This is a genomic window from Myxococcus sp. AS-1-15, assembly GCF_020037055.1.
Taxonomy (GTDB): domain Bacteria; phylum Myxococcota; class Myxococcia; order Myxococcales; family Myxococcaceae; genus Myxococcus; species Myxococcus fulvus.
Genome location: NZ_JAIQDF010000020.1, coordinates 167,528 through 210,726 on the forward strand (window position 1 = coordinate 167,528; position 43,199 = coordinate 210,726).

General features: G+C 71.5%; 21 protein-coding genes (1 of these 21 cut by a window edge). 9 read left to right on the forward strand and 12 right to left on the reverse strand.

Annotation, left to right across the window (positions count from 1 at the left end; translation table 11 throughout):
- Positions 1-1,686, forward strand: the 3' portion of a protein-coding gene (locus K8625_RS38460; protein WP_223785509.1) for a S41 family peptidase. 600 nt of this gene lie to the left of the window's left edge; only the last 1,686 of its 2,286 coding nucleotides appear in the window; its start codon lies off the left edge, out of view; it ends in the stop codon at positions 1,684-1,686.
- Between the two features lie 30 nt (positions 1,687-1,716).
- Here K8625_RS38460 and K8625_RS38465 read toward each other — a convergent pair whose 3' ends face one another.
- The 3 genes from K8625_RS38465 to K8625_RS38475 all read right to left on the reverse strand — a co-directional run bounded on the left by K8625_RS38465 (position 1,717) and on the right by K8625_RS38475 (position 5,157).
- The gene (locus K8625_RS38465; RefSeq protein WP_370642026.1) at positions 1,717-2,862 is read right to left on the reverse strand and encodes an acyltransferase family protein; all 1,146 of its coding nucleotides are present in this window, start codon (positions 2,860-2,862) and stop codon (positions 1,717-1,719) included.
- A 151-nt stretch (positions 2,863-3,013) separates the two neighbouring features.
- Positions 3,014-3,256 carry a hypothetical protein gene (locus K8625_RS38470; protein ID WP_046712023.1) on the reverse strand — a complete coding sequence of 81 codons (243 nt, stop codon included), beginning with the start codon at positions 3,254-3,256 and terminating at the stop codon, positions 3,014-3,016.
- Positions 3,257-3,333: 77 nt separating this feature from the next.
- A complete protein-coding gene (locus tag K8625_RS38475) occupies positions 3,334-5,157 on the reverse strand; it encodes a long-chain fatty acid--CoA ligase (RefSeq protein WP_223785510.1) in 1,824 nt (607 codons plus the stop codon).
- 82 nt (positions 5,158-5,239) lie between these two features.
- Here K8625_RS38475 and K8625_RS38480 point away from each other — a divergent pair, with 82 nt between their 5' ends.
- Positions 5,240-5,983: an AraC family transcriptional regulator gene (locus tag K8625_RS38480; RefSeq protein WP_223750306.1), complete on the forward strand. Its 744-nt coding sequence runs from the start codon at positions 5,240-5,242 to the stop codon at positions 5,981-5,983.
- On the opposite strand, the gene K8625_RS38485 is transcribed toward K8625_RS38480, so the two are convergent.
- The 3 genes from K8625_RS38485 to K8625_RS38495 form a co-directional block, all read right to left on the reverse strand.
- Positions 5,967-7,409, reverse strand: coding sequence for a DUF2079 domain-containing protein (locus K8625_RS38485; protein WP_223785511.1), 1,443 nt, complete (start codon positions 7,407-7,409; stop codon positions 5,967-5,969). The two genes, K8625_RS38480 and K8625_RS38485, sit on opposite strands and share 17 nt — an antisense overlap.
- Positions 7,410-7,523: 114 nt before the next feature.
- Complete coding sequence (locus K8625_RS38490; RefSeq protein ID WP_223750308.1) at positions 7,524-8,969, reverse strand: chondroitinase-B domain-containing protein; 1,446 nt, start codon at positions 8,967-8,969, stop codon at positions 7,524-7,526.
- A gap of 32 nt (positions 8,970-9,001) precedes the next feature.
- Positions 9,002-9,976 carry an alpha/beta hydrolase fold domain-containing protein gene (locus K8625_RS38495; protein ID WP_223785512.1) on the reverse strand — a complete coding sequence of 325 codons (975 nt, stop codon included), beginning with the start codon at positions 9,974-9,976 and terminating at the stop codon, positions 9,002-9,004.
- Between the two features lie 298 nt (positions 9,977-10,274).
- On the opposite strand from K8625_RS38495, the gene K8625_RS38500 reads away from it, so the two are divergent.
- Positions 10,275-11,720 carry a condensation domain-containing protein gene (locus K8625_RS38500; RefSeq protein WP_223750310.1) on the forward strand — a complete coding sequence of 482 codons (1,446 nt, stop codon included), beginning with the start codon at positions 10,275-10,277 and terminating at the stop codon, positions 11,718-11,720.
- A 16-nt stretch (positions 11,721-11,736) separates the two neighbouring features.
- Here the strand turns inward: K8625_RS38500 and K8625_RS38505 are convergent, their stop codons facing one another.
- The 5 genes from K8625_RS38505 to K8625_RS38525 all read right to left on the reverse strand — a co-directional run bounded on the left by K8625_RS38505 (position 11,737) and on the right by K8625_RS38525 (position 16,668).
- Positions 11,737-12,927 carry an MFS transporter gene (locus K8625_RS38505; RefSeq protein ID WP_223750311.1) on the reverse strand — a complete coding sequence of 397 codons (1,191 nt, stop codon included), beginning with the start codon at positions 12,925-12,927 and terminating at the stop codon, positions 11,737-11,739.
- Positions 12,924-14,336 carry a hypothetical protein gene (locus K8625_RS38510; RefSeq protein ID WP_223750312.1) on the reverse strand — a complete coding sequence of 471 codons (1,413 nt, stop codon included), beginning with the start codon at positions 14,334-14,336 and terminating at the stop codon, positions 12,924-12,926. Before K8625_RS38510 ends, K8625_RS38505 begins: the two co-directional genes overlap by 4 nt.
- A gap of 24 nt (positions 14,337-14,360) precedes the next feature.
- Positions 14,361-14,999: a VOC family protein gene (locus K8625_RS38515; protein WP_223750313.1), complete on the reverse strand. Its 639-nt coding sequence runs from the start codon at positions 14,997-14,999 to the stop codon at positions 14,361-14,363.
- Between the two features lie 12 nt (positions 15,000-15,011).
- The gene (locus K8625_RS38520; RefSeq protein WP_223750314.1) at positions 15,012-16,025 is read right to left on the reverse strand and encodes a hypothetical protein; all 1,014 of its coding nucleotides are present in this window, start codon (positions 16,023-16,025) and stop codon (positions 15,012-15,014) included.
- Between the two features lie 274 nt (positions 16,026-16,299).
- On the reverse strand, positions 16,300-16,668 hold the full coding sequence (locus tag K8625_RS38525; protein WP_223750315.1) for a YciI family protein: 369 nt from the start codon (positions 16,666-16,668) through the stop codon (positions 16,300-16,302).
- 126 nt (positions 16,669-16,794) lie between these two features.
- On the opposite strand from K8625_RS38525, the gene K8625_RS44325 reads away from it, so the two are divergent.
- Together K8625_RS44325 and K8625_RS38535 are read left to right on the forward strand one after the other, a co-directional pair.
- Positions 16,795-17,355: a sugar O-acetyltransferase gene (locus K8625_RS44325; RefSeq protein ID WP_305070693.1), complete on the forward strand. Its 561-nt coding sequence runs from the start codon at positions 16,795-16,797 to the stop codon at positions 17,353-17,355.
- A 479-nt stretch (positions 17,356-17,834) separates the two neighbouring features.
- On the forward strand, positions 17,835-18,206 hold the full coding sequence (locus K8625_RS38535) for a hypothetical protein (RefSeq protein ID WP_223750316.1): 372 nt from the start codon (positions 17,835-17,837) through the stop codon (positions 18,204-18,206).
- A gap of 38 nt (positions 18,207-18,244) precedes the next feature.
- Here K8625_RS38535 and K8625_RS38540 read toward each other — a convergent pair whose 3' ends face one another.
- Positions 18,245-19,111 (reverse strand): aldo/keto reductase family oxidoreductase, encoded by an 867-nt coding sequence (locus K8625_RS38540; RefSeq protein WP_223750317.1) that lies wholly within the window; start codon positions 19,109-19,111, stop codon positions 18,245-18,247.
- A gap of 104 nt (positions 19,112-19,215) precedes the next feature.
- Between K8625_RS38540 and K8625_RS38545 the strand changes: the two genes are divergently transcribed.
- The 4 genes from K8625_RS38545 to K8625_RS38560 form a co-directional block, all read left to right on the forward strand.
- Positions 19,216-20,115 (forward strand): LysR family transcriptional regulator, encoded by a 900-nt coding sequence (locus K8625_RS38545; protein ID WP_223750318.1) that lies wholly within the window; start codon positions 19,216-19,218, stop codon positions 20,113-20,115.
- A gap of 486 nt (positions 20,116-20,601) precedes the next feature.
- The gene (locus K8625_RS38550; protein WP_223785513.1) at positions 20,602-32,739 is read left to right on the forward strand and encodes a type I polyketide synthase; all 12,138 of its coding nucleotides are present in this window, start codon (positions 20,602-20,604) and stop codon (positions 32,737-32,739) included.
- Positions 32,736-36,791 carry a non-ribosomal peptide synthetase gene (locus tag K8625_RS38555; protein WP_223785514.1) on the forward strand — a complete coding sequence of 1,352 codons (4,056 nt, stop codon included), beginning with the start codon at positions 32,736-32,738 and terminating at the stop codon, positions 36,789-36,791. Before K8625_RS38550 ends, K8625_RS38555 begins: the two co-directional genes overlap by 4 nt.
- On the forward strand, positions 36,788-43,199 hold a 6,412-nt coding region (locus K8625_RS38560; protein ID WP_370642024.1), incomplete at its 3' end, for an amino acid adenylation domain-containing protein. The genes K8625_RS38555 and K8625_RS38560, both read left to right, overlap by 4 nt.

The window sequence follows — 43,199 nt, forward strand, 5'->3', positions numbered from 1 at the left end:
TCGCGCTCCTCGCTCCACGGTGGCTACAAGGCCCAGACGGGAATGGACTCGCCCTACACCACGGCCTTCAACCAGGACGTCAGCTCGGTGGTGGAGGGCAACGCCGGCAAGAAGTTCGCGCGCGTCGTCTTCCTCCTGGATGCGCGGAGCGTCGTCTCGCCGAAGGTGCTGGCGCTGCGCGCCTCGGGACGCGCGCTCTTCGTGGGCGAGGGCCCGGTGACGGACGCGCTGGCCGTGGACACGCAGGAAGTGCCGCTGGGGAGCACGCTCGTCGCCACGGTCCGCACCAGCGAGACGGTGTTGCCGCTGGGGCTCGACGCGGAGGTGCCGGCGCGCGCGGACCTGTCCGCCCCCGACGCGCCCTACACGCGCGCGTTGGCGCTGGCCCAGCAGAAGTCCAAGCCCAAGGGCCCGAGCGCCCCGGCGCGGCCCGAGGCCCAGTGGCGCCCGGACAACGCCTACGCGGAGTCCCCGTACCCCTCGCGCGAGCTGCGCCTGCTGGCGGCCGTGCGGCTGTGGAACGTGGTGGAGCTGTTCTTCCCCTATCGCCACCTGATGGACGTGGACTGGAGCCAGGCGCTCCCCGGGATGTTGGAGCGCTTCGAGGCCGCCCAGGACGCGAAGGCGTACGCGCTCGAGGTGGCGAAGTCCGCGCGGGAGCTGCGCGACGGGCACGTCTCGCTCAGCGGCCACCCCACGTTCAGGGAGATCTGGGGCGGCATCGCCGCGCCCGTCGAGGTGCTCGACCTCGATGGGAAGGTGGTCATCACGTCCGTGACCAATGCCTCGCTCGCGCAGGGGCTCCAGGTGGGGGACGTCATCGAGAAGGTGGACGCGGAGCTCCTCGACGAGCGCGTCCGCCGCATCGACGCCGTCCATCAGGCCTCCACCGAGGCGGCGACCCGGCTGTACCACGTCTACCTGGCGCTCGCGGGCCCCCCGGACTCGGAGGCGACCTTCACCGTGCTCAACGAGAAGGGGCGTCGGGAGGTGAAGGTGAAGCGGCCCGCCGCGTTCTCCCGGCCGGAGCGCCCCCATGAGCCCTTCAAGCTGCTGGAGGGCAACATCGCCCTCGTGAACCTCTCGCAACTGGGGGCCGACGAGGTGCCGGAGGTCATGCGGAAGGTCCAGACCACCCGGGCCGTGGTGTTCGACCTGCGAGGCTACCCGCGTGGCACCGCGGGGGCGCTGGCGCCGTACCTCAACGTGAAGCGCGCGAAGACCTGGTCCCGCTTCGAGGTGCCCGTCGTCGCGGGCTCCACGTTGGTGAACGGCCGGATGGCCCTGGTGCAGGCGCTGCCCACCGCGGACGTGCCGGTGTACCGGGGCCGCACCGTGACGCTCATCGACGAGCGCGCCGTGAGCCAGGCGGAGCACCTGGGGCTGATGCTGGAGGTCACCAGCGGGACGACCTTCGTCGGGAGCCCCACCGCCGGCGCCAACGGGAACATGACGTACGCGGTGCTGCCCGGCGGCATCTGGATGAGCTTCACGGGCATGGATGCCCGGCACGCGGACGGCGGTCAGCTCCAGCGCAAGGGGCTCACGCCGCACGTGGCGGTGCGCCCCACGCTCGCGGGTGTGCGCGCGGGCCGGGACGAGGTGCTGGAGCGGGCGCTGCGCCTGCTCCAGGAGACGCCGCGCCCCGCCGCCGCGCCCATGTCCCGCCCCGTGCAGCGTCCGTAGTCCCGGGGGCCTCCGTGGAGGGGCCCCGGGCTAACGGAGGGCGGGCCGCGGCGTGGGCTCGTGGGAGAGCCGGGCCTCCAGCCGTGAGCGCCACTTCAGCGCGGGGCGCTCCACGCCGTGGTGCAGCGCGAGGGACGCGAGCAGCACCGCCGCCGCGCCGGCCAGCAACGTGAGCGGGTGGAACGCGTCCAGGCCGTAGGGCTCCAGCGCGACGCGCGCTCCGGCCTGCAGGGCCTTGTGCGTGAGGTAGATGGTGAAGCTCAAGAGCGCGAAGGTCTTCACCCCGGGGATGCGGGCGCACACGCGCGACGCGGTGGGGCTCGCCATGGCCGCGAGCAGCGCCGCGTAGCCCAGCGACGTCAGGGGGAAGGCGAGCATCGTGTGGGCGAGGTAGCGGAAGTGCTCCTCGTTCAGCCAGAACACGACGCCCAGGCACGCAAGGCCCGCTCCGGCCAGGGCGCCCGCGCGCGCCCCTCGGGTCCAGCGCTCCCAGGTCGCGGGGCGGAAGACGCGCAGCGCCGCGAGCATCGCGCCACACAAGAGGCCGTCGAGTCGCGCGTAGGTCGGGTAGTACAGCAGCGTGTCGTAGCCGCGCCACGCGGTGTCCTCGGGCGCGAGCATCGAGAAGTGCCGCTGCCACAGCCATGCCCGCAGGAGCATTCCGCCGAGCATCAACGCCCCAGCGCCCACGAGCAGGTGCGCGGCCCGGACGCGTCCTCGCAGCGCGAGCACGGTGAGCGGGAGCACCAGGTAGAAGTGCTCCTCCACGCACAGCGACCACGCATGGGAGAAGCCATTCAGGCGCAGTCCGAAGTTCTGCGTGAAGGTGAGGAAGCGCCACGCGGGCGTCTCCACCGGACGCTCGCTCCACGCGGGGACGAAGAGGTACAGCGCCAGCACGATGAGGTAGGGCGGCAGGATGCGCAGCGAGCGCCGCAGGTAGAAGCGCTTCAGGGATGGCGCCTCGCCGCGCGACACCGGCTCCATCAGCTGTGAGCCGATGAGAAAGCCGCTCAGCACGAAGAACAGCTCCACGCCCGTCCAGCCGAAGTTGGCGAGCATCCGGTAGGACTCGTGTCCCTCGGGGCGCGGGTAGTGGAAGAGGACGACGATGAAGATGGCCAGGCACCGGAGCAGGTCCAGGCCGGCCAGGTGGCGCGGTTCGGTGGTGTTCAGCGGAGTCGACCTTCAGCGGCGGGGAGGCCTGATTCTAGGCACTCTCCTGTGGGTGTGTCGCCCACATTTCTCCACCGGGCCCTGAGGCAGGTCCGTTGATTCCGTCTGCCTGCCTCGGGACGGAATCAACGGGACTGACACGGCGTGAAGGCTAGTAGCAGAGCCACTTGTTGAAGGGCGTGCGCTGACACTCGCACTCGCCCAGGTTGCCGTCGGACCAGGTGCAGGAGGTGAACGCTCCGGGGCGACAGAAGGTCCCGACGAGGGCCTCGCAGCTGCCGGCCAGCTCCGACGACGCCTGCTCGGTGGCCTCGGGCGCCATCGGCTCACCCGTCTCCACGCCCCCACAGGCCGTCAGTCCGAACGCCACCGCGATTGCCAGGATTGCTCGCATGACCATCTCCAGTTGATTCGCGCGAAATACGCGAAATGCCGGGATAGCTTAGGCGAGCCCAGGCGGGTTGACGACGCCTAGGCCCCGTACATCGACTCGATGAGCGCCGAGTGTTTGCGGGTGACGGCGTGGCGCTTGACCTTGAGCGACGCGGTGAGCTCGCCGCCATCCACCGTGAACGGGCCCGGGGAGACACGGAATGTCTTGATGCGCTCGAAGGACGCCAGGCCCGCGTTGGTCTCTTCCACCAGGGCCTTCAGGATGTCGTTGATGCGCGGGTGCGCGGGGTCGGCGGGGATGCCCTCTCGCCGGGCCACCATGGCGAGTATCTCCGGGTCGAGCGCGAACATGGCCGTGCAGTAGTTGCGTCCGTCGCCGAGCACGACGGCCTCCTGGACCAGCGGGTGTCGCTTGAGCTGCGCCTCGATTTTCAGCGGCGCCACGTACTTCCCGCCGCTCGTCTTGAGCAGCTCCTTCTTGCGCCCCGTCACCCGGACGAAGCCCTCCGCGTCGATGGAGGCGAGGTCTCCGGTCCGGAACCACCCGTCGGCATCGAAGGCCTCCGCCGTGGCCTCCGGACGGTTCAGGTAGCCCCGTGAGATGTTCGGTCCGCGCGCGAGCAGCTCGCCATCCGCGTCCACCTTGAGCTGGCAGCGGGAGAACGCGCGTCCCACCGTGCCAGGGCGCACGTCCTCCCTGGGATTGATGGTGAGCCCGGGACATGTCTCCGTGAGCCCATAGGCCTCCAGGATGGTCAGCCCGAGCGAGAGGAAGAACAGCTGCACGTCGACGCGAAGCGCGGCGGCGCCGGACAGGAGCACGGAGGCGTGGTCCAGGCCCAGGCGCGCGCGCAGCTTCGACAGCACGAGCCGGTCCGCCAGGGCCCGCTGCGCCTCCAGCCACAGGGGCCGGGACTTGCCGTGGGTCGCGGCGCGACGCCCCACGCCCAGGGCCCAGTCCAGCATCCAGCGGCGCAAGCCCTGCTCGCCCTCGATGGTGCTGGTGACCTTCGCCATCATCTTCTCGAAGACGCGCGGGGCCGCGGGGAAGAAGCCCGGGCGCGAGGCGACCAGGTCCGCCGCCAGCGTGGGCACCGACGACATCACCAGCGGCGCGCCGAAGAAGGGGCCCGCGAACTCCACCATGCGTCCGAAGGAGTGCGCGGCGGGGAGGAAGAGGAACAGGCCGTGCGTGAGCACGTTGTCATCCAGGAGCCGCGCGGTGCCGACGTCCTCGAGCATCGCCAGCATGTTGTCGTGGGTTTGAATCACCGCCTTCGGCGCGCCGGTGGTCCCCGACGTGTACGTGAAGGTCGCGACGTGCTCGCGTCGAATCAGCGACGCCCTGCGGCGCACCTCGTCCTCCAGCTCCGCCCGTCGAGCGCGCCCGCGAGCCTCGAGCGCCTCCAGGCTCTCCCAGTCATCGGCGGGAGCAAGTCCGGCCGGATGGATGACGACCACCCTGGCGCGCGCGGGGAGCGCGTCGGGTGGGTAGTGCCGGTCGAAGAAGGTGAAGCCCGCACGGAAGGCGCGCACCTTGTCGAGCTGGTTCGCGTCGTCCACGACGATGAGCTGCGCGGCGGTGTCCACGTGCATGTAGCCCACCTCCTCGGGCAGCAGGCTGGCGTAGACGGGCACCGTCTTGAGGCCGACGCGCAGGGCCGCGAAGTCGACGAGACAGGACGCCATCGAGGTGTTGCCGACGAGGGTGATGCACGCGCCGTCGTCCACCGTGCCCGCGCTCAACAGCCCCGCGGCGAGTGCCTCGATTCGCGGCAGCAGCTCCGACCAGCGGTGGTCCACATAGGTGTCGTCATGTCTGACGCGGAACGCGACGCGATGCGGCGACGCGTTCGCCCGGTCGAGAATCATCTGGGGGAGGGACGGGTGGACCTCGGCCATGGGGCCTCCTCGGTGCGTGGCGGGCAGGGGAGCGGCTTGTTTCACGAAGCCACGCTAGGTGCGGCGCCACGGGCCGGCTTGTATGATTCTGCAGATGCGGAGCCACTTGTTGCTGGGCGGAGGTCGAGCGCTCTACGTCGGCCGCTTCCACGAGTTGCCCCGGCATCGGTTCGCCGCCAACGCCGTGCTCGTGGGATTGGATGATGCGTTCGAGCTCGTCGACGGCGACGGCCGTGTCGGGCAGCACGAGGCCACCTTCGTGCGGGGGTGGCAATGGCACGCGCTCGACTTCCAGGGTGGGCGCGCCGCGGTGCTGTTCCTGGAGCCCGGCGTGAAGCTGCGCCATCAGGTCGACGCGAGCGCGGTGCGCGCGGCCGTGGAGACCGCCCTCGGTGCGCGACACCCGCAGCCCTGGACGGAGCTCTTCCAGCAGGCGCTGCACCTGGGGCCTTGCCCGCGGGAGGTCGACGCGCGCATCGCGCGGGTCGCCGCGTGGCTTGCTGCTCCCACGCGGGAGTCGGCGCCCGCGGACGCGGTGGGGTTGGCGCGGCGGGTGGGGGCTTCGACCTCGCTCGTCGAGCACCGGTTCAGCGAGCAGGTCGGCGTGCCGATGGGGGCGTATCGCGCGTGGCACCGGATGCAGGCGGCCGCGGCGCTCGCGCTCCGGGGGAGGAGCCTCACCGAGGTCGCGCACGCCGCGGGCTTCTACGACTCGGCGCACTTCTCCCGGCTGTTCCGAGGGATGTTCGGCCTGCCGCCCTCGAAGGTCTTCACCGACGGCCTCACGGGGACCCTCTTCGAGACGCGCGTCAGCGGTGCGCCGTGAAGCGCCCTCGGGCCAGGAAGACGTGCTCGTCGTCGATGAGGACCTGGGTGCCCGCGTCCTTGCGCCACACGTCGATGAGCTCGCTCACCCGCTCGGGCGTGAGGGGCCAGACGTCGCCATGGGGTGGCTTCTCGATGAAGACCCATTCGTGGACGCGCCCCTCGTCGGGCTGGGGACCTCCCACGGCGTAGAGGTCGTCGCGGTCCGCCAGCGGAGCGACGAGGTTACTGCCGAGCAGCGCCGAGCCCTCGCGGTGCTGCTGGAGCAGGTCCATGCCCCGCGTCAGGCTCGCCAGTCGCTCCGGTGTCGCGGGGCAGTGACGCGGAGCCGTCATCGGGGAGGTGAGGGTGCTCGTGAGCTTCCGGAGGTTCGGCTCGTTGCTGGCGAGGAGGATGACGCCCGTGGAGGCGAGGACCCACGCGGGCGGCCTCCGGGCACGGAGGACGGGCAGGAAGCCCATGAGCGCCGCGGCCACGAGCGACACGCCGTAGTGGAACCGCCAGGACATGGCGAGGAAGCGGATGCCCAGCATCGGCAGGAGCACCAGCAGCCAGGCCCAGTCCGGCCTCACGCGCTCGCGCCATGCCCAGAGTCCCAGCGGGACGAACAGCAGCACCAGGGTGCCCATGCGTGACAGGTGGGGCGGCGCCAGCCGGAGCGAGAGGTAGTGCGGCCACCCTCCCTCCATTCCCTGGCTCAGCCGGAAGCCGTAGTCCACGGTGGGGCCCAGCAGCCAGGGGCGCAGCCCGTAGACGCCCGCGAGCCAGGCGAGTGACAGCGCGCCCACGCCCGCCGCGAGGCGGCGCTCGCCCCGCAGGAGCAGCGCGAGCGTCAACATGACGCCGCCGAACGCGAACTCCTCCTTGCAGGAGAAGAGGAGGACCAGCGAGGCGAGCAGCAGCCCCGGGCGTCGTAGATGGAAGGCCACGCCTGTCAGCACCCAGGGCAGCACGGACCACGTCGTGGGGTGGGCGGGGAACTTCAGGGCCTCCACCACGCTGGGGCTCAAGAGCAGGAGCGCTGTGAGCAGGACGATGGCGCGGCGGCTCAGCAGTCCCTTTGCCTGGAGCCAGAGCAGGGGCGCCACGGTGAGCAGCACGAAGAGGGCCTCGACGACCAGCGCCGCCCACATGGGCGGGAGGAGCCGCGCCAGCGGATGTGCCACCCAGAGGATGGGGTCGAAGTGGTCATTGAAGATGAACACCTGGCGCGCGCTGATCCACGGGTTGGGCTGGGCCAACGACAGACGCGCCACTGCCTGGGAATAGATGCCCAGGTCGAAGTTCGGGAAACAGGCCCGCGCGGCCTGAAGCCAGACGGGGGTGACGACGAGCACCAGCCAGAGGAGGACCACGAGCGGCAGCGCGAGCGGTGCCAGTCGAGGTCGCGGGCGCTCGGGGCCCGAATCAGGTGTGGAGGCAACCATGGTGGAGCTGGCGCTTGCCAATAGCGCGTCATGACTGGCTCCGCCAGTGTTCACGCCCTGGGGCCCGCCTGGCCCGTGGGCAGGTCACCCACGGGCCGGAATGGAAGACAGCCGCTAACGCAGCCGTCGCCGCAGGCTCAACGGCAGGAGCAGCACGAGGAGCAGCGGCCACAGACCCGGGCTGGCGCCGCAACCGCCGCTGTCCTTGTCGGGGGAGCCCGTGTCCGGGTTCGTGCCCGCGTCCGTCACGCCGCCGCCCGCGTCCGGAGTGCCTCCGCCCGCGTCCGGGGTTCCTCCGCCCGCGTCCGGCGTGCCCGCGTCCGGCGTGCCCGCGTCAGGCTGCTGCGTGACGGGCGCGCAGTCGCCGAGCGAGTGCTCCAGCGCCCCCAGCGTGGAGTTGCCGGACGTGGGCCGGGGCCGCTGGCAGAAATCCTCGGTGACGGAGGCGCTGGGGGCGGCGGCGCCCACCAACTGCGTCACCGGGCCCTTCAGCGTCAGGTCGCCCTGGACCGGCGCCACGTACCAGGACGTCCACGTGCCCGTGGCCACGTTCGTCAGGTTCGTCCCCGCGGTGAAGCGGCCGTTGTCGCGGTTTCGGATGACGGACGACAACACGTTACCGTGGGCCTCGCCGGTGGAGGACGCGTAGCGGAAGTCCACGCCCGTCGTGGCGATGAAGGTGTTGAACAGCACCTGCGTGCGCGCGGCCCGGTTCAGGTAGACGGCGACATCCGAGCAGTTGGCGACGATGTTGTTCCGGATGATGCCATCCGAGTGCTCGGGGTCACACGGCACCGTCGCGTCGAAGGCCGGCGCACAGAACGCCGCGCCCGTGCCTCCGCCGCCGAAGGACAGGCCGATTCGCGTGTCCGAGGCCGGCCGGTCCCGGGCGCACAGGACGCGGTTTCGCTCGAAGAGCCCCCGCTTGCCGCCGCTCTTCATGAAAGCGCCGTAGGAGATGCCTCCCTGCTTGGAGAAGTCGTGCACCTCGTTGTCGCGCACCACCCAGTCGTCGCCCGTGTCGATGTTGAGCTTGTTGACGGGCGTCCCCGTCACGCGCGGGCGGGTGTCGTAGATGTCGTTGCGCTCGATGAGCCCCCGGTGGGGCATCTCGAAGACGCCGCTGGTGTTCTTCGTCGCGTTGGCCTTGAGCTGGGAGTTGAAGTCGCGCACGCGGCTGTTGCGCAGCACGAAGCCCTCCGCGTGGCCGGTGACGTGGAACGCGTGCTCGCAGTCCTGGTCGCGGGCGCAGATGCCCTCGATGGTGAGCCCGTCGAAGACCCAGGCGCGCCCCGACACCTTGAAGCCCTCGGTGGCGTTGAAGCGGATGAGCGCCGCGTGCCGGTTCGCCGCTCGCACGGTGATGGGCTGGGCATCCGTGCCCTCCGCCGCGCAGTTGAGGTTCGCATTCACCGTGTAGGTGCCATCCGCGAGCACGATGTCGTCCCCCGCCTTCGCGGAGGACAGCGCGGCTTGCAGCTCCGCCACGGTGGTCACGTTCTTCGTGGCGGCGACGCCCGACAGCGGCAGGAGGAGGACGACGAGGGGGACGGTTCTCATCCAGGGGACTCCAAGCGAGGGGGGCCCGGAGTCTACCCCGTCACGGGGTGGGTGGCGTCGCGCGCGAACATCCGCGCGAGCCACGAGTCCCGCGCCGCGATGCACGCCCGCGCCAGCGCCGACTGGGGGGCGATGTCGTAGAAGCCGTGGAACGCGCCACCCCAGACGTGCAGCTCGCACACGCCCCCCGCCGCCAGCATCCGGTTCGCGTAGGTGACGGCTTCATCCCGGAACGTCTCCGCGCCTCCCACGTCGATGAAGGTGGGCGGCAGCCGGCTCAGGTCGGAGGCCCGCGCGGGCGCGGAGTAGGGGGACACCTCCGGACCGCCGAGCCGGTCTCCCAGCACGGCGCGCCACGCGGTCAGGTTGCTGGTCCGGTCCCAGACGCCGACGCCGTCGTACCGATGCGCGGAGGTCGTCTCGTTGCGGTCGTCCAGCATGGGACATTGCAGCAACTGGCCGAGCAGCCGAGGCCCCTGCCTGTCCCGGGCGAGCAGCGTGGTCCCTGCCGCGAGCCCGCCCCCGCCGCTGCCGCCGAAGATGACGAGCTGGTGGGGATTGAAGCGCAGCGACTTCGCGTTCGCGGCCATCCATTCCAGGCCCGCGTAGCAGTCCTCCACCAGCGTGGGCGCGGGGTGCTCGGGTGCCCGCCGGTACTCGACGCTCACGCAGACGGCGTCATGGCGCAGCGCCCAGTCCACCAGCGGCCGGGCTCCGGCGAAGCGGGTCCCCATCACCATGCCACCACCATGGATGTGGTAGACGGCGGGCCCGGCCACCGAGTGCCCCTTGCGGGAGATGACGGAGACGACGGTGTCGTCGCCTCGATATCCCGGGATGGTGTGGTCGACGCAGTCGACCTGCGCGTCCCCGATGAGCGCCTCCCGCGTCACGTCGCTCAGTCGGCGGAAGTGCTCGAGCTGCTCCAGCGTCATCTTCAAGGGGACGTACCCCTCGAGCGGGGCGAGGAGCGGGGCGAGCTGCGGGTCGAAATCAGGATGAGTCATGCGTGCTGCATACTCCGGACCGGTGCGCGCGTGGAAAGCCCGTAGCACCGTCACCCGTTCGAAGTGGGGCTTGCTCCACACTGCCTCGGCCTGGTGTTCCGGCTCACCCGCATCCCGGGGGCAATGGCAGACGTCACCTCCAGTCTCGCGTCGCCCCCAACTGGATGCACCCGACACGGCGCGGAAGAGGGCTTGTCCGTGCCGAATGGCAATCACAGCCTCTGTGCAGGGCGCACTGACGCGAACTCGCGTCCGCGAGGCGCCGAACACGCGAAAGACCGCGGAAAGGACTTCCTCCATGCATCAGCTCCCCCTCGAAGAGGCGGGGTTCCACGCCGGCCATGTCCACGAATGGCGACTGCGCCCCGCCGCGAACACGCTCGCCTCGCTCTCGGCCGGTGACCGGCCCGCCTCCTACAACCAGGAGAAGCACTTCGCGGCCGCGGTGTCGGCCCGGCAGGAGCACGTCTCGGAGGACTACTGGATTGGCCTGTCGTTCCGCATCCCCGGCCCGCTCGACCTGGCCGCGCTGGAGGCGGCGCTGCTGCACTTCGTGAAGCGGCACGAGGTGCTGCGCTGCGGGTTCGAGCAGCTCATCGCCGGGGACCTGCGCTGCGACGTCATGACGCCCGCGCAGGTCCGGCTGGAGCACACCGACGTGGGGCACCTCGCGTCGGGCGAGGCGGTGACGGCCCACATCCAGGCCACGTTCAACCGGGACATCGACACGCTGTCGTGGCCGCTGTTCGTGATGGGCGTGGTGGTGGAGCCGTCGCAGGCCACCGTCTACATGGGGTTCGACCACATCCTGTGTGATGGCCTCTCCCTGGTCTTCGCGGTGGAGGACGTGCAGCGCGACTACGCCGCCCTGGCCGCGGGCCTGACGCCGGTCCCCGAGGTGGCGGGGAGCTACCTCGACTTCGGGGACGTGCAGCGCCACCGCTATTCGAAGCTGACCGCGGACAGCCCCGAGCTGGACTACTGGCGTGCCTTCATCGCGGACGCGGGGGACCTGTTCCCCCACATCCCGCTCGACCTGGGCCTCGAGTCAGGCCGCATGTACCCGGCCCGCAACAGCACCGTGCGATTGCTCGACGACGCGGGGGCGCAGGCGTTCGAGCGCCTCTGCCAGGAGCGCGGCGTGAAGCTGTTCATCGGCATGCTGGCCGTCGTGGGCATGGCCCTGCGGGACATCTCGGGCGCCCAGGTGTACCGGGGGTTCATGCCCATTGGTGAGCGCAAGGACCCCCGCTGGCGCAAGTCCTTCGGTTGGTTCGTCAACACCCTGGCCATCCGCTTCCCCATCGCCGACGGGATGACGTTCCCGGAGGTCGTCGAGGGGGTCCAGACAAGCTTCAAGGAGCTGCTGCGCAACGTCGACGTGCCCTTCGTGAAGGTCTGGGAGCTGCTCGCGCCGCAGTACTTCCACCTGCGGACGTGGCCGTTCCCGGTCAACTTCTTCTCCTTCCTCGACTACCGGAAGCTGCCCGGCGCGGACATGCTCGACGTCTGGCGGCCGAAGACGATGCCCGAGTCCTCGCACTCCAACACGGGCAACATGTGGTTCCTCCGCAACGCGGAGGGGCTCTTCCTCCACTCCATCATCTGCGATGTGCCCAAGAGCGTGGACGCGTTCGACCGCTACCGCGCCGCCATCAGCTCCACGCTCGAGGACCTCCTCCGCGGCTCCGTCCGCGGTGGTGTCACGCCCCGGGAAGGCGGTCAGCCCTCCGCCTCGCTCTGACGGCGAGCGGGCGCGCTCACCGGGTGGCGGCGGCGTCGGGCAGCGTGGCCGGGCTGCCGCCCCGCATCGAGCGCGCCGCGACCACGGCCAGCGCCAGGAAGATGAGGATGAGCGCCCGAGGGAATGCCTGGGTGCCGAACACGTCCTGCAGCACGCCGATGGCCGAGGAGCCGGCGACACCCCCGACCCCGCCCGCCATCGTCATGGCGGCGCTGCAGCTGAGCAGCTGCGCCCCGCTGAAGCGGTCGCCGATGGACGCCAGCGCCACCGTCGTCGTGCCGTAGGCGCACGCGCCCCAGACGAACAGGAACAGGAACAGCAGGGGCGTCGCGACGCCGATGACCCACGGCAGCGCGGCGCCGCCCAGCACGGTGAGCAACGCGCAGCCCATCATCACCGGGCGTCGGCCCCAGCGGTCGGACGCCCAGCCGATGGGCGGCTGCAGCACCACGTTGCCGACGTTCAGCACGCTCAGCCCGATGCCCATCACCGCGGTGCTCGTGCCATGCGCTGCCCCGAACCGGGGCAGGAACGCGAGGGACGCGTGGTCGAACGCGCCGAACGACGCGGCCGCCAGCAGCGCCGCCGGAATCAAGCCGAGCGCCCCGAGCACCGGCGCGCGCGCCGTGCCGTGGAAGTCCGGCAGCCGCTGGCGGACGAGCAACACCCCCAGCGCGCACGCGATGAACGCGGCGCCGAGCAGCGCGAAGCAGTGGGGCGAGCGGAAGTCCACCAGCGCCACCACCAGCGGCCCACACGCGAAGCCCGCGGACAGGAACGACGTGTAGATGCCGAACACCCGGCCCCGGCGCCCCGAGGGCGTGAGCTGCGCGAGCCAGGCCTTGTTGACGATGTAGAAGCCGCCCACCGCCAGGCCCCACAGCAGGCGCGCGACAATCCACAGCAGCGGCTGGGGCACGAGCGCCATCGCCACCATCGCCGTCAGGCCGAGCAGGCAGCTGGCGACGCCGATGCGCACCGCGCCGAACCGCTCGGCCGCCCACGGAATCACGAACGACGAGGCAATCAGCCCCAGCGGGCTGCACGCCGCGGAGATGCCAATCACGCTGTCGGCCACGCCCTGGCGGGCCAGCAGCACGCCGAGCAACACGGGCGTGCCCCCCACCGCGACGGCGAACATGCCGACCAGGAACGAAATCGTGAAGATGCTCCGCCACGCGGCGGCGTCCGGGAGGGGTGGACTCATGACGCCGGGTGGCGCGCGACCAGGACCGGCAGCATCGCGCCGCCCTTGTAGAGGCTCATGATGGGACTCTGGTTGGCCCGCGACAGGAAGCCCACCGCCTTGCCGCCGAAGATGAACATGTTGAGGTCCGCGATGCGCTGGGTGATTTCGCCCGTCGTCGGGTCCGGACAGTGGACGACGTGGCCCTGGATGTACTCCTGGGCCACGTACGAGGCGTCGGACGCCGCGGTCTCGACGGCGCGCCGCCAGTCCTCCTCCCGCGCCTTGTTCCCAATCACGATGCCGTCGCCCCACGTGGCGTTGGTCGGCTTGAGCAGGAAGCGGGACCTGTTGCGCTGGAGGTAGTCGCACAGGTCCACCGCGTCGCCCTCCATGGAGATGGAGCGCCCGGGCGCCACCACGCGCGTCCACGGCACGTGGCGCTGGAACAGCTGGCGGTCCGCCGGTGAGAAGTGGTCGCAGAACCGCGGGTCGCTCAGGAGCGCCAGGATGGACTTGTCCGCGTAGAGCCACTGGCAGGCCAGCGGGTTCACGCTGACCACGTCTCCGTCCGCCACCGCGCGCAGGTAGGGGGCGGCGTCGGGGCACCGGACCAGGTCGCGCAGGTCCCACTTGTTGTAGACGAGGTCGATGCGCGTCCCCCGGTGCGTCACGTGGCCCGCGCCCGGCGCCAGCTCCCGCAGGTCGATGAACTCGCAGTGGATGCCGCGCTCGTCGAAGCCCTGGATGATGAGGTCGGTCTCGCTGGTGAAGCGGCCGTTGTAGTTGACGATGCGGACCTCGCTCGGCTCACGTCCCTTGTCCGCGCGATAGGTGTCCAGCATCTCCGAGATGAACAGGTTGCGCGTCTCCACGATGGGCTGGGGGACCCACTCCACGTCGCGCCCCCACGCGGCCAGGATGGGGTTGGGCCGCGAGCGCCACAGCCGCGTCGCCATGCCGGACGCGAACAGGTTCGCGGGACAGTCGGTGTTGGTCTCCAGGATGAGGTAGCGGCCGTCCGGCGCCACCAGGCCGTCGAAGCGGCAGATGCGCGTGAGCGGCCGGAACCCGGGCGCCGCGAGCAGGTAGTCACGCACCGGCTCATAGCCGCGATAGAGCCCGCGGACCTCGTCGTCGTGGCGGTACAGCTCCAGCACGTCGTCGAACACCCGGATGAAGCGCTCGCCGGCGAGCTTCAGCTCCGCGGCCCAGTCCGCGTCGATGAGGGTCGGCCGCAGGCACACCGGATAGGCGTGGTTGGCGTCGAACTGGAGCCGGTGGTCGAGCGCCGTCGCGCGCAGGTCGCGCTGTGCCGCCGCGATGTGCTCACGCTCGTCGGCCGAGGCCCGGGCCAGCAGCGCGTCGAGCTCCGCGTCGTAGGGACACAGCGCCAGACCGCCGCCATCTTTCTGAAAGGGAGAAGCCACCTTGGACATCGTCGACCCCAGGGTTCAAGTCAGGATGCGGATTCCCGACGGCGTGCGAATCGTCGCGGTATAGCGGAGCGCCTCGCCGTGCTTCACGGCGGGCGCGCCAGGGATGTCGAGTGCCTCGTACAGCCGGGCGATGCCGGCCGGGTCCGGGTGCTCGAGCGTGAAGGCCAGAAGCTCACAGCCCCGCTCGGTCTGGGGCGCGAGCGTCGGGCGTGCCCCCTTGCGGTCGATGAGCGAGGGCACGACGCCCCCCATCGGCAGCGAGCCGTCCACGGGCACGGCGAAGAAGTAGCTGGACGCGCCGGCGTGGAACTCGCGCGGCTCACCGAAGACGCCCGGGTGCCGGGCCAGGTCCCGGGCGAAGTGGTCGGTGCTCGCCACCCAGCCCCGCAGGCGCCTGCCGCCGTCCCACGCCCGCCGCACCGCCGCGCGGTCGTCCAGCCCGAACCACCGGGGGTGCGCGGGGGGCGGCGCCTCCTCGTCGATGGCAATCACCTCCAGATAGGCGGCCTCACCCAGCCGGAGCAGGTGATTGTGCGTGCCCATGTGGATGTGCTTGCGGCCGAAGGGGATGTCGAGGCCCAGGCACTCCCGGAGGTGTGAGATGCCTTCGACGAGCGAGGGTGCGATGACGGAGAGGTGGTCGAGTCGAGGCATGGTGTCGCGGGGTCAGCCCTGGACCAGCATCGGGTCGGTCGACTGGACGATGGCGGTCGAGAAGCGGTTGTAGCCGAACAGTCGCACGAGGATGCGCCGGTTGTCCTTGATGCTGTCGCGGCAGTGCAGGGCCTTGGTGTTGTTGATGAGGATGGCCTTGCTGGAGTCCAGCGTCACCTGGAGCCGCTCGGCGTTCGCGATGCCGGCCTGCAGCGCGGCGAGGGCCCTGTGCGCGGTCTCCGGCGCCCCGGCGCACGCGGAGAAGCGATAGGCGCTGAACCGGAACGCGTAGTCGCCGTGTGGGTTGTAGTCCACGATGGAGACGTCGCGGCCGTCCTCGTCACCGGGGACGTAGGAGTCGGGCCGGGTGAATTGATAGTGCTTGCGGGTCAACGCGTCGACCACCGGCTCTCCCAGGGCCTCCAGCACCGGCGTCACCGGGATGACCTGGGTCGGCTCCTGGAGCGGATTCCACCGCGCCGTCAGAATCAGCGTCGAGGGCGCCGGGGAGCGCCGCTGCGTCGCGTGGAACGAGCAGTAATACGGCGGCTCGGTGTGGGCGCCGAGCGCGAGCCCGGAGTGGGAGGAGAGCTCCACGTCCTCGGGCGCGGGCTCCTCTGGAATCTTGTGCTGGCCGCCCCCCTTGAAGTTGCCGACGATGCGGACCATTTCATTGTAATCCAAATCGTACGCGAAGGCGCGATTGTCACAGAGGTTCAACAGGAGCTGGCTGCGTGACGCGAGCACCTGGCAATCGAAGTCGACCTTCAAGGACTCGAGCGACGGCCTCGTCTCGGGGACGCCCTCGCCCACCTCTCGCATGCCCTCGACCACCAGCAGGGTGGTGCGATTGCTGGCATAGCCATCCACCACGGCGCGCTGCCCGGGGTCCAGCAGCTCTCGCAGCGCGCTCGCGCTGGCCTCGGCGCGCTCACGGACCCCCGCGGCTTGTGGTCCCCCTGCCCGAGCCAACCGCACGGCCTGTTGATGCAGGTATTCCGCCTGCGAAGGCAGCCATTTCAGCACCGCCACTTCGGTGTGAGGATTTGCGGATTTTCCGTCTGACCTCGCGACACGAGTCATCTCGGCCCCCGACTCAGCTTCGAGCTGGGGCGCGCAGATACTACCGGTATGTCTAGTAGTCCATATTAATCTTGAATTGATAGGGATGGGGTGCGGAGACCACCCCAGTCTCCTGGAAGCTGAAAGGAGTTGGTGGGCGCTTCAGGGCAGACACGCAACAGTCCGAGCGAAGAGTTCCACTGCACCAACCTCCTGGCGAGGCACGGAGGCGGGGGCCTCAGCCCGGGTCCTCCTCCTCGTAGCAGACGCCGATTTCGCGCAGCTCGACGGTGGACCACTCGGCCGCGGGACACTGGCTGGCGATGGCGAGCGCTTCTTCCCGGCTCGCGCAGTCGAAGAGGACGTAGCCTCCGACAACCTCCTTGGATTCGGCGAAGGGGCCATCACGCAGGGTGCGCTGGTGGTCCCGGACCTCGATCCGGACCCCCTCCGAGACGGACCGGAGGGAGTCGCTGCCCTTCCAGAGCCCGCGCGCCTGGAGGTCCTGGACGAAGCCCACCATCCGCTCCATCTCGCGGCGGCCTTCTTCCGGCGTCCGGCTCCGCTTGCGCTTGCTCTCCTCCATGACCAACAGCATGTACGTCATCACCGACTCCGTGCGTGGGGGGGGCGCCCAGCGTCCTCCATCCGCCGCCCGGGCTGAAGCGTTTCCTGGCGCTGGACGCGGGCGCGGCCCGAGGGCCAGGCTCGTGGGATGCCCCTCGAGAACCTCATGCGCATCCACGACCCGGAGTCCCTCGCGAGAGGAGAGCGGGCCTTCAGCCCCGAGTTCGCGGCGATGAGCCAGCGGGTGCTGCACGTCACCGGGCTGACGTCACGCCTCAACGTCCTACCGTTCGACGACGAGGCGGGCAAGGCGGCGCTGCTCGAGCAGATTCTCGGGCGGCCGCTGCCCAAGCGGGTCACCGTCTATCCGCCGTTCTACACGGACCATGGGCTGCGGCTGGAGCTGGCCGAGCGGGTGTTCATCAACCAGGGTTGCACGTTCCTCGACCATGCCGGCATCCGGCTGGGCGAAGGGGTGATGGTCGGCCCGAAGGTCACCTTCATCACGATGAGCCACCCGGTGGACCCGGGGGACCGGCGGCTGTACCTCACGGGCGCGCCCATCGAGGTGGCCCAGAACGCGTGGATTGGCGCGGGGGCGACGATTCTTCCCGGGGTCCGGATTGGTCGCGACGCGGTGGTCGCGGCCGGAGCCATCGTCTGCGACGACGTGCCGGACGCGAGCCTGGTGACGGGCCCGAAGGCGACCGTCCACCGACGGTGGTGAGCCACACCGGGGCCACTCGACCCGCGCGGCCTGCCACGACGCAAGGGCTGGCCGGCGGGCCGCGACTCACTCGAAGGTGATGATGAGCTGCTCCCACGCGCCCACGGCGGTGCGGTTGGCGTTCACCGTGCCGCTGCCACCGCCCTCGGCCACCACGTCGTTCTTTGCCGTTCGAGGCGCGCTGGCCGATGGCCTGCCCGCCCCAGGGGCTCGATGGTCGGCAGCCCGTTGCTCGAGAACGCCGTGCGCGAGTCGCGCATGATGGAGCCGTAGTCGTACCCGAGGAGCCCCCCGTGCCGTCGATACCTCCCCGGGCCAATACCGAGTGCGATTCGCGTTGGAGAAGCCCGCACCCTCGGGAAGAAAAAGCGGCTCGCGCGTTGGTTTGTGTGGAAAGGCCAAAGTCATTTCTCCGGAGCCCGGCATCCATCCTGGCTGTGGGAATTCCAATCCAAGTCCCCATTGGAAGGAGCAACACCATGAAGCGAGCGTCCCTCGTTGTCTCGGCGGTGATGATGTCGGTCGGGTTTGCCAATCCGGCGCTGGCGGCGCCCATCACCGTGAATGGCTACGTCTGCGCGGCCACGTACACGCGTCAGCCCAATCTCACCTACGGCCAGGGCTATGTGGTCGTGCAGGTGTACACGGCGGCGAACTGCACGGGGAGCTTCGTCGGCAACTACTACTACCTGGGCGCGAGCGCCGCTTCGGCGGGCTACCAGTACAGTGAAGCGGAGCGCCTGGGGCTGTTCGAGCGCGCCACCCAGGCCGCCACCCAGGGCACGCGGGTCGCCCTCTACGTGGAGGGGGCTGGCGTCGGCATCCTCGACACGACCTACCGCGGCAACTGACGTCGGGCGGGACGCCGCGCGGGGTGTCCCGCGCGCGGTCAGCCCCGCTCGGTGAGGCGGTTGAGCAGGTCCAGGTCCCCGGCGCTCAGCGAAAGCGAGGCGCTCGCGAGGTTCTCCCGGAGGTGGGGGCGTGACGACGTGCCAGGGATGAGCAGCACGTTGGGGGCGCGGTGCAGCAGCCACGCCAGGGCGACCTGCATCGGCGTCGCGCCCAGGCGCGTGGCCACGTCGTTCAGCGTGCTCGACTGCAGCGGGGTGAAGCCGCCCAGCGGGAAGAACGGCACGTAGGCCGTCCCCGTGGCGGCGAGCTGGTCGATGAGCGCGTCGTCATGCCTGTGCGCCAGGTTGTAGTGGTTCTGCACGCAGACGATGTCGACGAGCTTGCGGCCCTCGGCGACCTGCGTCGGGGTGACGTTGCTCAGGCCGATGTGGCGGATGAGCCCGCGCTGCTGGAGCTCGGCGAGCGCGGTGAGGGGCGCCTCGATGGAGCCCTCCACCGGGCCCTCGGCGCTGAACATGGCCCGGAGGTTCACGACGTCCAGCACGTCGAGGCCGAGGTTGCGCAGGTTGTCGTGGACCGAGCGCTCGAGGTCCTCGGGAGAGGACGCGGGCTCCCAGGAGCCCTGGGGGCCACGCACCGCGCCCACCTTCGTGGCGATGACCAGCCCGTCGCGATAGGGGTGCAGCGCCTCTCGGATGAGCTGGTTCGTCACATGCGGGCCGTAGATGTCGCTGGTGTCCAGGTGGTCGACGCCCTGCTCGATGGCCTCGCGCAGCACGGCGAGGGCCGCCTTACGGTCCCTGGGTGGACCGAAGACACCGGGGCCGGCGAGCTGCATGGCGCCGTAACCCACGCGGCGGACGGTGTGGGTGCCGAGGCGATAGGTCTGGGGGATGGGAGACATGGTGGAGGTCCTTGGGATTCGAGGTTCTCCCTTTCTCTACGGAGGGCGCCGCTGCGCGACAATCGGTGGCAATGCGCACGGGCTGTGCGAAAATCCGCACAGTGATGGATGAGTTCTCGGACCTGACGGCCTTCAGGGCGGTGGCGCGTGAGGGCGGATTTCGCGGCGCGGCGCGGGTGACGGGCAGCAGCGCCTCGCGGCTGGGGGACGCCGTCCGCCGGCTGGAGGCCCGGCTGGGGGTCCGGCTGCTCCACCGGACGACGCGGAGCGTGACGCTGACGGACGCGGGGGCGCGGCTGCTCGAGCGGCTGGAGCCCGCGCTGGGGGAGGTCCGCTCGGCGTTGGACGTGGTCAACGACTTCCGCGGCCGACCGGCGGGGCGGCTGCGGCTCAATGTCCCCATCGCGGCGGCGCGGCTGGTGTTGCCCCGCATCGTGCCGCCGTTCCTGGCGAAGTACCCCGACATCCGCATGGAGGTCATCGCGGAGGAGCGCCTGGTCGACGTGGTGGCCGAGGGCTATGACGCGGGCATCCGCTACGAGGAGCGGCTCGCGCAGGACATGGTGGCGGTGCCCATCGGTCCGCGTGTCCAGCGCTTCGCGGCCGCCGCCTCGCCCGCGTATCTCGCGCGGCGTGGGCGCCCCAGGCATCCGAAAGAGCTCCTGAACCATGACTGCCTGGGGGGCCGGTTCACGAAGGGGCCGCTGCACGCGTGGGAGTTCGAGCGCGACGGGGTGACGCTCAACGTCGAGCCGAAGGGCCCGCTCATCGTCGGCCTCGGGACGACGACGGACCTGGCGGTGGCCGCCGCCGTGGCGGGGACCGGCATCATCTACGACTTCGAGGACTGGCTTCGTCCCTACCTGGACCGGGGAGAGCTGGTCCCCGTGCTCGAGTCCTGGTGGCCGAGCTTCTCCGGGCCGGTCCTCTATTATCCCGGCCGTCACCACCTCCCGACGCCGCTGCGGGCGTTCATCGACTTCATCCGGTCGATGAAGACCTGAGCGTTCGCGGCGGGGCCAGGGCCCTCCCCGGGTCGAGGGCCTTCTCCTGACGGCCGTGACGGCCCCGGGCGTGAAGCCTCAACCGAGGATGGGGAGTCCACTCTCCCGCAAATCGTGCGCGAATGGCGTGTTTGACATTGATGTGACGCAGGCGGACGCAAAACCTGCGTTGAGAGTGTCTTTGTTCGGGTGCCTTTGCAGTGTGCATATTCTCAAAATCGGATTGTCCGGGAGTGCTCTCCACCCCCTGTCCGCGGGGCAGAAAATCATCTGGTATTGCGCGAGTTCCGGGCGTAGAGAGAGATCGCCCGAGCGGCGGAGTTATGGGTTGTTGTATGCGTTGCCGGGTGTATCGGTAGCAGGTCAATCGCTGATTCACATGGATGCGTGGGTGCATGCCTGGGGTCGGGCATGTATGTCTTTTGCGACGTCCAGGGTGTCTCCGGTCGTGGACGGAAGACCGCCTGGATGCCAGTGAGGCAGGGAATGGAAGAGCGGGTTGGCGACGTCGACGGGCTGCGGGCGTGGCTCGCGGTCGAGCTGTCCTCGTTGCTGGGGCGTGAGGCGAGCGAGGTGGGGCTCGCGACGCCGTTCTTCCAGATGGGCGTCGACTCGCTCGTCGCGCTCAAGTTGCTCTCCCGGCTGTCGGGGGTGCTGGGGCGGCCGCTGTCGCCCACGCTCATCTGGGAGCATCCGACACCCGCGGGGCTGGCGGCCCATCTGCTGGGACCCGAAGCGGCGTCGAAGCCCGGCTGGGACGTGCCCGGCCAGGAGCCCTCGGAGCCTGTCGCCATCGTCGGGCTGGCCTGTCGCTTCCCCTCCGCGCCGGATGCCGAGGGCTTCTGGCGGGTCCTCCAGGAGCGCGTCGACTGCGTGACGGACGTGCCCCCGGAGCGCTGGGCGGCCTCTGCCGGAGCCTGGGAGCGACCTGGGGCGTTCCTCGACACGGTCGACCGCTTCGACCCGGGCTTCTTCGGAATCTCGCCCCGGGAGGCGGGGCAGATGGACCCCCAGCAGCGCTTGATGCTGGAGCTGTCGTGGGAGGCGCTCGAGGACGCGGGCATCGCGCCCGGGACGCTGCGGGGCTCGCGCACCGGCGTCTTCACGGGGCTGGTCTGGCGCGACTACGCCGACCTCCAGACGCTCCAGGGGGCCTCCGCCTCCCTTCATACCTGCACCGGCCACGCCGGGAGCATCGTGGCGAACAGGGTCTCCTATACGTTCGGGTTCGAGGGCCCCAGTCTGGCCATCGACACCGCCTGTTCCTCGTCGCTGGTCGCCATCCTCGAGGCCTGTCGCAGCCTGCGCGCGGGCGAGTCGACCCTGGCGCTCGCGGGGGGCGTGCAGCTCAATCTCTCTCCCCGCACGCTCCAGGCCGTCTCTGCCTTCGGTGCGCTCGCGCCGGACGGGCGGTGCAAGACCTTCGATGCGCGGGCCAACGGCTACGGGCGCGGAGAGGGCGCGGGCGTCGTCGTCCTCAAGCCCCTGTCGCGCGCCCTGGCGGATGGGGACTCCATCTACTGCGTCATCCGTGGCGGCGCGGTGAACAACGACGGCGCCAGCAACGGGCTGACGGCTCCCAGCCCCAAGGCCCAGGAGCAGCTGCTGCGCGCCGCCTACGGCGCCTCGGGCGTGGATCCCGCGCGCGTGCAGTATGTCGAGCTGCACGGGACGGGAACGCCGCTGGGCGACCCGATAGAGGCCCGGGCCCTGGGCGCCGTGCTGGGCGGGGCGGCGCGCGCTTCCGGGCAGCCCCTTCGCGTGGGCTCGGTGAAGACCAACATCGGGCACCTGGAGGCGGCCGCGGGCGTCGCGGGCGTCATCAAGGTGGCGCTCTCCATCCGGAAGCGGCGGCTCCCGGCGAGCCTGCACTTCGAGCAGCCGAACCCGCACATCCCGTTCGATGCGCTGGGCCTGAGCATGCAGACGGCGCTCACGGCGTGGCCCAGGGACGACGAGCCCGCGCTGGCGGGCATCAGCTCCTTCGGCTTCGGGGGCACCAACTGTCACCTCGTCGTCGAGGAGCATCTGCCGGGGCCCCGGCGGGCCGTGGCGCCTCCCTCCGTCGTGGCCCGCCCGCCGCTCCCCGGAGGGCCGAGGAAGGTCGCGTTCCTCTTCGCGGGCGCCGGCTCGGCGTGGTGGGGCATGGGGCGGGAGCTGCTCGCGACGCAGCCCGTCTTCCGTGCGCGCTTCGAGGCGTGTGACGCCGTGTACCGGGGGCTCGGGGGCGACTCGCTCGTGGAGGCGTTGCTCGCGCCTCGCCACCGCTCGCGCTTCGAGCGGGGCGAGGTGCAGTTGCCAGTCGTCCTCGCGCTCCAGGTCTCGCTCGCGGCGACGTGGCGGGACTGGGGCGTCGAGCCGAGCGCCGTCATCGGCTACAGCGTGGGCGAGTGGGCCGCGGCGCACGTGGCGGGAATCCTCACGCTGGAGGAGGTCTTCGCGCTCGCGCGCCATTACATCCAGGTGCAGCGGAGCGTGACGGGCGGCGCGGGCATGGGCGTGGTGGGGCTCCCCGCGGCGGAGGTGGAGGCGCGCCTCGCCGGGGCGGGGAGGATTGCCATCGCCTCGGTGAACAGCCCCCGGTCCACGGGCATCGGCGGAGAGCCCTCGGCCCTCCAGGACTTCGCCTCGCGGCTGGTGGAGGAGGGGATTTTCGCGCGCACGGTGGAGATCGACTTCTACGCGCACATCCCCCAGGTGGCGCCGCTCGCGCCGCTCTTCCTGGGAGGCTGTCCGGCGCTGAGGCCGCTGCCGGGGCGCATCCCGATGGTCTCGACGGTGTCGGGCGCGTTCGTCGACGGCGTGTCGCTGGGACCCGGGTACTGGACCGACAACTTCCAGGCGCCCGTGCGGTTCGCCGACGCGGTGAAGACGCTGCTCGACTCCGGGCACGAGGTCTTCCTCGACGTCAACCCGCATCCCATCCACGCGCGCTCGGTGGAGGAGAACATCGCGGCCCACGCGGCGACGGCCACGGTGGTGCAGGGGCTGCAGCGCGGAGCGTCGGACCTGGATGGGCTTCATCGCGCGCTCGACGCGCTCGCCTCGGCGGGCCACGCGATTCGTTGGGAGCGGGTGTTGCCGGAGGCCCCCGTGCCTCCCACCGCCGACGGGGCCGCGGAGCTGTTCGTGCTCTCCGCGAGGACGGAGCCCGCGCTCCGGGAGCAGGCCCGTCGTGTCGCCGGGCAGCTTCGCGGCGCGCCCACGCCCTCGCTCGCGGACCTCTGCGCCACCGCGGGGCTCTGGCGTGACCACCATGCGCACCGGTTGACGTTGGTGGCCCGGACGCGGACGGCGCTGGCGGAGGAGCTCGAGGCGTTCGGCCAGGGGGCGCCTCCTCGGGCCTTCCAGTCCCAGGGGGTGGTCCGACAGGGCGAGGCGCCGCGCGTGGGCTTCGTGTTCTCGGGGCAGGGGGGCTTCCCGCTCGGGGAGAGCACCCGCCTGTTCGAGGAGGAGCCCTGCTTCCGGGAGATGTTCGAGCGCTGCGACCTGGCGTTCCGCGCGCGCACCGGGGCCTCGCTCGTCGAGGCGATGGAGGCCGCGCGGGAGGGGGCCGCTCCGCCGCGCACGGAGGTGGAGCAGCCGCTCCTGTTCGCCTTCCAGGTGTCGCTCGCCGCGCTGTGGGCGGCGTGGGGCATCCGTCCGGGCGCGGTGGTGGGGCACAGCATCGGAGAGGTCAGCGCGGCGCACCTCGCCGGCGCGCTGTCGCTCGAGGAGGCGATGGCCCTGGTCGTGAGCCGCAGCCGCTTGATGGGGAAGACGGCCGGACGCGGAGGCATGGCCACGGTGGCGACCTCGCTCGAGCGACTGTCGCCGCTGCTCGCGCCTCACGGTGACGCGCTGTCGGTCGCCGCGCTCAACGGTCCGGAGGACATCGTCGTCTCGGGAGAGCGCGCGTCGCTGGAGTCGCTGCGGGACAGCCTCCAGGCGCAGGGGATTCGCGTCCGGCTCCTGAACGTCGACCACGCGTTCCACAGCGCGCAGATGGACGCGCACCTGGCGGAGCTGGACGAATGCACGCGGGAGCTCGCGCCCAAGGCGCTGGTGACGCCGCTGTACTCCACGGTCCGGGGTGGGCGGGTCCTGGCCTCGGTGCTCGACGCGGACCACTGGCGCGCGAACATCCGGCAGCGGGTCCTGTTCGCGCCGGCCATCCAGGCGATGCTCGCCGACGGCTGCCGCGTCTTCGTCGAGGTCTCCCCGCATCCGGTGCTGTCGCAGCCGCTGGCGCGGACGCTCGAGGCCTCGGGGGTGGAGGGGACGTCGGCGCTGTTCTCCGCGCGCCGTGACCGGCCCCCTCGCGTCACGATGCTCGCCGCGTTGGGCGCGCTCCACACGTTGGGGCGCGAGCCCGCGTGGAAGGGCGTCTTCCCTCGTGGGGGCCGGCGGGTGGCGCTGCCGTCCTATGCGTGGCAGCGCGAGCGCTACTGGTTCGACGTCGCGCCCGGGGCCGCGCAAGACAGGGGGCATCCGCTGCTGGGGCGCGCGGTGGAGGCGCCCCTCGGCGAGATGCGCTTCGAGTCATCCCTTCGAGCGGACCGCGTGCGGCTGCTCGCCGACCACCGGCTCTACGGCACGGTGGTGGTCGCGGGCGCGAGCATGGTCGGCATGCTGCTGGAGGCGGCCCGTCGGCTCTGGGGGCCGGAGGGCTGTCGCGTCCAGGATGTGCTGTTCCTGAGTCCCATCGTGATGGAGGACGCCGAGGAGCGGGTCTTCCAGGTGTCCATCGCGGCCGGGGGTGACTTCCGGCTGTCGACCCGGCTCGCGAGCGATGACGCGGAGTCACCGCGCTGGACGCTGCATGCCACGGGGCGACTGGAGCGAAGCGGGGAGGTGCCCTCCGAGGCCGAGCCGCTCGCCGGGCTCGAGGCCCGCTTCGAGGCGCTCCCATCCATCGAGCGTTTCTATGAGGGCATCGACCGACAGGGCCTGGTGCTGGGGCGACAGTTCCGCTGGCTGGAGGCGGTCTCCCGGGGCGAGAGGGAGGCGCTGGGGCGGCTGCGTCTTCCGGACGAGGGGGATGGCGCGGAGGACTACCGGCTGCATCCGGGGCTCATCGACTCGTGCTTCCAGGTGCTGGGGGCGGTCTCGGGCTTCTCGTCCATCGAGGGGATGGCCTTCGTTCCCATCGGCATCGACCGGTTCGTGCTCCACGGGGCGCAACGTCCTCGGTTCTGTCATCTCGTGCTGCGCTCGGGGACGGGCGCGGTCGACGAAGCCTCGACGGTGGACCTGCGGTTGCTGGACGACGCGGGTGTCGTCGTGGCGGAGGTCCACGGCCTGACGATTCGCCGGGCGCCTCGGGACACGGTCCTGCGACGAGACACGGGGGCGGCGCCGCTGCACTTCCAGGTGGAGTGGCAGCCTCGGCCCGTGGCGGTGCTGCCCTCCGCGAGTGAGCCCGTCACCTGGTTCCTCCTCGCGGACCGCGGCGGTTTCGCGGAGGCGCTCGCCCGACAGCTCGAGCTTCGGGGTGCTCGCGTGGAGGTGCTCTCCTCCGACCTCGCACGTCCTGGTGCTCACGGCGACGCGGGTGCTTCAGATGACCACGGTCGCCCTGGTGCACGTGTGGAGGCGCGGTCCTCCGACAAGGGCGATGAGCGGCGCCTGCTCGAGCGTCTCGATGCGCTCGGCGAATCGGTGCGGGCCCGCGTCGGAGTCGTCGACCTGCGAGGGCTCGATACATCCTCGCCACTCGGCGGTGTCGAGCGTGGGGTCGGGCTCGGCGAATCGACGCGGGCCCGCGTCGGAGTCGTCGACCTGCGAGGGCTCGATACGTCCTCGCCACTCGGCGGTGTCGAGCGTGGGGTCGGGCTCGTGAAGCTGCTGGCGACCCATGGCGGTGGGATTCCACCGCGTCTGGTCCTGGTGACGCGAGGCGCGCAGGCGACCGGCGTGGAGGAGGGTGCCCTCGCCGTCGAGCAGTCGCCGCTCTGGGGCCTGGGCCACGTGGTGGCCCTCGAACACCCCGAGCTGCGGTGTGTGCGCATCGACCTGGACCCGTCCTCTCATGGAGAGGACGCGGCGCTGCTCGCCCAGGAACTCTCCTCGTCGAAGGATGAGGACCGCGTCGCCTTCCGCTCGGGTCGTCGCCTCGTGGCCCGGCTCGCACGCGCGCGGCTTCCGCGTGCGCCCCATCCACTGTCTCTCTCCGCCGACGCCACGTACCTCATCACCGGCGGCCTCGGGGGCCTGGGGCTCGAGGTGGCCCGGTGGATGGTGGACCGGGGCGCGCGTCACCTGGTCCTCATGGGCCGCCGTGCGCCGGAGCCGCTCGCGCAGGCACGCGTGGATGCGCTGCGGTCCGCTGGCGCGAACATCACCGTGCGACAGGCCGACGTGTCGTCGCGCGAGGAGGTCGCGCGGGTGTTGTCGGAGTGCCGCGCGGCGATGCCTCCGCTCCGGGGCGTGGTGCATGCCGCGGGTGTCCTCGACGATGGCCTCCTCGTACTCCAGGACGCGGCGCGGATGGCCGATGTCCTCGCGCCCAAGGTGCACGGGGCGCTCAACCTCCATCACGAGACCCTCGAGGCGCGCCTCGACTTCTTCGTCCTGTTCTCCTCCGTGAGCGCCGTCTTCGGGACCACGGGACAGGTCAGCTATGCCGCCGCCAATGCCTTCCTCGACGCCCTGGCCCATCACCGGCGCGCCAACGGTCTGACGGCCACGAGCATCAACTGGGGCCCCTGGGCCGAAGTGGGCATGGCCGCGCGGCTGTCCGCCGACGCCGGCAAGTCCTGGTCCGGTTTCGGAGTGGGGATGCTCGCCCCCGCCGCGGCCCTCGCGTCGCTGGAGGGCATCCTCGGCGCCGACCTCACGCAGACCGTGGTCGTGGCCGCCGGCGGGCGCGCGGTGCGGGAGGGGCTGCCTGCCTTCTTCGAGGTCCTCGCGCCTCGTCGCGCCGAGCCCACCCGCTCCGCGCCGCCCTCGACGGTGTTCGCGGGGGCCTCGCCTCGTGAGGCCCGCGCCCGACTGCTCGCGCTGCTCCAGTCGCAGGCCTCGGACGTCCTCGGGCTGTCGTCCTCGTCGCCCATCGACCCGCGTCGACCCCTCCAGGAGCTGGGGCTCGACTCCCTGATGGCGTTGCAGCTGCGCAACGCCTTGTCCACCGCGCTCGGTCGCTCCCTCCCCGTCACGTTGTTGTTCGACCACCCGAGCTTGGAGCAGCTGCTCGACTTCCTGGGGCGCGAGCTCCCCTCCGCCGACGCGGCGGCCTCGGAGCCGGCGCCTCGGGCCGTGAAGCCACGCAGGGCGGCCGTGGACGGCGCGGAGCCCATCGCCGTGGTGGGAATGTCCTGCCGGCTGCCCGGTGGGGTCCGGAGCCCGGAGGACTACTGGCGCCTGCTCGCCGACGGCGTGAACGCGGTGCGCGAGGTGCCCGCTTCGCGCTGGGCGCTCGACGACTGGTACGACGCGGACCCGGAGGTCCCCGGCAAGACGTACTCGCGACACGGCGGCTTCATCGACGACATCGACGCGTTCGACGCCTCGTTCTTCGGCATCTCCGGCGCGGAGGCCCGGTCGATGGACCCGCAGCAGCGCATGTTGCTGGAGCTGAGCTGGGAGGCGCTGGAGCGCGCGGGCATGGCGGTGGAGCGGCTCAAGGGGACCCCCACCGGGGTGTTCCTGGGCATCTGCCTGAGCGACTACGCGCTGCTGGAACTCAACGCCGCCGATGCTCGCGGCATCAACGCCTACTCGGGCTCCGGTGGCGTGCTGAGCGTGGCGGCCGGACGCATCGCGTATGCGCTGGGCCTGGAGGGCCCCACCTTCGCCGTCGACACCGCCTGCTCCTCGTCCCTGGTCGCCACGCACCTGGCCTGCCAGAGCCTGCGGGAGGGGGAGTGTGACGTCGCGCTCGTGGGCGGCTCGAACCTGCTGCTCTCGCCGCGCATGACGGTCTACTTCTCGAAGCTGAAGGCGCTGTCCCCGGACGGCGCCTGCAAGGCCTTCGACCGCTCCGCCAATGGCTATGTGCGAGGAGAGGGCGCGGGCGTGGTGGTCCTCAAGCGCTTGTCGGAAGCGCTCGCGGAGGGCGACCCCGTCCTCGCCGTCATCCGGGGGACGGCCGTCAACCAGGATGGCCGCTCGAATGGCCTCACGGCGCCGAGCAGGCCCGCCCAGGAGCGCGTCATCGAGAGCGCCCTGCGCCAGGGTGGCGTCGCCCCGCGCGACGTCGGCTACGTCGAGGCGCACGGCACCGGGACGTCTCTGGGTGACCCCATCGAGGTGCAGGCGCTCGCGGCGGTCCTCGGGCGTGGGCGTCCCGCCTCCTCGCCGCTGGGAATCGGCTCGGTCAAGACGAACCTGGGACACCTGGAGGGCGCGGCGGGAATCGCCAGCCTCATCAAGGCCATCCTCGCGCTTCGCCAGGGCGAGCTGCCGCGCAGCCTCCACTTCAAGGAGCCCAGCCCCCACATCCCCTGGGCCGAGCTGCCCGTCGAGGTGATCTCCGAGCACCGCGCGTGGCAGGTCCCGGATGGGGCGCGGCGCATCGCCGGGGTCAGCTCGTTCGGCTTCAGCGGGACCAATGCCCACGTGGTCCTCGAGGAGGCCCCGAAGCGTGAGCCTCGGGCAGAGGCCCCGGCGTCCGTGGAGCGTCCCGAATTGCTCGTCCTGTCGGCCCGCTCGGCGGAGTCCCTGCGCGAGGCCGCGGGGCGTCTGTCCGCGACGCTGACCGAAGGCGACGGCGCGGCGTGGCGCGACCTCTGTTACTCCACGAGCTGTCGTCGGAGTCACCACGAGCATCGGCTCGCCGTGGTGGCTCGTTCCCGAAGCAGTGCCGCGGAGGCGCTGGAGGCCTTCCTTCGTGGCCTGTCGCACCCGGACGTCACGTCCGGCTATGCCCTCCCCGGCGCGGCCCCCAGGGTCGTCTTCCTGTTCACCGGACAGGGAGGGCAGTGGTCCGGCGCGGGGCGCGCGCTCCTCGAGGAGGAGCCCGTCTTCCGCGAGGCCCTGCGGTCCGTGGACGCCGTGCTGATGAAGCTCGCGGGCTGGTCCGTCATCGAGGAGCTGCGACGCGAGCAGCCCCGCTTCGAGCTGGCCCACATCTCCCAGCCCGCGCACTTCGCGCTCCAGGCGGCGCTCGTGGCGCTCCTGCGCTCCTGGGGGCTGGAGCCCGACGCGGTCCTGGGGTCCAGCATCGGAGAGGTGGCGGCGGCCCACGCGGCCGGGGTCCTCTCGGTCGAGGACGCGATGCGCATCACCCTCGAGCGCAGCCGCATCCTCGCGGCCATCGCGGGGAGTGGCGCGATGAGCGCGGTGGAGCTCTCCGAGGCGGAGGCCGCCGAGGCCATCGCGGCGCATGGCACGCGGCTGTCCATCGCCGCGCTCAACAGTCCGACGTCGGTGCTCCTGTCCGGTGACGCGGGAGCGATGGAGGAGGTGCTCGGCGCGCTGGCGGCGCGCGGCGTCTCCTGTCGTCGGCTCGGCCTGGACTACGCCTCGCACAGCCACGCGGTGGAGCCCCACCTGGAGGCCCTGCGACAGGCGCTGGAGGGACTGGGCCCACGGCCCGAGGCGCTCCCCATCTTCTCCTCGGTCACCGGCCTGCGCGCGGAGGGGCGGGACTTCGACCGCGACTACTGGGCCCGCAACCTCCGGCAGCCCGTGCGCTTCGCCCCCGCCATCTCCGCGCTCGCGAGCGAAGGCCATTCGCTCTTCGTCGAGATTGGACCCAACGCGGTCCTGTCGCGTCCGGTGCAGCAGTGCTTCCAGCAGGCGGGCCGGAGCGCGACGGTGGTGTCCGCGCTGCGACGGGGAGAGGCCGAGCGCCACACCCTGCGCGCGCTGCTGGGCGGCCTGTTCGTCGCGGGCGTCTCGCCAGCCTGGGAGCGGCTCTTCCCCGAGGGCGGGGCGTTGGTGCCGCTGCCGTCCTATCCCTGGCGCAAGGAGCGCTACTGGGTCGCGAGCCCGGCTCCCGCCGCCTCGAGGCCCGCCTCCACGCAGGATGTGCTGCCCCTGCACGGGCGCCGCGTGCGCTCTCCGCTGGTGGAGACGCTGTTCGAGGTGGAGCTGTCGGTGGAGCGGATGCCGTTGCTCGGCGAGCACCTGCTCCACGGCGCGGTGGTGGTCGCGGGGGCCGGGCATGTCTCGATGGTGCTCTCCGCGCTCCAGTCGCTCCAGGGCACCGCGCCGATTCGTCTGGCCGACATCGTCTTCCCGCGCGCGCTCGTGGTGGAGGCGGGGCTCGTGCGTCCCGTCTCGGTGGTGGTGGGGGCGGAGCAGTTGGGACGCGCCTCCTTCCGCATCCAGAGTCAGGAGGCCGGGGGCGACTGGGTGCTCCACGCGGAGGGCAAGGTGCTGCGCTCCGGCGCGCCGCGAGTCGACGCGGCGGTGTCGCTGGAGCAGCTGCGCGCGCGATGTCCGACCCCCCTCGAGGTGCCGCGGGTCTACGAGACGATGGATGCCGAGGGGATCTCGCTCGGGCGGCGCTTCCGCTGGGTCGAGCAGTTGTGGCAGGGGGAGCGGGAGGCGTTGGGACGCATGCGCGCGCCGGAGCCCGAGGACCGGCAGCCGGCGACACCGTTGCACCCCGGGTTGATCGACTCCCTCTTCCATGTCCTGCGCGGCGTCCCGGGCGTCGTGCGCGATGACGGCGTGCCCCTGATTCCCGTGGGCATCGAAGGCGTGGTCTTCCTGTCGCCGCCTCGCGGCACGCTCTGGGCGCACGTCATGCCGCGGCCCGGGAGCGGCCAGGATGGTGAGACGCTGAGCGCCGACTTCCGCCTCTTCGGTGAGGACGGGGTGACGGTCGCGTGGGTGGAGGGGCTCGTCGTCCGGCGCGCCCCCCGCGAGGCCTTCACGAGGGAGCGCGTGCGTGCGCCCGGCCAGGACTTGTTCCAGGTCCGGTGGCGACCGGCGCCTCCCGTCACGGCTCCGACGCGGGAGACGGGACCCTGGCTGCTCCTGTCGGACCGTGGCGGTGTCTGCGCCGCGGTGGCGGACCGGCTGGGGGCGGAGGGCTCGCCGTGCCAGGTGATGGCGGCCCCTGAATCGACGGAGTCGGAGGCGTCGCTGCTGGGCCGATTGGAAGCGGCGCTCGGCGCGGGCCCCTGTCGCGGGGTGATGTACCTGGCGGCGCTCGATGTCGGCGCCCTGGAGCCCGGGAGCGAGGCGCGGGTCACCACCGAGGTCCTGGTCGGCGCGGTGCGGGTCCTCCAGGCCCTGACGCAGCTGAAGCGCCCGGTGCCCCCCCGGCTGTGGCTCGTCACGCGGGGCGCTCAGTCGACGGACGCGCGGCACGCGCTCTCGCTGGCCCAGGCGCCGCTCTGGGGGCTCGGGGCCACGCTGCGCCACGAGCACCCGGAAGTCCGCTGCACGCTCGTGGACCTGGACCCCGCGCCGGCCGCGGACACGGTGCATTCGCTGTGCACGGAGCTGCGGCTCCTGGATGGCGAGGACCGCGTCGCGTGGCGGGACGGCGCGCGGCTCGCCCAGCGACTCCAGTCCCTGGAGGTCATCCCGGAGCCCGGCCCCGTGCCGGTCGTCGCGGACGCGACGTACCTCATCACGGGGGGCCTGGGCGGGCTGGGGCTGCGGTGCGCGCGGTGGCTCGCGAAGGAGGGCGCGCGGCACCTGGCGCTCCTGGGGCGCAACGCGCCTTCCGAGGAGGCCCGCGTCGTGCTCCAGGCCCTCGCGGCGGAGGGCGTCTCGGTGCGTGTGCTCGCGGCGGACGTGGGCGAGCGGGAGTCCCTCGCGCGTGCGCTCTCGGAGCTGCGCGCGGACATGCCTCCGCTTCGGGGTGTCATCCACGCGGCGGGGCTGCTCGACGATGCGTTGCTGGCGAGCCAGGAGCGCGAGCGCATCGAGCGGGTCCTGCGGCCGAAGGTCGCGGGGGCGCTCCACCTGGACCAGCAGACGCGAGCGGACCCGCTCGACTTCTTCGTGATGTTCTCCTCCATCGCCGCGCTGCTCGGCGGGGTGGGGCAGGCGAACTACAGCGCCGCGAACGCCTTCCTGGATGCGCTGGCCGCCGAGCGGCGGGCGCGTGGACTGCCCGCGTGCTCGCTGGCGTGGGGCCCCTGGGCGGAGGTCGGACTCGCCGCGGCGCGCGCCGACCGGGGCGCCCGGCTGGAGGCCCTGGGTCTGGAGAGCCTCGCGCCGGACGAGGGCGTGGCCATCCTCGGCAGGCTCCTGCGAGGAACGACCGAGACGCACGTGGGCATCGCCCGCATCGACTGGGCGAAGTGGGGACAGGTCTATCCCTCGGCGGACCACGCCTCGCTCCTGACCGACTTCCTCCTCCGCGCGCGGCCCCGGGCCCCGGGCACGGCGGTGGCCGAGGGTCTTCCCGCGCTCCACGAGCTGGCCCGGATGACCCCCGAGGAGCGTCGGGCGCGTGTCGACGGCTCGCTGCGGCGCGAGGTGGTCTCGATGCTGGCCCTCCCTGGTGACCTGGCCGACGGCCGCCTGCCGCTGGTCCGCTTCGGCTTCGACTCGCTGATGGGCATGAAGCTCAAGGCGCGGCTGGAGCTGGCGCTGGGGGTCTCGGTGCCGGCCGTGAAGCTGTTGAGCGGCCTGAGCTTCGACGACCTCGTGGCGCTCGTCCTCGAGAGCCTCGACGCCGTGCCGCCTCCGCCGGAGGCGGCCCTGGATGACCCGATGGAGGAGTTCCAATTTTGAATGCCACCGAACTGATTGCCGAGCTGACGCGCCTGGGTGTGGAGCTCAAGGTCGACGGCGAGCACCTCCGGGTCCGCGCCGCGCGCAACGTCATCACGCCCGAGCTGCAGCAGCACATCGCCGCCCGGAAGGCGGAGGTGCTCGAGCTGCTCCGACGCCAGGGCGAGGCCCTCCGCTCCGAGCAGGAGCACGCGCCCTTCCCGCTGACCGAAATCCAGGAGGCCTATCTGGTCGGACGCGGCACCGACTTCGGCGTCGGCGGCATCTCCTGCCACCTGTACCACGAGCTCGACGGCCAGGCGCTGGACGTGGAGCGGCTGTCGCGCGCGTGGCGGCGCCTCATCGAGCGGCACGCCATGCTGCGCGCCGTGGTGCTCCCGTCGGGGGAGCAGCGCGTGCTGGAGCAGGTGCCGTCCTTCTCCATGCCCGTGCTGGACCTGCGTGGACAGGCGCGGGACGTCGTCGAGGCGAAGCTCGCCGGGATTCGCCAGGAGCTCTCCAACCGCTCCGTGCCGCTGGGGCAGTGGCCCACCTTCGAGCTGCGCGCGACGCTGCTCGATGGGAACCGCACGCGCATCCACCTGGACATCGACGCCATCACGATGGACGCCGCCGCCGTGCTCGCGCTCCTCGAGGAGTGGCGCGAGCTGTACGTGACGCCGGAGAAGGTGCTGGAGCCGGTCCCGGTGTCCTTCCGGGAGCACGTGCTCGCGGAGCTCGCCGCCCGCGATACGACGGCCTACCGGAGCGCCGAGGCCTACTGGCGCGCGCGCCTGGATGACCTGCCGGAAGCCCCGGTGCTGCCCCTGGCCACGCCTCCCGAGCAGCTGGTGCGCCCCGCGTTCCGGCGGCTGGGCGGGAGCCTGGACGCGAGGCGATGGGAGCGGCTGAAGGAGCGGTCCGCGCAAGCCGGGCTGACCCGCTCCGGCGTGGTCTGCGCCGCGTTCGCGGAGGTGCTCGCCGCATGGAGCGAGAGCGCCCGCTTCTGCCTCAACCTCACGCTCTTCAGGCGCCTGCCCATCCACCCGGCCATCGACCAGGTGGTCGGTGACTTCACGACGAACGTGCTGCTCGAGGTCGACGGGCGCGGCACGTCGTTCACCCAGCGCGCGGTCCAGCTCCGCGAGCAGCTGGCCCGGGACCTCGAGCACCTGCTCTTCAGCGGCATGCGGGTGATGCGCGAGCGCGCGAGGCGGCGCGAAGGTGCCGCGGGAGCACTCATGCCCATCGTCTTCACGAGCCTGCTGGGACACAGGCCCGGTGGCGCGGGCGCGGGCTCTCCCTTCGGGTGGCTGGGCGAGACGGTCCACGGCATCACCCAGACGCCGCAGGTGTGGCTCGACCACCAGGTCCGGGAGGAGGACGGGGCGCTGCGCTACTCCTGGGACAGCCCGGAGGGGCTCTTCCCCGCGGGCATGCTCGAGGACGCCTTCGCGGCCTACGAGTCCCTGCTCGGTCGGCTCGCGGAGGAGGACGCCGTCTGGGCGGCGCGCTCCCCGGTGCGACTGCCGGCCGCGCAGGCCGCGCGCCGTGAGGCGTTCAACGCCACCGCGTCGCCCATCCCCGAGGCGCGCCTGGAGGCGCTCTTCCTGGCCCAGGCACGACGCGCCCCCTCGCACGCCGCGGTGGTGAGCGCGGAGCGGACGCTGAGCTACGCGGAGCTCCGTGGACACGCGGGCGCGCTGGCGACCCGACTGGTCGAGCTGGATGCGCGGCCCGATGGATTGGTCGCGGTCATCCTGGAGAAGGGCTGGAGGCAGGTGGTCGCGGTGACGGCCATCCCACTGGCCGGGGCGGCCTATCTCCCCATCGACCCCGCGCTGCCGGACGAGCGCCGCCGGCTCCTCCTTCAGGAGGGGAGGGTGCAGGTCGTGGTGACGGAGCCGGGGCTGGCGGAGCGGTTCGCGTGGCCGGAGGGCGTCCGGGTGGTGTGCATCCCGGACAGCGCGACCGGGGAGCCGCCGCACGCGCCGGCACGTTCGCCGGCGGACCTGGCGTATTGCATCTACACCTCGGGTTCGACGGGGCGCCCCAAGGGGGTGATGGTCGAGCACCGCGCCGCGGCGAACACGCTCCAGGACATCAACACCCGCTTCGGGGTCGGCCCGGAGGACCGGGTCTTCGGCCTGTCGTCGCTGGGCTTCGACCTGTCGGTCTACGACATCTTCGGGAGCCTGGCGGCGGGCGCGACGCTCGTGCTGCCCGAGCCCGACGCGACATGGGAGCCCGCGAGCTGGCTGCGGTGGCTGCGCGAGGCGCGCGTGACGGTGTGGAACTCCGTCCCGACGCTGATGGAGATGCTGGTGGACCTGGTGGAGACGCGCGGTGAGCGCCTCCCGGAGTCCCTGCGCCTGGTGTTGATGAGCGGTGACTGGATTCCCGTCACGCTGCCGGACCGCATCCGCCGCTTGTCCCGCGACATCCAGGTCATCAGCCTGGGCGGGGCGACCGAGGGCGCGGTCTGGTCCATCCTGCACCCCATCACCCAGGTCGAGCCCGGGGCGCGCAGCATCCCCTACGGCCGGCCGATGCTGAACCAGCGCTTCCATGTGCTCGACGAGGCGCTGGCGCCGCGGCCGGAGCACGTGCCGGGCGACCTCTTCATCGGAGGCGCCGGCCTGGCCCGGGGCTACTTCGGCGACGAGGAGCTGTCGCGCGCGCGCTTCTTCACGCACCCAGGCACCGGCGAGCGCCTCTACCGCACGGGCGACCTGGGCCGCTTCCTGCCCGGTGGATACATCGAGTTCCTGGGCCGCAAGGACTTCCAGGTCAAGGTCGCCGGTCACCGCATCGAGCTGGGCGAAATCGAGGCCGCGCTCTGCCGCCATCCCGCCATCCGCGAGGCCGTCGTCGCCGCGCCCGGGGAGCGCACGCAGCGCAAGCTGGTGGGCTACGTCGTCCCCATGGAGGGGCAGCCCGCGCCCACGGACGACGCGCTGCGGGAGTTCCTGGGCAGGACGCTGCCGCACTACATGGTGCCGGGCGTCTTCATGCGGCTGCGGGCGCTGCCGCAATCGGCGAACGGCAAGGTCGACCGCAAGGCCCTGCCCACGCCGGTGGAGGAGCCCGTCCACGGCTCACTGCCCCTGGAGGCGCGGGGCGGGGAGGTCTTCACGCGAATCACCCGCCTCGTCGCCGAGGTCCTCAAGCGCCCCAGCGTCGAGCCGGAGGCGTCGTTGCTCCAGCTCGGCGCCACGTCGGTGGAGCTCATCAAGCTCGCGACGATGTTGGAGCAGGCCTTCGGGAGCCGGCCCCGGATGTCGGAGTTCCTCACGCTGCGGAACACCGCGGACATCGTCGCCTACTACACCCGGCACCCGCCGGCGGAGGCCCCACCCGCGAGCGCGAAGGTGGAGGAGGGGTTGCTGCTGGACCCCGAGCAACGCGAGGCCTGGAAGCGCGCGCGCCACGGCGTCCGCACCTTCGACACGGGGACGCCCGTGGTCCCGATGGCCGGGCTCTCCGAGGGCGAGGCGCGGCGCCGTCATCTGGAGCGCTCCAGCCACCGGACCTTCTCGTCCGAGCCCGTGGAGGCCCAGGCGCTGGGTCGCCTGCTGTCGTGTCTGCGCTCGCTCGAGGTCGGAGGGCGCTTCAAGTACCAGTACGGCTCGGCGGGGAGCGCGTACGGCGTCCAGCTGTACCTCCACGTGAGCGCTGGACGGGTTCGGGGGCTCGAGGCGGGCGCGTACTACCACGAGCCGGCGCGCCACGCGCTGGTGCGGCTCTCGGCGGTGGACGCGCTCGACGCCAGCCTCCACGCGCCCACCAACCGGTCCATGTTCGCCAGCTCCGCGTTCTCGCTCTTCCTGGTGTGTGACAGGCGCGCCATCGCGCCGCTCTACGGCGAGAAGTGGCGGGACTTCGCGCTGCTCGAGGCGGGGCTCATCTCGCAGCTGCTGGAGCTGCGCGCCGCGGAGCAGCAGCTGGGGCTCTGCCAGGTGGGGGAGCTGCGCTTCGACGACCTCCGCGCCGCGTTCCGGTTGGAGGAGCCGCACGTGTACCTGCACAGCCTGGTGGGCGGCGCCATCGCTTGGGAAGAGGGGGCGTTGTGAAGACGGCCGAGTTCATCGTCGAGCTTCAGCGGCAGGGCATCGAGCTGTGGGTGGAGGGCGAGGCGCTGCGGTTCCGCGCGCCTCCGGGCCACGTCACGGACGAGGTGCGCGCGGCGCTGCGTGAGCGCAAGCACCAGCTCGTGGAGCACCTGAGCGCCACCTCCCGCGTGGCGGAGGTCCAGGCCGCGGTCGTCCCACCACCGGAGGACGCGCGCTTCTCGCCGTTCCCCCTCACCGACATCCAGAACGCCTACTGGGTGGGGCGGCAGGACGCGTTCGACGCGGGCGGCGTCGCGGCGCACAGCTACCTGGAGCTCGCGTTCGACGCGCTGGACCCCGCCCGCCTCGAGCGGGTGCTCCAGCGGCTCATCGCGCACCACGACATGCTGCGCATGGTGGTGCTGCCCACGGGCGAGCAGGTGGTCCTGGCCTCCGTGCCGCCGTTCCGCGTCACGACGTACGACCTCCGCGCGGCCTCGGCCGGGAGCGTCGACGCGCACCTCGCGGCGATTCGCGCGGAGCTCTCCCATCAGGTGCTGCCGGCCGACCGCTTCCCGCTCTTCGAGGTCCGCGCCTCCCAGCTCCCGGGGGGACAGGTCCACGTGCACATCAGCCTGGACCTGCTCGTGGCGGACGCCTTCAGCGTGCAGCTGCTCATCGAGCAGTGCGTGGTGCTGTACCAGGACCTGGAGGCGCCGCTCGCGCCGCTGAAGCACACCTTCCGCGAGTACTTCGCCGCCGCCGCGCGACGCCGCGAGCAGGGGGCCCAGGCCTATCAGCGCGCGCTCGAGTACTGGCGCGGCCGGCTGGCGACGCTGCCCGGTCCGCCCGAGCTGCCGCTCGCCGCCGACCCGGGCACCCGGGGGCCTCGTCGCTTCTCCCGTCGCAAGGGCGGCCTGGAGCCCGCCGCGTGGAAGACCTTCCGCGAGCGCGCCGCCGCGGCGGGGGTGACGGCGTCCATGGCGCTGGCCGCGGCCTATGGCGAGGTGCTGCGCGCCCACGGCCGCGGCCAGCGGCTGACGCTCAACCTGACGCTCTTCAACCGGCTGCCGTTGCTCGAGGACGTGGAGCGCATCGTCGGCGACTTCACCTCGGGCATCCTGCTGGAGGTGGACGGCTCCCAGCCCGAGTCCTTCGCCCAGCGCGCCCGGCGACTGCAGGGGCAGCTCTTCGACGACCTGGAGCACTCCATCGTGTCGAGCGTGCAGGTCCTGCGCGAGGCGGCCCGGCTCGGCCGTCTGGACACGGGGATGGGCATGCCCTTCGTGTTCACGAGCCTGCTGTCGGAGACGGGGCGCTCGCTGCGGATGGGCGAGGGCGTGCGAATCGTGGAGGTCGTCAGCCAGACGCCGCAGGTGTGGCTGGACCACCAGGTCTTCGAGCTCAACGACGCGCTGTACTTCAGCTGGGACTCCGTCGACGCGCAGTTCCCCCAGGGGTTGATGGACGCGCTCTTCGGGGCCTATGTCCGGCTCCTGCGCCGGCTGGTCGAGGACCCGTCCGCCTGGGAGGCCCCCGCGCGGCAGCCGCTCCCGGCCGAGCAGCTCGCGCGACGGGAGGCCTACAACGCCACGGGGCGGCCCGTCCCGTCGGAGCGGATGGAGACGCTCTTCCTGCGTCAGGCGGCCACGCGGCCCCAGGCACCCGCCCTCATCGCGGGCGACAAGGTGCTCACCTACGGAGCGCTGGAGCGGCGCTCGGCGCGGCTCGCGTCGTGGCTCGTCGCCCGGGGCGCGCGGCCGGAGCGCCTGGTGGCCATCGTCGCGGAGAAGGGCCCGGAGCAGGTGCTCTCCGCGCTCGCCATCCTGCGCGCGGGCGCGGCCTATCTGCCGTTGGACCCGAGCCTGCCCACCGAGCGGCTCCACGAGCTGTTGCGGGACGCGCGCGTCGACCTCGTGCTCACGCAGGCGCACCTCGACGCGTCGCTCACCTGGCCCGAGGGGCCCCGGCGGCTCGCGGTGGACCTGGACGGCGCGCTCGATGTCGGGGACGCGGAGCCTCCCGCCGTGCAAGGCAATGGCCTCGCGTATGTCATCTACACCTCGGGTTCGACGGGGCGGCCCAAGGGGGTGATGATCGACCACCAGGGCGCGGTGAACACCCTGGTCGACATCAACGCGCGCTTCGGGGTGGGGCCCGAGGACCGGGTATTCGCGCTCTCGTCGCTCAGCTTCGACCTCTCGGTCTACGACGTCTTCGGGACGCTCGCGGCGGGGGCGGCCATCGTGATGCCGGCGCCCGGCACGCTGCGCGACCCGAGCCACTGGCTGTCGGTCCTCACCCAGGGCCGGGTGACGGTGTGGAACTCGGTTCCGGCGCTGATGGAGATGCTCATCGAGTTCGTCGAGGGCGCGGGGCAGCGCCTGCCGGACTCGCTGCGCCTGGTGATGATGAGCGGTGACTGGATTCCCGTCACGTTGCCCGAGCGCATCCGGAGCCAGCGCGCGGGCATCGAGCTGGTGAGCCTGGGCGGCGCGACGGAGGCGTCCATCTGGTCCATCCTGTATCGGATTGGCGAGGTCGATCGCGCGTGGCGGAGCATCCCCTACGGCCACCCGATGGTGAACCAGCGCTTCCACGTGCTGGACGACGCGCTCGAGCCCTGCCCCGAGTGGGTGGCGGGGCAGCTCTACATCGGCGGGGTGGGACTGGCGCTGGGCTACTACGGCGACGCGGAGCGCACCGCCGCCCGCTTCATCGTCCACCCGCGAACCGGTGAGCGCCTCTACGCCACCGGTGACTTGGGGCGCTTCCTGCCGGACGGGAACATCGAGTTCCTCGGCCGCGAGGACTTCCAGGTCAAGATCCAGGGGCACCGCATCGAGCTGGGCGAAATCGAGGCCGCGCTCGATACCCACCCGGCCGTGAGAGGGGCCGTGGTCAAGGCGCTCGGCAAGCCGGGGGGGCCGAGGCGTCTGGTGGCCTATGTCGTCCCGGACGCCACGATTCCGACCCACGTCCTCGAGAAGGAGCCCTCGGACGCGACGCTGGACGAGGCGCATGAGCCGGAGCCTCGACTGGGCGTCATCTCCGACCCCATCGCGCGCCTCGAGTTCAAGCTGAAGGGGCCTGGGCTGCGGACGGATGTCGGCGCCCGTGAGTCCATCGCGCTCGCGAAGCCGGTCCTCGACGCCGCGCGGCTCCAGGCCGTCGTCGACCGGCGCAGTCACAAGTCCTTCCGCTCGAGCCCCGTCTCCGTCGGACAGCTCGCCGAGTTGTTGAGCTGCCTGATGCAGGTCCAGCTCGAGGACTCGCTGCTCCCCAAGTACCGCTACGCGTCGGCGGGAGGGCTCTATCCGGTGCAGGTCTACCTGCACGTCAAGGCCGGGCGGGTCCAGGGGCTCGCGGGCGGGACGTACTACTACCATCCGAAGCAGCACGCGTTGGTGCTGCTCTCGCCGGACGTGGTCATGAGCCGCGCCCAGCACGCGCCGGGAAACCGGGCCACCTTCGACGACGCGGCGTTGTCCGTGTTCCTCGTCGGGCAGCTCGACGCCATCCAGCCGCTGTACGGAGACCTCGCGCGGGACTTCTGTCTGCTCGAGGCGGGCTACATCGCCCAGCTCCTGATGGGCTCGGCGGTGGGAGGCGAGCTGGGCCTGTGTCCGATTGGTGGCCTGGACTTCGAGCCGCTGCGCCAGCAGCTCGCGCTGGACGCGGGGCATGTCCTCCTGCACAGCTTCCTGGTCGGGGGCGTCGGCGCCTCGGTGAAGAAGGCCACGCCCGCGACGCGCTCGGCCCCGGCGACCTCGCTCCCCGAGGAGCTGCGGCGTCACCTGGTCGCCCGGCTCCCGGACTACATGGTCCCCACGTCCTTCGTGCTGATGGACGCGCTGCCGCTGACGTCCAACGGCAAGGTGGACCGCGACGCCCTGCGTGAGCCGAGCGACAGCGCGCAGGTGGCGCTGCCCGCGTCCCGTGCGCCGCGCACGGAGGTGGAGCGCTCCCTGGCCACCATCCTCCAGGAGGTGCTCCACCTGGACGAGGTGGACATCCACCGCAACTTCTTCGACCTGGGGGGCACGTCGGTGCAGATCGTCCAGGTCCACCGGCGGCTGCGAGAGCGGCTCCACGTGGACCTGCCCATCGCGCAGATGTTCCGGTTCACCACCGTCAGCGCGCTGGCGGAGTACGTGTCGACGCGGGGCACCGAGGCGCGACGCGAGCCTGTCCGTGAGGCGCCGCGTCCGAAGGCCGTGCCCGTGCCGAGCGCGCGTCCGGACCCCGCGCTGGAGTCGGCCATCGCCATCGTCGGGATGTCGGGCCGGTTCCCCGGCGCGAGGAACCTGGCGGAGTTCTGGCGGAACCTGTGTGACGGGGTCGAGTCGGTCTCGTTCTTCACGGAGGAGGAGCTGCGCGGCTCGGTGCTGGAGCCCTCTCACCTGGAGGACCCTCGCTACGTCCGGGCCGGCGCGGTGCTCGACGACGTGGAGCTCTTCGACGCCGAGCACTTCGGGTTGATGCCGAAGCAGGCCCGGCTCACGGACCCTCAGCACCGCATCTTCATGGAGTGTGTGTGGGAGGCCATCGAGGACGCGGGCTATGACCCGAAGCGCCTCCAGTCGCTGGTGGGCGTCTATGCCGGCTCCATCATCAGCAACTACCTCCTGTTCCACCTCGGCTCGTCGGTGGGGCGAGAGGGCGCGGTTCGAGACCTGCAGACGCTGATTGGAAACGACAAGGACTACCTGGCGACGCATGTCTCGTATCGGCTCGGCCTGAAGGGGCCGAGCATCAGCGTCCAGACGGCGTGCTCCTCGTCGCTGGTGGCCGTCCACCTGGCGAGCCAGGCGCTGCGCAACCGCGAGTGCGACATGGCGCTCGCCGGTGGCGTGGCCGTGCGGTTGCCGCAGCGCTCCGGCTATCTCTACGAGCAGGGCGGCATCCTGTCCCCGGATGGTCACTGCCGTGCGTTCGACGCGGACGCCCAGGGCACCCTCTTCGGGAGCGGCGCGGGTGTGGTGGTGCTCAAGCGCCTGGCCGACGCGCTGGCGGACGGCGATTGCATCCGCGCCGTCATCCGCGGCTCGGCGGTCAACAACGACGGCTCGGTGAAGATTGGCTACACGGCGCCGAGCCAGGAGGGGCAGGCCGCGGTCATCTCCTCCGCGCTGACAGCCGCGGGTGTGAGCCCCCGCAGCATCGGCTACATCGAGACGCACGGGACGGGCACGCCGCTGGGCGACCAGATCGAGTTCGCCGCGCTCCAGCAGGCCTTCGGTGCCGACGCCGACGCGGTGGGCGTCTGTCCCATCGGCTCGGTGAAGACCAACGTGGGGCACCTGGAGGTCGCGGCGGGCATCGCCGGGCTCATCAAGACGGTGCTGTCGCTGCAGCACCGTCGCCTTCCTCCCAGCCTGAACTTCAAGGCGCCTCACCCGCAGCTCGACTTCGCGCACAGCCCCTTCTTCGTGAACACGCGGCTCTCGGAGTGGCGCGCCGCCTCGACGCCGCGCCGTGCCGGAGTGAGCTCGTTCGGCATCGGCGGGACGAACGCGCACGTGGTGCTGGAAGAGGCGCCGGAGGTGGAGAGGAAGGGTGTGGCGGAGAGGCCGAGGCACGTGCTGGCGCTGTCAGCGAGGAGCGAGAAGGCGCTGAGGGAGTTGGCGGGCCGGTACGCGAAGGGGCTGGGAGAAGAGGTGGGGGACGCGTGCTTCACGGCGAACACGGGGCGAGGACGCTTCGCGCACCGGGTGGCGGTGGTGGGGAGGACGGGAGAGGAGCTGAGGGAGGAGCTGGCGAGGTACGCGAGTGGTGGCGGGGTGGAGAAGGGAGCGGAGGGACAGGCGAGGAAGGCGGAGGAGGTGGTGCTGCTCTTCACGGGGCAGGGAGTGCAGCACGAGGGGATGGGGAGGGAGCTGTACGAGACGAGCGAGACGTTTCGCGGGGTGATGAAGCGGTGCGAGGAGGTGGTGAAGGGGGAGTTGGGGGAGTCGCTGGTGGAGGTGTTGTACGGAGGGAAGGGGGCGCTGCTGGAGAGGAGCAGCGTGTCGCAGGCGGCGCTGTTCAGCGTGGAGTACGCGCTGTCGGAGGTGTGGAGGGAGTGGGGAGTGAAGCCGGCGGCGGTGATGGGGCACAGCCTGGGTGAGTACGTGGCTGCGTGCGTGGCGGGGGTGTTCAGCCTGGAGGAGGGGCTGAAGCTGGTGATGGAGAGAGGGAGGTTGATGGAGGGGTTGGAGGGTGAAGGGAAGATGGTGGCGGTGCTGGCGAGCGAGGAGGAGGTGAAGGGGGAAGGAGGAGGGAGGCTGATTGCGGCGGTGAATGGGCCCGGGGAGGTGGTGCTGGCGGGGCGAGTGAAGGAGGTGGAGGAGGTGGAGGGGAGGCTGAAGGCGAGGGGGAAGGAGTGCCGAGTGTTGAAGACGACGCACGCGTTCCACTCGGAGCTGATGGAGCCGATGAAGGAGGGGT

Bases quoted from the DNA above. Each gene is read 5' to 3' on its own strand.
- K8625_RS38470 (WP_046712023.1), bottom strand. From the start codon at position 3,256: ATGCGAGCAATCCTGGCAATCGCGGTGGCGTTCGGACTGACGGCCTGT.
- K8625_RS38475 (WP_223785510.1), bottom strand. From the start codon at position 5,157: ATGGCCGAGGTCCACCCGTCCCTCCCCCAGATGATTCTCGACCGGGCG.
- K8625_RS38480 (WP_223750306.1), top strand. From the start codon at position 5,240: ATGATTCTGCAGATGCGGAGCCACTTGTTGCTGGGCGGAGGTCGAGCG.
- K8625_RS38485 (WP_223785511.1), bottom strand. From the start codon at position 7,409: ATGGTTGCCTCCACACCTGATTCGGGCCCCGAGCGCCCGCGACCTCGA.
- K8625_RS38490 (WP_223750308.1), bottom strand. From the start codon at position 8,969: ATGAGAACCGTCCCCCTCGTCGTCCTCCTCCTGCCGCTGTCGGGCGTC.
- K8625_RS38495 (WP_223785512.1), bottom strand. From the start codon at position 9,976: ATGACTCATCCTGATTTCGACCCGCAGCTCGCCCCGCTCCTCGCCCCG.
- K8625_RS38500 (WP_223750310.1), top strand. From the start codon at position 10,275: ATGCATCAGCTCCCCCTCGAAGAGGCGGGGTTCCACGCCGGCCATGTC.
- K8625_RS38505 (WP_223750311.1), bottom strand. From the start codon at position 12,927: ATGAGTCCACCCCTCCCGGACGCCGCCGCGTGGCGGAGCATCTTCACG.
- K8625_RS38515 (WP_223750313.1), bottom strand. From the start codon at position 14,999: ATGCCTCGACTCGACCACCTCTCCGTCATCGCACCCTCGCTCGTCGAA.
- K8625_RS38525 (WP_223750315.1), bottom strand. From the start codon at position 16,668: ATGACGTACATGCTGTTGGTCATGGAGGAGAGCAAGCGCAAGCGGAGC.
- K8625_RS44325 (WP_305070693.1), top strand. From the start codon at position 16,795: ATGCGCATCCACGACCCGGAGTCCCTCGCGAGAGGAGAGCGGGCCTTC.
- K8625_RS38535 (WP_223750316.1), top strand. From the start codon at position 17,835: ATGAAGCGAGCGTCCCTCGTTGTCTCGGCGGTGATGATGTCGGTCGGG.
- K8625_RS38540 (WP_223750317.1), bottom strand. From the start codon at position 19,111: ATGTCTCCCATCCCCCAGACCTATCGCCTCGGCACCCACACCGTCCGC.
- K8625_RS38545 (WP_223750318.1), top strand. From the start codon at position 19,216: ATGGATGAGTTCTCGGACCTGACGGCCTTCAGGGCGGTGGCGCGTGAG.
- K8625_RS38550 (WP_223785513.1), top strand. From the start codon at position 20,602: ATGGAAGAGCGGGTTGGCGACGTCGACGGGCTGCGGGCGTGGCTCGCG.